The organism is Streptomyces sp. NBC_01622 (assembly GCF_045209635.1).
Classification (GTDB): Bacteria; Actinomycetota; Actinomycetes; order Streptomycetales; family Streptomycetaceae; genus Streptomyces.
On the sequence record NZ_CP109293.1, the window covers coordinates 5,428,754 to 5,482,696 of the forward strand.

The 53,943-nt window shown below is 69.0% G+C and carries 64 protein-coding genes and 5 pseudogenes (2 of these 69 only partly in view); 50 read left to right on the top strand and 19 right to left on the bottom strand.

The window, feature by feature from the left end:
* Positions 1 to 532, bottom strand: the 5' portion of a protein-coding gene (locus OH768_RS24700; protein ID WP_406457010.1) for a metal ABC transporter solute-binding protein, Zn/Mn family. Its footprint begins 443 nt before the window's first position; 532 of the gene's 975 nt are visible here — the first part of the coding sequence; its start codon is at positions 530 to 532; the stop codon falls past the left edge of the window.
* A gap of 287 nt (positions 533 to 819) precedes the next feature.
* Between OH768_RS24700 and OH768_RS24705 the strand changes: the two genes are divergently transcribed.
* A complete protein-coding gene (locus OH768_RS24705; protein ID WP_398854581.1) occupies positions 820 to 1,011 on the top strand; it encodes a hypothetical protein in 192 nt (63 codons plus the stop codon).
* A 33-nt stretch (positions 1,012 to 1,044) separates the two neighbouring features.
* Here the strand turns inward: OH768_RS24705 and OH768_RS24710 are convergent, their stop codons facing one another.
* Together OH768_RS24710 and OH768_RS24715 are read right to left on the bottom strand one after the other, a co-directional pair.
* A complete protein-coding gene (locus OH768_RS24710; protein WP_406457012.1) occupies positions 1,045 to 1,428 on the bottom strand; it encodes a limonene-1,2-epoxide hydrolase family protein in 384 nt (127 codons plus the stop codon).
* A 46-nt stretch (positions 1,429 to 1,474) separates the two neighbouring features.
* On the bottom strand, positions 1,475 to 2,383 hold the full coding sequence (locus tag OH768_RS24715) for an alcohol dehydrogenase catalytic domain-containing protein (RefSeq protein ID WP_406457014.1): 909 nt from the start codon (positions 2,381 to 2,383) through the stop codon (positions 1,475 to 1,477).
* A gap of 87 nt (positions 2,384 to 2,470) precedes the next feature.
* Between OH768_RS24715 and OH768_RS24720 the strand changes: the two genes are divergently transcribed.
* Positions 2,471 to 3,004: a MarR family winged helix-turn-helix transcriptional regulator gene (locus OH768_RS24720; RefSeq protein WP_406457016.1), complete on the top strand. Its 534-nt coding sequence runs from the start codon at positions 2,471 to 2,473 to the stop codon at positions 3,002 to 3,004.
* 300 nt (positions 3,005 to 3,304) lie between these two features.
* On the opposite strand, the gene OH768_RS24725 is transcribed toward OH768_RS24720, so the two are convergent.
* From OH768_RS24725 to OH768_RS24740, 4 genes are all read right to left on the bottom strand, one after another.
* Positions 3,305 to 3,997 carry a response regulator gene (locus OH768_RS24725; RefSeq protein ID WP_406457018.1) on the bottom strand — a complete coding sequence of 231 codons (693 nt, stop codon included), beginning with the start codon at positions 3,995 to 3,997 and terminating at the stop codon, positions 3,305 to 3,307.
* A gap of 4 nt (positions 3,998 to 4,001) precedes the next feature.
* Positions 4,002 to 5,273, bottom strand: a complete 1,272-nt coding sequence (locus OH768_RS24730) for a sensor histidine kinase (RefSeq protein WP_406465427.1) — start codon at positions 5,271 to 5,273, stop codon at positions 4,002 to 4,004.
* A 48-nt stretch (positions 5,274 to 5,321) separates the two neighbouring features.
* Complete coding sequence (locus tag OH768_RS24735; protein WP_406457020.1) at positions 5,322 to 6,200, bottom strand: CPBP family intramembrane glutamic endopeptidase; 879 nt, start codon at positions 6,198 to 6,200, stop codon at positions 5,322 to 5,324.
* Between the two features lie 217 nt (positions 6,201 to 6,417).
* The gene (locus OH768_RS24740) at positions 6,418 to 7,026 is read right to left on the bottom strand and encodes a TetR/AcrR family transcriptional regulator (RefSeq protein WP_406457022.1); all 609 of its coding nucleotides are present in this window, start codon (positions 7,024 to 7,026) and stop codon (positions 6,418 to 6,420) included.
* An 80-nt stretch (positions 7,027 to 7,106) separates the two neighbouring features.
* On the opposite strand from OH768_RS24740, the gene OH768_RS24745 reads away from it, so the two are divergent.
* Entirely contained in the window at positions 7,107 to 8,006 is a 900-nt protein-coding gene (locus OH768_RS24745; protein ID WP_406457024.1) for an alpha/beta fold hydrolase, read from the top strand.
* A gap of 129 nt (positions 8,007 to 8,135) precedes the next feature.
* Here the strand turns inward: OH768_RS24745 and OH768_RS24750 are convergent.
* Together OH768_RS24750 and OH768_RS24755 are read right to left on the bottom strand one after the other, a co-directional pair.
* Positions 8,136 to 8,366: pseudogene (locus OH768_RS24750) on the bottom strand (hypothetical protein); the annotation flags it as partial.
* 325 nt (positions 8,367 to 8,691) lie between these two features.
* Positions 8,692 to 9,282 carry a TetR family transcriptional regulator gene (locus OH768_RS24755; RefSeq protein ID WP_406457026.1) on the bottom strand — a complete coding sequence of 197 codons (591 nt, stop codon included), beginning with the start codon at positions 9,280 to 9,282 and terminating at the stop codon, positions 8,692 to 8,694.
* 106 nt (positions 9,283 to 9,388) lie between these two features.
* Between OH768_RS24755 and OH768_RS24760 the strand changes: the two genes are divergently transcribed.
* Positions 9,389 to 10,876 (top strand): aldehyde dehydrogenase, encoded by a 1,488-nt coding sequence (locus OH768_RS24760; RefSeq protein WP_406457028.1) that lies wholly within the window; start codon positions 9,389 to 9,391, stop codon positions 10,874 to 10,876.
* A 496-nt stretch (positions 10,877 to 11,372) separates the two neighbouring features.
* On the opposite strand, the gene OH768_RS24765 is transcribed toward OH768_RS24760, so the two are convergent.
* Positions 11,373 to 11,576, bottom strand: coding sequence for a cold-shock protein (locus tag OH768_RS24765; RefSeq protein WP_019072426.1), 204 nt, complete (start codon positions 11,574 to 11,576; stop codon positions 11,373 to 11,375).
* A gap of 244 nt (positions 11,577 to 11,820) precedes the next feature.
* A complete protein-coding gene (locus OH768_RS24770) occupies positions 11,821 to 12,159 on the bottom strand; it encodes a MerR family transcriptional regulator (RefSeq protein WP_406457030.1) in 339 nt (112 codons plus the stop codon).
* 721 nt (positions 12,160 to 12,880) lie between these two features.
* Between OH768_RS24770 and OH768_RS24775 the strand changes: the two are divergent.
* Together OH768_RS24775 and OH768_RS24780 are read left to right on the top strand one after the other, a co-directional pair.
* Positions 12,881 to 13,143, top strand: a pseudogene (locus tag OH768_RS24775) (ATP-binding protein); the annotation flags it as partial.
* Positions 13,144 to 13,194: 51 nt separating this feature from the next.
* The gene (locus tag OH768_RS24780) at positions 13,195 to 13,554 is read left to right on the top strand and encodes a hypothetical protein (protein ID WP_406457032.1); all 360 of its coding nucleotides are present in this window, start codon (positions 13,195 to 13,197) and stop codon (positions 13,552 to 13,554) included.
* A gap of 115 nt (positions 13,555 to 13,669) precedes the next feature.
* On the opposite strand, the pseudogene OH768_RS24785 reads toward OH768_RS24780, so the two are convergent.
* From OH768_RS24785 to OH768_RS24805, 5 genes and pseudogenes are all read right to left on the bottom strand, one after another.
* Positions 13,670 to 13,894: pseudogene (locus OH768_RS24785) on the bottom strand (SCO5918 family protein); the annotation flags it as partial.
* A 23-nt stretch (positions 13,895 to 13,917) separates the two neighbouring features.
* The gene (locus tag OH768_RS24790) at positions 13,918 to 14,322 is read right to left on the bottom strand and encodes a CBS domain-containing protein (RefSeq protein WP_406457034.1); all 405 of its coding nucleotides are present in this window, start codon (positions 14,320 to 14,322) and stop codon (positions 13,918 to 13,920) included.
* Positions 14,323 to 14,368: 46 nt separating this feature from the next.
* Entirely contained in the window at positions 14,369 to 15,865 is a 1,497-nt protein-coding gene (locus OH768_RS24795) for a DEAD/DEAH box helicase (RefSeq protein ID WP_406457036.1), read from the bottom strand.
* A 344-nt stretch (positions 15,866 to 16,209) separates the two neighbouring features.
* Positions 16,210 to 16,413: a cold-shock protein gene (locus tag OH768_RS24800; RefSeq protein ID WP_055611897.1), complete on the bottom strand. Its 204-nt coding sequence runs from the start codon at positions 16,411 to 16,413 to the stop codon at positions 16,210 to 16,212.
* Positions 16,414 to 16,799: 386 nt separating this feature from the next.
* Complete coding sequence (locus tag OH768_RS24805) at positions 16,800 to 17,471, bottom strand: type III effector protein (RefSeq protein WP_406457038.1); 672 nt, start codon at positions 17,469 to 17,471, stop codon at positions 16,800 to 16,802.
* 104 nt (positions 17,472 to 17,575) lie between these two features.
* Here OH768_RS24805 and OH768_RS24810 point away from each other — a divergent pair, with 104 nt between their 5' ends.
* Entirely contained in the window at positions 17,576 to 18,010 is a 435-nt protein-coding gene (locus OH768_RS24810) for an Hsp20/alpha crystallin family protein (protein ID WP_406457040.1), read from the top strand.
* A gap of 115 nt (positions 18,011 to 18,125) precedes the next feature.
* Positions 18,126 to 18,515 (top strand): DUF2267 domain-containing protein, encoded by a 390-nt coding sequence (locus OH768_RS24815; RefSeq protein WP_406457042.1) that lies wholly within the window; start codon positions 18,126 to 18,128, stop codon positions 18,513 to 18,515.
* A gap of 405 nt (positions 18,516 to 18,920) precedes the next feature.
* Here OH768_RS24815 and OH768_RS24820 read toward each other — a convergent pair.
* Positions 18,921 to 19,117, bottom strand: a pseudogene (locus OH768_RS24820) (MerR family transcriptional regulator); the annotation flags it as partial.
* Here OH768_RS24820 and OH768_RS24825 point away from each other — a divergent pair.
* Both OH768_RS24825 and OH768_RS24830 read left to right on the top strand, forming a co-directional pair.
* Positions 19,111 to 19,332: pseudogene (locus OH768_RS24825) on the top strand (transcriptional regulator); the annotation flags it as partial. The pseudogenes OH768_RS24820 and OH768_RS24825 sit on opposite strands and share 7 nt — an antisense overlap.
* A complete protein-coding gene (locus tag OH768_RS24830) occupies positions 19,329 to 19,874 on the top strand; it encodes a flavoprotein (RefSeq protein WP_406457044.1) in 546 nt (181 codons plus the stop codon). The pseudogene OH768_RS24825 and the gene OH768_RS24830, both read left to right, overlap by 4 nt.
* Positions 19,875 to 20,240: 366 nt before the next feature.
* On the opposite strand, the gene OH768_RS24835 is transcribed toward OH768_RS24830, so the two are convergent.
* Together OH768_RS24835 and OH768_RS24840 are read right to left on the bottom strand one after the other, a co-directional pair.
* Complete coding sequence (locus tag OH768_RS24835) at positions 20,241 to 21,818, bottom strand: tyrosine-type recombinase/integrase (RefSeq protein ID WP_406457046.1); 1,578 nt, start codon at positions 21,816 to 21,818, stop codon at positions 20,241 to 20,243.
* Positions 21,819 to 21,836: 18 nt separating this feature from the next.
* Positions 21,837 to 22,526: a helix-turn-helix domain-containing protein gene (locus OH768_RS24840; RefSeq protein WP_406457048.1), complete on the bottom strand. Its 690-nt coding sequence runs from the start codon at positions 22,524 to 22,526 to the stop codon at positions 21,837 to 21,839.
* Positions 22,527 to 22,630: 104 nt separating this feature from the next.
* On the opposite strand from OH768_RS24840, the gene OH768_RS24845 reads away from it, so the two are divergent.
* The 40 genes from OH768_RS24845 to OH768_RS25040 all read left to right on the top strand — a co-directional run.
* Complete coding sequence (locus OH768_RS24845; RefSeq protein WP_406457050.1) at positions 22,631 to 22,927, top strand: hypothetical protein; 297 nt, start codon at positions 22,631 to 22,633, stop codon at positions 22,925 to 22,927.
* A 22-nt stretch (positions 22,928 to 22,949) separates the two neighbouring features.
* Positions 22,950 to 23,642: a DUF6907 domain-containing protein gene (locus OH768_RS24850; RefSeq protein WP_406457052.1), complete on the top strand. Its 693-nt coding sequence runs from the start codon at positions 22,950 to 22,952 to the stop codon at positions 23,640 to 23,642.
* Complete coding sequence (locus tag OH768_RS24855) at positions 23,639 to 23,830, top strand: hypothetical protein (protein WP_406457054.1); 192 nt, start codon at positions 23,639 to 23,641, stop codon at positions 23,828 to 23,830. Before OH768_RS24850 ends, OH768_RS24855 begins: the two co-directional genes overlap by 4 nt.
* Positions 23,827 to 24,162 (top strand): DUF6907 domain-containing protein, encoded by a 336-nt coding sequence (locus OH768_RS24860; RefSeq protein WP_406457056.1) that lies wholly within the window; start codon positions 23,827 to 23,829, stop codon positions 24,160 to 24,162. Before OH768_RS24855 ends, OH768_RS24860 begins: the two co-directional genes overlap by 4 nt.
* A complete protein-coding gene (locus OH768_RS24865; RefSeq protein ID WP_406457058.1) occupies positions 24,159 to 24,815 on the top strand; it encodes a hypothetical protein in 657 nt (218 codons plus the stop codon). Before OH768_RS24860 ends, OH768_RS24865 begins: the two co-directional genes overlap by 4 nt.
* An 83-nt stretch (positions 24,816 to 24,898) precedes the next feature.
* Positions 24,899 to 27,583 carry a bifunctional DNA primase/polymerase gene (locus tag OH768_RS24870; protein ID WP_406457060.1) on the top strand — a complete coding sequence of 895 codons (2,685 nt, stop codon included), beginning with the start codon at positions 24,899 to 24,901 and terminating at the stop codon, positions 27,581 to 27,583.
* 369 nt (positions 27,584 to 27,952) lie between these two features.
* Positions 27,953 to 29,584 (top strand): DEAD/DEAH box helicase, encoded by a 1,632-nt coding sequence (locus tag OH768_RS24875; protein ID WP_406457062.1) that lies wholly within the window; start codon positions 27,953 to 27,955, stop codon positions 29,582 to 29,584.
* An 11-nt stretch (positions 29,585 to 29,595) separates the two neighbouring features.
* A complete protein-coding gene (locus tag OH768_RS24880; RefSeq protein ID WP_406457064.1) occupies positions 29,596 to 30,135 on the top strand; it encodes a hypothetical protein in 540 nt (179 codons plus the stop codon).
* A complete protein-coding gene (locus OH768_RS24885) occupies positions 30,132 to 30,299 on the top strand; it encodes a hypothetical protein (protein WP_406457066.1) in 168 nt (55 codons plus the stop codon). The genes OH768_RS24880 and OH768_RS24885 overlap by 4 nt, the downstream gene beginning before the upstream one ends.
* Positions 30,296 to 30,919 carry a hypothetical protein gene (locus OH768_RS24890; protein WP_406457068.1) on the top strand — a complete coding sequence of 208 codons (624 nt, stop codon included), beginning with the start codon at positions 30,296 to 30,298 and terminating at the stop codon, positions 30,917 to 30,919. The genes OH768_RS24885 and OH768_RS24890 overlap by 4 nt, the downstream gene beginning before the upstream one ends.
* A 41-nt stretch (positions 30,920 to 30,960) precedes the next feature.
* Complete coding sequence (locus OH768_RS24895; protein ID WP_406457070.1) at positions 30,961 to 31,209, top strand: hypothetical protein; 249 nt, start codon at positions 30,961 to 30,963, stop codon at positions 31,207 to 31,209.
* 95 nt (positions 31,210 to 31,304) lie between these two features.
* The gene (locus OH768_RS24900) at positions 31,305 to 31,646 is read left to right on the top strand and encodes a hypothetical protein (protein ID WP_406457072.1); all 342 of its coding nucleotides are present in this window, start codon (positions 31,305 to 31,307) and stop codon (positions 31,644 to 31,646) included.
* A complete protein-coding gene (locus tag OH768_RS24905) occupies positions 31,643 to 32,008 on the top strand; it encodes a DUF6907 domain-containing protein (protein ID WP_406457074.1) in 366 nt (121 codons plus the stop codon). The genes OH768_RS24900 and OH768_RS24905 overlap by 4 nt, the downstream gene beginning before the upstream one ends.
* A gap of 5 nt (positions 32,009 to 32,013) precedes the next feature.
* The gene (locus tag OH768_RS24910; protein WP_406457076.1) at positions 32,014 to 32,364 is read left to right on the top strand and encodes a hypothetical protein; all 351 of its coding nucleotides are present in this window, start codon (positions 32,014 to 32,016) and stop codon (positions 32,362 to 32,364) included.
* A complete protein-coding gene (locus OH768_RS24915) occupies positions 32,361 to 32,537 on the top strand; it encodes a hypothetical protein (protein WP_406457078.1) in 177 nt (58 codons plus the stop codon). Before OH768_RS24910 ends, OH768_RS24915 begins: the two co-directional genes overlap by 4 nt.
* Complete coding sequence (locus OH768_RS24920; protein ID WP_406457080.1) at positions 32,534 to 32,857, top strand: hypothetical protein; 324 nt, start codon at positions 32,534 to 32,536, stop codon at positions 32,855 to 32,857. The genes OH768_RS24915 and OH768_RS24920 overlap by 4 nt, the downstream gene beginning before the upstream one ends.
* A gap of 106 nt (positions 32,858 to 32,963) precedes the next feature.
* The gene (locus tag OH768_RS24925) at positions 32,964 to 33,098 is read left to right on the top strand and encodes a hypothetical protein (protein ID WP_406457082.1); all 135 of its coding nucleotides are present in this window, start codon (positions 32,964 to 32,966) and stop codon (positions 33,096 to 33,098) included.
* The gene (locus tag OH768_RS24930; RefSeq protein WP_406457084.1) at positions 33,095 to 33,337 is read left to right on the top strand and encodes a hypothetical protein; all 243 of its coding nucleotides are present in this window, start codon (positions 33,095 to 33,097) and stop codon (positions 33,335 to 33,337) included. Before OH768_RS24925 ends, OH768_RS24930 begins: the two co-directional genes overlap by 4 nt.
* Before the next feature lie 2 nt (positions 33,338 to 33,339).
* On the top strand, positions 33,340 to 33,522 hold the full coding sequence (locus OH768_RS24935) for a DUF6257 family protein (RefSeq protein ID WP_406457086.1): 183 nt from the start codon (positions 33,340 to 33,342) through the stop codon (positions 33,520 to 33,522).
* An 86-nt stretch (positions 33,523 to 33,608) separates the two neighbouring features.
* Complete coding sequence (locus OH768_RS24940) at positions 33,609 to 35,714, top strand: cell division protein FtsK (protein ID WP_406457088.1); 2,106 nt, start codon at positions 33,609 to 33,611, stop codon at positions 35,712 to 35,714.
* Between the two features lie 164 nt (positions 35,715 to 35,878).
* Complete coding sequence (locus tag OH768_RS24945; RefSeq protein ID WP_406457090.1) at positions 35,879 to 36,079, top strand: hypothetical protein; 201 nt, start codon at positions 35,879 to 35,881, stop codon at positions 36,077 to 36,079.
* Positions 36,080 to 36,345: 266 nt separating this feature from the next.
* Positions 36,346 to 36,597 carry a hypothetical protein gene (locus OH768_RS24950; protein WP_406457092.1) on the top strand — a complete coding sequence of 84 codons (252 nt, stop codon included), beginning with the start codon at positions 36,346 to 36,348 and terminating at the stop codon, positions 36,595 to 36,597.
* A 15-nt stretch (positions 36,598 to 36,612) separates the two neighbouring features.
* Positions 36,613 to 36,897 carry an HNH endonuclease signature motif containing protein gene (locus OH768_RS24955; RefSeq protein ID WP_406457094.1) on the top strand — a complete coding sequence of 95 codons (285 nt, stop codon included), beginning with the start codon at positions 36,613 to 36,615 and terminating at the stop codon, positions 36,895 to 36,897.
* A gap of 214 nt (positions 36,898 to 37,111) precedes the next feature.
* Positions 37,112 to 37,549, top strand: coding sequence for an AAA family ATPase (locus OH768_RS24960; protein WP_406457096.1), 438 nt, complete (start codon positions 37,112 to 37,114; stop codon positions 37,547 to 37,549).
* Between the two features lie 180 nt (positions 37,550 to 37,729).
* Positions 37,730 to 38,005 carry a hypothetical protein gene (locus OH768_RS24965; RefSeq protein ID WP_406457098.1) on the top strand — a complete coding sequence of 92 codons (276 nt, stop codon included), beginning with the start codon at positions 37,730 to 37,732 and terminating at the stop codon, positions 38,003 to 38,005.
* Positions 37,998 to 39,467: a terminase gene (locus tag OH768_RS24970; RefSeq protein WP_406457100.1), complete on the top strand. Its 1,470-nt coding sequence runs from the start codon at positions 37,998 to 38,000 to the stop codon at positions 39,465 to 39,467. Before OH768_RS24965 ends, OH768_RS24970 begins: the two co-directional genes overlap by 8 nt.
* Before the next feature lie 10 nt (positions 39,468 to 39,477).
* Positions 39,478 to 39,693, top strand: coding sequence for a hypothetical protein (locus OH768_RS24975; RefSeq protein ID WP_406457102.1), 216 nt, complete (start codon positions 39,478 to 39,480; stop codon positions 39,691 to 39,693).
* Positions 39,690 to 40,859 carry a phage portal protein gene (locus tag OH768_RS24980; RefSeq protein ID WP_406457104.1) on the top strand — a complete coding sequence of 390 codons (1,170 nt, stop codon included), beginning with the start codon at positions 39,690 to 39,692 and terminating at the stop codon, positions 40,857 to 40,859. Before OH768_RS24975 ends, OH768_RS24980 begins: the two co-directional genes overlap by 4 nt.
* The gene (locus OH768_RS24985; RefSeq protein WP_406457106.1) at positions 40,859 to 41,536 is read left to right on the top strand and encodes an HK97 family phage prohead protease; all 678 of its coding nucleotides are present in this window, start codon (positions 40,859 to 40,861) and stop codon (positions 41,534 to 41,536) included. Before OH768_RS24980 ends, OH768_RS24985 begins: the two co-directional genes overlap by 1 nt.
* A gap of 132 nt (positions 41,537 to 41,668) precedes the next feature.
* Positions 41,669 to 43,147, top strand: a complete 1,479-nt coding sequence (locus OH768_RS24990; protein WP_406457108.1) for a phage major capsid protein — start codon at positions 41,669 to 41,671, stop codon at positions 43,145 to 43,147.
* Between the two features lie 70 nt (positions 43,148 to 43,217).
* Entirely contained in the window at positions 43,218 to 43,526 is a 309-nt protein-coding gene (locus OH768_RS24995) for a hypothetical protein (RefSeq protein WP_406457110.1), read from the top strand.
* 96 nt (positions 43,527 to 43,622) lie between these two features.
* Positions 43,623 to 44,447 (top strand): hypothetical protein, encoded by an 825-nt coding sequence (locus OH768_RS25000; protein ID WP_406457112.1) that lies wholly within the window; start codon positions 43,623 to 43,625, stop codon positions 44,445 to 44,447.
* Positions 44,444 to 44,908 carry a hypothetical protein gene (locus tag OH768_RS25005; RefSeq protein ID WP_406457114.1) on the top strand — a complete coding sequence of 155 codons (465 nt, stop codon included), beginning with the start codon at positions 44,444 to 44,446 and terminating at the stop codon, positions 44,906 to 44,908. The genes OH768_RS25000 and OH768_RS25005 overlap by 4 nt, the downstream gene beginning before the upstream one ends.
* Before the next feature lie 28 nt (positions 44,909 to 44,936).
* Complete coding sequence (locus OH768_RS25010) at positions 44,937 to 45,143, top strand: hypothetical protein (RefSeq protein ID WP_406457116.1); 207 nt, start codon at positions 44,937 to 44,939, stop codon at positions 45,141 to 45,143.
* A 3-nt stretch (positions 45,144 to 45,146) separates the two neighbouring features.
* Positions 45,147 to 46,133, top strand: a complete 987-nt coding sequence (locus OH768_RS25015; protein WP_406457118.1) for a phage tail tube protein — start codon at positions 45,147 to 45,149, stop codon at positions 46,131 to 46,133.
* 7 nt (positions 46,134 to 46,140) lie between these two features.
* A complete protein-coding gene (locus OH768_RS25020; protein ID WP_406457120.1) occupies positions 46,141 to 46,653 on the top strand; it encodes a hypothetical protein in 513 nt (170 codons plus the stop codon).
* A 9-nt stretch (positions 46,654 to 46,662) separates the two neighbouring features.
* Positions 46,663 to 47,220 carry a hypothetical protein gene (locus OH768_RS25025; protein ID WP_406457122.1) on the top strand — a complete coding sequence of 186 codons (558 nt, stop codon included), beginning with the start codon at positions 46,663 to 46,665 and terminating at the stop codon, positions 47,218 to 47,220.
* A gap of 74 nt (positions 47,221 to 47,294) precedes the next feature.
* Entirely contained in the window at positions 47,295 to 51,104 is a 3,810-nt protein-coding gene (locus OH768_RS25030) for a hypothetical protein (protein WP_406457124.1), read from the top strand.
* A 4-nt stretch (positions 51,105 to 51,108) separates the two neighbouring features.
* Positions 51,109 to 53,562, top strand: a complete 2,454-nt coding sequence (locus tag OH768_RS25035) for a LamG-like jellyroll fold domain-containing protein (RefSeq protein ID WP_406457126.1) — start codon at positions 51,109 to 51,111, stop codon at positions 53,560 to 53,562.
* Positions 53,563 to 53,570: 8 nt separating this feature from the next.
* Positions 53,571 to 53,943: the 5' portion of a hypothetical protein gene (locus OH768_RS25040; RefSeq protein WP_406457128.1), read on the top strand. Its footprint extends 134 nt past the window's final position; only the first 373 of its 507 coding nucleotides appear in the window; it begins with the start codon at positions 53,571 to 53,573; its stop codon lies off the right edge, out of view.

Consider the following 53,943-nt stretch of genomic DNA (forward strand, 5'->3'; position numbering starts at 1 on the left):
AGGCGGCGTCGGCCGGGTCGAGTTTCTTGTAGTCGGCGGTGATCTTCTCGATGACCTGGTGGACGTTGTCCGGCGAATACCAGCGGTGCGGGTTGCCGCCCGGCTTGATGCCGACCAGGTCACCGACCTTCAGATCGGTACGGCCGCTCTCGGGGTTGGCGGACAGCAGCTTGTCCGCCCAGGCGTCGTAGCCGATGCCGTTGACGATCGTGTACTGGGCGCCTGCCACGAGCCGGCCGTCCGCCGCGGTCGGCTCGTAGTCGTGCGGGTCGGCGTTCGGGTTGTCGATGATGCTCTTGACCTGTACGTGGGTGCCGCCGAGTTGGGTGGCGATGCTGCCCCAGAAGTTCTCTGCCGCCACGACCTTGATGGTCTTGCCGGCCGTCGTCGAACCGGCGTCGGCGGTGTCGGAGGACGAGGAGGTGGAGCAGCCGCTGGTGGCGGCCAGCGCCGCGACGGTGGCCAGACCGCCGGCGATCAGGCGGGGGAAGCGGGGTGCGGGGCGGGATATCGGGGTGCCGGCAGTACGCACGACGCGGTCTCCTTGACGGGCTGGGGGCCTCACACGCGGGCAGGGCCCTGTGGAGCGGGGTCACCTCCGACCGTAGATGGAAATGATTGTCACTACTAGAGAGTCGGCTATCTCTAATGAAAATCATTATGGAAGCTTGACCTGGGCGGTGAACGCCATGGGGCTGGGAGGGCGGGAAGGGCGGCGGCGATGCCAAAGTGCAGTGGCAACCGGCCCTGGTGACCACACCCGCTGCGGCTCACTACACTCCACCGATGAACAACATACGGTGCGCCCAATGCGGTGCGGTGGGGCTGGAGCCGGGCTTCGTCGAGGACTCCGGACAAGGCGCTCGCGGGTTCGCGCGGTGGATCGCGGGCCCCCTTCAGCGCGGCCCGCTCGGCAATGCCAAGAGGATGGGCCGACCGCACTGGCAGATCGACGCCTATCGCTGCCCCACCTGCGCGCACCTGGAACTGTTCGCCGCCCAGCCGGACTGACGAGGTGAGCCGGAGCGCCGAGGAGGTCCGGCCTCATCCCATCCGGCTCGTGAACTGGTTCATGTCGAAATAGTCGCGCCAGGCGTTGATCTTGCCGTCAGTGACCTCGAAGGTCCCCATGACCGGCAGTTCGAACGACTTGTCGGAGAGCTTGAAGACGTCCACCCGCTCGGTCATCACGACCGGCCCGTCGGCCGCGATGTTGATGACGCGGAACTCGATGTGCTCAATGCCCGGCGGGCCAGGTCGGATGAACGAGCTGATGGTGTCGGCGATGGCCGTCCGGCCGGTGATCGGCGCCAGCGGGATGTTGTGGTAGACGGCGTCATCGGTGAAGAACGCCGCCAGTTCGGCGGCCCCGGCGTTGTCCGACCACGCCGCGCAGAACCTGCGCACCACCTCGATCGGGCTCTCCATCGGGCTCTCCCTGTGGTTGATCCTGACAGTGCGCTGCGACAGGCCGCTAGACGGTGAGGATGAGCTTTTCGTGTGCGGTGCCCGCTTCGAGCAGGGCGTGTGCCCGCGCGGCGTCCCGCATCGGCAGCAACCGCTGGGCGCGCAGGCGGAGTTGCCCGGAAGCGAGTAGTGGCATGGTCTGTTCGACCGCGTCGGGGGCGCGGTCCGGGGTGGGGGCGGAGAGGGCGACGCCGAAGTCGGCCGCGTGCTCGTCGGCGAGGGTGATCACGCGCTCGGGGCCGCCCGCGAGTTCGACGGCGTCGCGGAGGCCGCCCTTGCCGCCGGCGTCGAGGACGGCGTCCACCTTGCCGACGTGCGCGCGCATCTGCGCAAGGAGCGCCGATCCGTAGCGGACCGGGATCGCGCCGAGGTCCTTGGCGAACTGCTCGTCGCCCGGGCCGGTGGCGCTGAAGACCGTGAGGCCCTGGGCTACGGCCAGTTGGGTGGCGATCACGCCGACCGAGCCTCCGCCGCCGAGGACGAGCAGGGTCTCGCCGGAGGTGACGCCGAGCTGACGCAGGACGCCGACGGCGGCTTCGGCCGAGGCGGGCAGCGCCGCCGCGTCGGCCCAGCTGACGGTGGCCGGTTTGACGGTCCAGGCCGAGGCGATGGCGTATTCGCCGTATCCGCCGAGCGTGGGCAGCTGGGCGGCGACCTCGTCACCCGGCGACACGCCGGTCACGCCCGGGCCGAGGGCGTCGACGGTGCCGGCGGCCTCGAAGCCGAGCACGGCGGGGTCGGGCAGCGGGAAGACCTCGCGAAGGTCGCCGCGCCGGATCTTCAGGTCGGTCGGGCCGACTCCCGCCGCGTGGACGCGCATCCTGATCTGACCGGGCCCGGGTGCGGGCAGAGCGACTTCCGACCATACGAGCGTCTCGGGCGATCCGTATCCCGTGAGCACTGTTGCGTACGGCATCGGTACCTCCTGCTCCTGGCGGTCCGCGCGAGATGATGGGGGAGCGGCACGCCTCGACGGTGGTGCTGGACAGAAAGCATAGGTGACATGTCACGCAATGCCAACGGCAGCGCGCCGGTGCCCGAGGGCGGGTGGCTCGACGGCGAACAGCAACGCGCCTGGCTGGCGTACATCCGGCTTCAGCTGCGGCTGACGTACGAGATGAATCGCCAGCTGCAGTCCGACAGCGATCTGTCCCTGCCGGACTACGACGTCCTGACGGCCCTCAGCGTCGCCGACGGGGACCCGATGCCGATCACGGTGCTGGCCGCACAGATCGGCTGGGAGCGCAGCCGGGTCTCACACCATGTGCGGCGGATGACCCAGCGGGAACTGGTGAGTTGCGGCCCGTCCGCGAACGACCGGCGCGTGACCGAGGTGAGCCTGACCCGACACGGCCGGCAGGTGCTCGAGGCCGCGGCTCTCGGACACGTGGAACTCGTGCGCCGCCTGTTCTTCGACGGCTTGCCGCGGGAGCTCGTCGGGCCGCTCAGCCAGGCGCTGGAGAGCGTCTACGCGAACACGATCGCGCGGGGGACGCTGCCACCGCCGGTGGACTGGCGCCCGCCCGGGGGCGAGTGACCGGCGGCCTCCGTCCCGACGGCGGCTACCGACTGCTGACCGAACTGCCGGCACCGGCCCGGGCGACATCGCCGGGAGCGACCCGGTGAGCCAGGTACGCGTACTGCTCGCCGACGACCGTGAGCAGCGCGGTTGCCCGTCACACAGACCGGTGGCGCAAAGGGCTCGGTTACGAGTGCGGTCCCTCACGCATCGCTCGCGCAGAAGGGGCTGATGGCCAGTAGCTTCTTCTACATGCGGCCAACCGACCGGCAGCCGGGCTTCGCGGGTGCGGGCGGGGTGCCGGTCCGGCCCGTCGGTTCACGGTGTGCCGGACGCCAGCCCGACCCGGTAGGCGAGGACGACTGCCTGGACCCGGTCGCGCAGGGCGAGCTTGGCCAGGATTCGCGAGACATAGGTCTTGACCGTCTCGGGGGTGATGTACAGCTGCGCCGCTATCTCCGCGTTCGACAGCCCCTCGGCCAGCTGCCGGAGCACCTCCAGTTCGCGGGGCGTCAGAGCGCGTACGACGTCCTCTCTGGCCGGCCGGGAGGACTCGGCCGGGCGCAGGTGCTCGGCGTAGTGGCCGATGAGGTGGCGGGTGACCACGGGCGCCAGCAGGGCCTCGCCCCGGGCGACGGTCCGGATGCCGTTCACCAGCTCCGCGGGCGGCGCGTCCTTGAGGAGGAACCCGCTGGCTCCGGCGCGCAGCGCGTCGTAGACATGGGCGTCGACGTTGAACGTGGTGACGACAAGCACCTTCGGCGGTTCTCCGGCGCCGGGACCGGCCAGTTGCCGGGTCGCCTGGATGCCGTCGAGGAGGGGCATCCGGATGTCCATCACGACCACGTCGGGCCGTAGCCGCCGCGCGGCTTCCACCGCCGCGTGCCCGTTCTCCGCCTCGCCGACGACCTCCATGTCGGGCTGGGCCGAGAAGATGGTGACGTAGCCGGTCCGCACCAGTTCCTGGTCGTCGCAGACGAGCACACGGATCGGTGGCGGCGCGTCACTCACGGGGTCACTCCTGAACGGGCTCGGGCTGCGGCTGCGGCTGGGACGGAATCGTGGCACGGACCTCGAACCCGCCCCCGGGCCGGGGTCCGGCCTCCAGTTCACCATCGAGCATCCGCACTCGGACACGCAGCCCGGCCAGCCCTCGTCCGCCCTCGGGGCCCGGCTCGCGGGTGGCCGGCACGGCCGCCGGGGTGGTGACGGGGACGCGTCCTGCTGTGGTCACCCCGATCTCGACGCGCTCCTCGCCGTGCCCGACCAGGACCCGTGTCGGCTGCCCGGTCGCGTACTTCATCGCGTTGGTGAGCGCTTCCTGTACGACCCGGTACGCGGCCAGCTCCACGTCCACGCTCCGGGGTCGCCGCTCGCCCCGCTCGCTGAACTCCACCGGCTGACCCGACCTGCGGGCCTGCTCGACGAGGTCTCCCAGCCGGCCGAGGGCGGGTCCCCGGTTGCCGTGCGAGGAGCCCTCATCGGCGCCGGTTCCGTCGGTCGCGGACTCGCCGGTCGCCTCCAACACCCCGAGCAGATACCGCAGTTCGGTCAGGGCCCGGCGGCCGGTGTCGCTGACGGAGGCCATTCCCGTAGTGGCCCGTTCCGGCGCGGACGTGATCAGGAACTGTGCCGCGTCCGCCTGCACCACCATCGCCGTCACATGGTGGGTGACCACGTCGTGCAGCTCCCGGGCGATCCGCGCCCGCTCGGCGGCCGTGGCCAACTCGGCGGCCAGCCGCCGCCGTTCCGCCTCTTCGCCGCGCCGCTTGCGCACACCACTCCCCACCAGCCGGACCGCGGCCAGCACCAGATAGAAGGCGAGATAGTCCGTCGGATCCTGCGGGGAACCGAGCCGGTGCAGGACGACGGCCAGCACCACGTACCCCGCACTCGCCACGCCCGCCAGACCCAGGCGGAAACGGACCTGGTGGGCTCCGGCCGAATACAGCGCCAGATACAGCCCCATGCTGCCGAACGTCGTCGCGAAGCCCAGCGCCTGGTGCACGGCGAACGCGGCGGCGACGACAACCAGACAGCCCGCGGGCCAGCGGCGGCGGGCCGCCAGCGGCAGGGTCTGGGCCAGGATCAGTCCGAGGCCCAGTGCGTTCGCCGGCCGCTCGGGAAGATCGCCGATCTGCGCCCCGATGGCCGACAGGGTCGGCACGAAGGCCAGCAGGGTGAGTACCAGGGCGAGGAGACCGTCTTTGAGGAAGGCGTCCTGCTCCTTCCACCGCTCCAGCGGTACCCGCAACCACGGTGTCCGCAAAAGGCCCTGACGGAACATCACTTGCCTCTTCCTCCGATCAGCCGGTGTCCCGTACGGCGGCCCGCCTCAGCGCCGGACGGGACGCCGGGACCGCAGACCGCCGCTCCGGCCGGCGAGGACGAACATCCGGACGGTGAGCAGCACACCGATGAGGACGGGCACGATCGACGCCTCCAGACCGAAGGTACCGCCGCTGAGCAGGGCGGAGCCGTGGGTGTCGACCGTGAACAGGCCCTTGGGAGTGTGTCCGGAGACGGGGATGCCGAGCAGTTGCTCGGCGGTGTTCCAGGCGAAGTGCAAGCCCGCGACGAACCAGATGTTACGCCGCCACAGGAACGCGACGCCGAGCATCACACCGGCCTCCAGGGCGATGGCGAGCGCGCTCCACACGCCGGCTCCCGGAGCACCCAGGTGGGCGACGCCGAAGAACAGCCCGGTGATCACGATGGCCGCCCGGCTGCCCCACCGCTGTTCCAGAGCCTGGAGGGCGAGACCGCGGAACATCAGCTCCTCGGTGACCGCGGCGCCGGCCTGCACCGTCGCCGCGGACCAGACGACGGGGAAGAAGCCGTTGCCCGCCCAGGAGAAGTCGTAGCCCCCGAACACCGTGATCAGGAGGGCGGAGACCAGGACGAAGCCCAGGCCGACCGCACCGCCGCGCAGCGCCTCCCGCCCGGCCCCCTGCCGGGCGATCTCCGGGGTGGAGCGTCCCGCGACCCGGCGCATCACCACCCGGTACACGGCGACCGCCGCGACCGCGCCCAGCACCGGCACCGGACCGGGGCCGGTCGCGGTCAGCCCCGAGACCAGGCCGACACCCACCAGGCCCGTCAGCATCCAGCCGAGCGGAGCGCGGACGATCCGGCCGAGCCGACCACCCCGGCCGCCACCGTCATCGTCCGTGCGGGACCCTGCGTCGTCGTGTGCGGCGGACGGCGTGCTCATCGTGACCTCCCTGCGGCGACGGCCACTCCGACGGCAGCCGACCTGACGACCACGCTAGAAATCCGCCGGAATCCGCGAATCACCCGCGCAGGGACGGTCCGGGTAGCTCTCACGGGGGATGCGCCGCGCCTGCCGGCCGGTTCGGTCGGCTTCGCCCTTCGCGGAACACGGAGTCGTGAGTCGTCACACGGCACTGACGGTGTGACGTCGTTCCCGCCTATCGCGGCCCCGACGGTCCGGCCGGTCGATTCGGCACAGCCTGGGCATTCCTGGCGGCGGCTGCGGCGACGGTCGCCAGGTCTTCGCCCGAGAAGCCGGCGCGGCTCAGCACCGCCAGGGATTTGTTCGTCGCCAGCGTGCACAACGCCAGCTCTGCCGCCTCCTGTTCACCGGCCCCCGCCGCCCGCAACGCCTGCTCCAGCATCGTCCGCAAACCGTCGATCATGGCGCGGACCATCGCCCGGCCCTCCGCGTCGAGCGCCGGGATCTGCGTTGCCGACACCGTGAGCAGGCAGCCGTCCGGGACCGTCGGGTCGGCGATGCGGTTCAGGGCGACCTGCAGGTAGGCGGCCACAACGGCGCCCGGGCTCGGGTGGGGGCCGGACAGTGCCTGCTCGTACAGCGGGTGGTAGGTCTGCGCGTACCGCTGGAGGCTTTTGCGGAAGAGGGCGCTCTTGTCGCCGAAGGTGCCGTAGAGCGAGCCCCGGCCCAGGCCCGTGCCCTCGGTCAGGCGATCGATCGAGGCCTCCGAATAACCCCAGCGCCAGAAGACGTGCATCGCACGTCGTAGCGCCTCGTCCACGTCGAACTGCTTGCGGCCTGCCATGGTCCGTCACTCTACACATCTTGTAACGATCGTTCAAAGAATCTTGTAACGATCGTTTAAAGATGGGTAGGGTCCCCGGCATGACCAACCTGCGTTCACTGCGACTGCCCGACGGATTCCTCGACGTCTTCACCAGCCGCCTCGTGGAGGTGAACGGACTGCGGCTGCACGCGGTCACCGGTGGGGACGGCCCGGCGCTGCTGCTGATCGGCGGGTGGCCCCAGACCTGGTACGCCTGGCGGGAGGTGATGCCCGCGCTCGCCCGCCGGCACACCGTCGTCGCCGTGGACTCGCGCGGGGCCGGGCTCTCCGACAAGCCCGACGACGGGTACGACGCCGGCACGCTCGCCGCCGATCTGGTCGCGTTGATGGCCGCGCTCGGGCACGACCGGTTCGACGTGGTCGGCCACGACATCGGCACGTGGACCGGCTACGCCCTCGCCGCCGATCACCCCGAGCGGGTGGGCCGGCTCGCCATCCTCGAAGCGGTGATCCCCGGTCTCACGCCGTCCCCGCCGTTCTTCGGCCCGGCCGCGGCCAACCTGAGGCTCTGGCAGTTCGGCTTCAACCGGCTCACCGACCTCAACGAGGAACTGGTCCGGGGGCGGGAGCGGCTCTTCTTCGGCTGGCAGTTCGCCACCAAGGCCGCCACGCCGACCGCGATCCCCGCGTACGCCGTCGACGTCTACGTCGACGCGATCACCGCGGATCCTCGCGCGCTGCGGGCGAGCTTCGCCTACTACCGGGCGCTGGACGAGACGATCGCGCAGAACGAGCAGCGCAGCAAGACCCGGCTGACGCTGCCGGTGCTCGCCGTCGGCGGCGCGCTGTGGAGCGGCGCGAATGCCGCCCAGACGATGCGGCTGGCGGCCGACGACGTCACGGGGGTCGTCCTCGACGACTGCGGCCACTACCCGGCCGAGGAGCAGCCGGCGCGGTTCGTCGAGATCCTGGAGGACTTCCTCGCGGCCGACCGGTAGCAGACACACCACACGGCTGAACTCCGCGAACGACAGGCGGAGCTGCACAAACTCCGCTACGCCTTCGTCCCCCTGGCGAACGACTCGTCGCGTGCGGTGAGGAAGGCGTCATGGATACGGCGGGCGGTAATGCCCGTCCGCGTACGCGAGCACGGCCACGAACCCCGGCTCGGCGCCGTGCCGGTCCAGGCGTTCGCCGAACGCGGTGACCGCGTAGTTCGGCAGGTGCAGCAGCGGGGCGCGCGCCTCGGCGTACACGCCGAGGAGGTCGCCGCGGACGGTGTCGAGGGTGGTGAAGGTGCGCGGTTCGATGGCGGGCGCCGGCGAATTCTTGGAGCATGCGCGTGACTCGGGCGTAATACGAGCACGGTCACCGACGAGCCACTTGAGCACCCTGAGGCAGAAATCGTCTGTGGAGACCGGCTGTGGAGGTCGACGCATTGGCGACCCCGGGCATGCCGCCGAGAGCCATCGGCCGAGTTCCTCCATGGCAACGGCCGCGCTGCACCAGCAGGGTGGCCGCACCCCCGGCCGCCGGATGAGGCAGTCCTCCATCGGCTGCCTGCTTGGATCGGCGGCCTGTACGCACTGAAGAACACGACGGCTCTGATGTCGGCGACCGCCCAGGCTCCCGTCCGAACACGGCACAGACGATCTCGGGCCGGCGACGGCGGTGGCCGTGTCGCTATGCCGGGTCGACCGGGACTGTCGGGGTGGGTGCGCAGAGGCGGCGGGCGGCTTCGACGACGACGGCCCGGTGTTCGGCGAGCCGTTCCGGTCGGTAGGGGTCGGAGCCGTCGGCGGCGGTGAGGAGATCCCGTGGCGCGAGCACCCAGCTCTGGGTGAGCCCGGTGATGAGGACGAGCAGGTCGGTCGACGGCAGTTGCCCGGCGGTCGAGTCCGCGGTCATGCGGGCCATCTTCTCGCTGTACACGTCCGCCGCGTCGGGACCCAGCTCGGGCCGTTCCAGCTGGCGCCACAGATGCATGCGCAGCGCGGCGGGGTGGTGGGTCAGGTAGTCGAACATGCGGCCCGCGTAGCCCGGCAGGTCGTCCTCGGTGAGCGGCACCGCGTCGTTCAGTTCGCTGATGACCTTGTGCAGGGCGGCGGCGAACAGGAGCTCCTTGTTCGTGTAGTACACGTAGATGGACCGCTTGTTGGCGCCCGAGACCTCGGCGATGCGGTCGATGCGGGCACCGGCGAAGCCGGAGGCGCTGAACTCCTCGATCGCCGCCCGGAGGATCTTTGCGCGGGTTGCCGCGGAGTCGTAAGCCATGGCCCAAGCCTAAGGTAACCAACCAGTTATTGACAAACCTCGGACCGGGTGCCTAGATAGTAACTATCCAGTTATTTTCATTACTGGCCGTAGCGGAAGGCATGTCATGAGTACTCCCTCGCCCTCCTCGCCCGTGTTCGAGCGAGACCTGTTCATCAACAACACCTGGCGTCCCGGCTCCTCGGGCGAGCGCATTGCGGTCGTCGACCCGGCAACCGAGAAGGAGATCGGATCGGCTGCCGCGGCGGCCTTCGAGGACGTCGACGCGGCCGTCGCCGCGGCCCGTACCGCGTTCGACTCCGGCCCCTGGCCGCGACTGACCCTCCGCGAACGCGCCGAGATCCTCACCAAGTTCGCCGAGGAACTGGAGAAGGACGCCGACCCGGTCACCGAAGTACTCGTCGCCGAGACGGGCCTGACGATCGGCCAGAGCCGCGGCGGGGCGCTGACCATGCCCGGCCTGCTGCGCTACTACGCCTCCCTGGCGGACACGACGGAACTCACCGAACTGCGCACCGGCCTGTCCGGGGTCAGCGCCCGCATCGAGAAGCGGCCGGTGGGCGTCGTAGCGGCCATCGTCCCGTGGAACGCCCCGCTCGCGCTGGCGGCGTTCAAGCTGCCGCAAGCCCTGCTGGCCGGCTGCACCGTCATCATGAAGCCGTCCGAGGACACCCCCCTCAGCGCGGGCTACTTCGCCGACGCCGCGCTGCGGGCAGGACTGCCCGCCGGTGTGCTGAACATCGTCAACGCCCTGCCCGCGGGCGGCGATCACCTGGTGCGCCACCCGGGCGTCGACAAGATCACCTTCACCGGCAGCACCGTGGTCGGGCGTCGCATCGCCGCCGCAGCCGCCGACACCCTCAAGCAGCTCACCCTCGAACTCGGCGGCAAGTCACCGGCACTCGTACTCGACGACGCCGACCTCGACCGCATCGTCGAGACCCTCGTGCCGGGCGTCACCGGGAACAACGGCGAGAGCTGCACCAACCCCAGCAGGCTCATCGTGCCCGAGCACCGTCACGACGAGATCGTCTCCGCCCTCGCCGAGGCATTCGCCGAACTGACCGTCGGCGATCCCCGCGACCCGGCCACCGACGTGGGCGCGATGGTCACCCGCAAGCACTACGAGCGGGTCCTGGACTACATCGCCTCCGCGGAGAAGGAGGGCGGCACCTTCGCCGTCGGCGGCGGCCGGGCCCCCGGCCACGACGTCGGCTACTACGTCGCCCCCACGATCATCACCGGCGTCTCCCCGGACGCCAAGGTCGCCCAGGAGGAGATCTTCGGACCCGTCCTGACCGTCCTGACCTACCGGGACGAGGAGGAGGCCGTCCGCATCGCCAACGACACCGAGTTCGGCCTGTCCGGCGCCGTCTACAGCACCGACACCGAGCACGCCCTGCGCGTGGCCCAGCAGATCAACTCCGGCACCGTGAACCTGAACAACGGCATCACCGTCGACATCGGCGTGCCGTTCGGCGGCGTCAAGCAGTCCGGCTACGGCCGCGAACTCGGCCCCGAGGGACTGGACGCCTTCTTCAACACCCACGTCATCTTCCTCAACGGTGAACCCCTTCGCGTGATCAACGGATAACAGGAGCGCGGTCCGGTCCGAGCCCGATGGTTCGAACCAGACGTCTTCGTCCCGGACCGTCTTCGCCAGCAGGCGATCATGAGACCCCGCCAAAACGGACACGCCCCCAGCTCGAACTACCTCTGAGCTGGGGGCGATTGCGTGGGCCCTGTGGGACTCGAACCCACAACCAATGGATCAAAGGTCCTGGCCGGGTCGTACTACGTTGTTGCGGACCCTGACTCGGTGTCCGGAACCACCAGGTCGGGGCAGGTTCGTCATGAGGCCCGGTCCACGTCAGGACGGCTCCTGCCACACCGTCCGCTCACGCATCGCTCACGCAGAAGAGGTTGCTGACCAGGGAGTGCGCTCCTGGCCGTCTTACGCGAAGGCCCCAGACCCACCGCGGGAGAAAGGCCGAGGGCCGCACAGCGTGCGCCGCGCGGCCCTGGACGTGTGGTGCGTATCCGCCTTCCGCCACTGCTCCGTCGCATCGACGCGGGCAGGGCGGATCAGGTCAGGCCGGGTTGATGTTCTCGGCCTGGGGGCCCTTCTGTCCCTGGGTGACGTCGAATGTCACGGCCTGGCCTTCCTGGAGTTCGCGGAAGCCCGAGGAGTTGATCGCGGAGTAGTGCGCGAAGACGTCCGGGCCGCCGCCGTCCTGGGCGATGAAACCGAAGCCCTTCTCCGCGTTGAACCACTTCACAGTTCCCGTAGCCATGTCTCGTGCCTTCCAGTCGATGAACGCCTCCCACTCTCTGTGGAAGGCGGAGGTGATCGCCCTGGTCCCTGCGGCACAGCACAGCAAAAAGCCCACGCCAGGAGCGTGGGCCATGGGGGACTCCGAACCACGACAGCTGACGCAGACGCTACACGCCCACACTCCGCGTCACCAGAGAAAGCGATCACGCGGAGCACCGGGACCACGTGCAACAGGCCGGCCCGGGCCTGCGGGCACGCTTGGTTCAGGCCGTGGCCGGTGGAGGGGACGATCCGGCGCCGCGTTCGTGTTCGGCGTTGATGCGCTGGGCTTCTTCGAGCTGGTCTTCGAGGACGATGATGCGGCAGGCGGCCTCGATGGGGGTCCCGCGGTCGACGAGTTCCCTGGCGCGGGCGGCGATGCGCAGCTGGTAGCGGGAGTAGCGGCGGTGTCCGCCCTCGGAGCGGAGCGGGGTGATCAGTCGGGCTTCGCCGATGGCGCGGAGGAAGCCCTGGGTGGTGCCGAGGAGTTCGGCGGCCCGGCCCATCGTGTAGGCGGGGTAGTCCTCGTCGTCGATACGGCCGAACGAGTCGTCTGCTGTCATCTGCACCTCTCTGTGGAACGCGTCGAGGGGCCTTGGTGCCAATGGCACCAAGGCCCCGAAGGAACTGCTACACCATCCGCCGGCCCTGTTACTGCGCCGGCCTTCTGTTTCCGCGGCCCTGACCTGAATGCCGTCGGGGCTGCTGGGATCGCGGTTGCTTGACCGGAGACCACCTCACTATCGATGTCCTGCGGTACCCGGGTTCAAGATGTCGGCCCGGGCGATCCTGATGGCGCTCTGCTCCTCCGTTCTTCCCTCTGGGATCAACTGCTTACAAGTGGGTTACTGCGTACTACTGGTGATGCGAACTGCTCAGCGGCCTGTGACGGCACGTCCGCAGCCGACGCCTTCACCGAGGTGCTGCTCACTTATTTCACTGCTGGGTCCTGCTCACGGCGGCCCCTGACCACTGCGGGCCACCCGGTCCGGTCGTCAGTCCCGTCGCCGTCCTTCAACAACCCTGGCTTCGCAACTCCACCACCGCACCGCCTGCGAACTGCACCTGCGGATACTGCTCTGACCGGCAGTTCGTGTCTGCCAGGCCCTGCTGTCTCTCTGGGCTGCGAGAGAACCATAACCACGCCATCGACATGATGTCTACTCTGACAAACACAGATTTCCGCGCGTTCGACAGGGAGGTAGCCTCTCGACCGCTCTGCAGACGTCGGGGACAGTCCGCGGCACCCCGGCCCTCAAATGACGGCCCACCGTGGTGAACACGATGACCGCCGGCGTCACAGCCGTCCGTTCACACCAGAGGTTGCCGACGCGTGCGAGGCGGCGCGGGCCTTCCTCGGAGGTTTGCGGCAGCCGACCGCGGGCCCGGAAGCCGCGGTCACCGTGCCCCTGGTCGTGTCCGAGCTTGTCACCAACGCCCCGCGTCACGGCGGCGGCACCTGCACCCTGGAGCTGGCCGCATACCCCGACAGCATCGAGGTGACCGTCCACGACAACAGCTCACAGGCGCCGCGCACGCGCACCCCGACCTGAGCGGCCGCTGAAGCAGCAGGATGGCCGGCAAATACAATCTGCCCCATGTCGAAGCCTGACGAGCTGCTCGTTGACATCGCCACCGTGGTGGAGTCCGGGCAGAGCAACCAGATGTCCCTGACCGTGGTCACCGGTGGCGCTGTCATCACCGGTCGGCTGGCTCCCGAGGCCGTTTGGAGGCGGAGGGTGTCGGAGGTGCTGACGGATTCCGCCCGCCTGGGAGAGTTCTCCGCCGTCTTCGACACCCCCGCGAAGGAGGGCGGGGTTCCCACTCACCTGCACTTCCATGTCGCCCGGATCCTCCAGGGCCCGGTGGGAATCCCGGAGACAGGCGGAATGTACCGGGTCGCGATCGACGACGTCAGCGCCTGGACCGTGGGCGACTTCAGCTATTCCGACCACTGAGCAACCACGGCGACGGGGCCATTGGACGCAGTGTGGGCCCGGCCGGCTTCCGCCAGTCGGGCCCACTGCTGTTCAGGTGTCGACTCGTGCCTGTTGCGTCGGCCGGACAGGCATGTCAGACAGGCATGAGAGTGCCGAGCATCGCGGAAGCTCGCTGGAGCGGGCCGAGGATGCCTACGGGTCCGGCCTTGGGGGTGGTGCGGCAGGTGAAGCCGAGCTTGGTCATCGCCCGGCGGACTTCGTCGGCGCTGAAGTCACGGCGGTCCTGGCGGGTGATGACCTGGCCGACCTGCTTGACGGGGTAGTGGCGGCGTCCGATGATCACGGACTCGCCCATGACCTGTCCGACCAGGGTGAGGCGGATCAGCGGGAGAGTGTGAGGGCGCCCAGGGCGCCGTCCTGCCCGTCGACCACGGGCAGGGCACCGGACCGGCGGGAGCGCATCGCGTGCTCGGCTTCGGCCAACGTCATCACGGGTGGCGTGAACGGCCCGTGGTCGCCGAGGAGGTCGCGCAGGCGGACCCGGTCCGTGTAGGCGGAGCCGTCTCGTACGGCGGTGAGTTCGGTCCGGGTGACCAGGCCGGTGCACTGGCCGTCCTGGTCGCAGACGACCAGCCGGTCCGTGCGGGCGGCGGCCATGACGGACAGCGCCACCTCGACGCTCATGTCGTCCCAGACCTGCGGTCCGGCCGCGTCCACGGCCTCGGTCGGCGTCCTGTGTACAGGGCCGGCGTTCGCCGGGCGTGGCTGCGTCTGAACCAGCGTCAAAAGGTACCTCCTGCAGAGATGGGTCAGCTGCCTGATCACGAAGGTTCTAGGCCGCGGCGCCAAGGACGGACTGGCGTACGGGCGAGCGCCGGGCCCCCGAAGTCGGGCGGCGCCGGCCCCGGGAGGAGGAGGCACCGCGCTTGAGGCGTTCGACGACCGGTGCGGTGATGACGACCGGGATGCCGGAGGGGGCCTGGGCGCCGGTGATCCGGCTCAGGGCCTCGTCGCCCGAGCGGACCTGCGTGGTCTGCGGCCGGATCCCGGCATCCGCCATGAGGCGGACCATGCCGCGGCGCTGGCCGGGGGTGACGAGGGTGACGACGCTGCCGGACTCGCCGGCGCGGGCGGTGCGTCCGCCGCGGTGGAGGTAGTCCTTGTGGTCGGTCGGCGGGTCGACGTTGACGACCAGGTCGAGGTTGTCGACGTGGATGCCGCGCGCGGCCACATTGGTCGCCACCAGCACGCTGACGTGCCCCGTCTTGAACTGCGCCAGCGTGCGAGTGCGCTGCGGCTGCGACTTGCCGCCGTGCAGTGCGGCGGCCCGGACGCCGCTGTTGAGGAGGTCCTGGGTCAGCCGGTCGACGGCGTGCTTGGTGTCCAGGAACATGATCACCCGGCCCTCGCGGGCGGCGATCTCGATCGTGGCGGCGTGCTTGTCGGCGCCGTGGACGTGCAGGACGTGGTGCTCCATCGTCGTGACCGCACCCGCCGACGGATCGACCGAATGCACGACGGGGTCGGTCAGATAGCGGCGCACCAGCAGGTCGACGTTACGGTCCAAGGTGGCGGAGAACAGCATGCGCTGCCCTTCCGGACGCACCTGGTCGAGCAACGCGGTGACCTGCGGCATGAAGCCCATGTCGGCCATCTGGTCGGCCTCGTCCAGCACCGTGATGCCCACCTGGTTCAGACGGCAGTCGCCACGGTCGATGAGGTCCTTGAGCCGGCCAGGGGTCGCGACGACGACCTCGGCCCCGCCTCGCAGCGCGCCGGCCTGCTTGCCGATCGACATCCCGCCCACCACCGTGGCGAGCCGCAGCCTGACGGAACGGGCGTACGGCGTGAGCGCGTCGGTCACCTGCTGCGCCAGCTCACGCGTCGGTACGAGGATCAGCCCCAGAGGCTGGCGGGGCTCGGCACGCCGTCCGGCCGTGCGGGCGAGCAGGGCGAGGCCGAAGGCGAGGGTCTTGCCGGAACCGGTGCGCCCGCGGCCCAGGACGTCACGGCCCGCCAGAGTGTTCGGCAGCGTCGCACCCTGGATCGGGAACGGTGCGCTCACACCCTGCCTGCCGAGTTCGGCCAGCAGTTGCTCGGGCATGTCGAGATCGGCGAAGCCCTCGGCGGCAGGCAGCGCGGGGGTGATCGTCTCGGGAAGCGCGAACTCCCCCTGCACCGCGGCGGGTCGGCGGCCGTAGCCGCCGGAACGGGCAGGCCCGCCGGAACGGCGCGGTGCCGACGAGCCGAAGCGGCTTCCGCTCTTTCCGGCGTCGGGACTGCCGTTACGGGTCCGGGCGAAGCGGTCGTTCGTACGTGTGCGGTTCATGCGGAACCTTCCTCGATGCGGCACATATCGAGGAATTCCCACAGCGATGAGCAGCACGGAGAACTACAAGTATGAACCGATAGCAAAATAAAGCAGAGCTGGCCGACGGAAATCCACGCGGGCACAGGTGCCGAAATAGGTGATGTCATGGTGAAGCGTAATCCGGGCGTCGACTTCGGTGCAGCTTTTCAGGATGCGTCAGAACCCCTGAAGACGGGGCCGCACATGGTGAGACTGCGGATTCCCTCGCGCCGTCCCGTGGGTGAAACCGCTGCGGGAAACGCGTGTAGCTGGGGCCCGCACCCCGAAGGATGCGGGCCCCAGCTACAAAGTGCGCGTCAGCGTCAGGCCGGAACGATGTTCTCGGCCGTCGGGCCCTTCTGGCCCTGCGCGATGTCGAAGGTCACCTTCTGGCCTTCCTGCAGCTCGCGGAAGCCTTGGGCGGCGATGTTCGAGTAGTGGGCGAACACGTCGGCGCCGCCACCGTCCTGCTCGATGAAGCCGAAGCCCTTTTCCGCGTTGAACCACTTCACGGTACCAGCAGCCATGTCATATCTCCTTCGGGGCAGTACATCGGAATCCGCACTGCGCGGACACCGTGTCGCCGCAATGATTACCCCGCCCGGAAAACGACCGGAAATACAAAAGCGCTCTCCCCGGCAGGAGCCGAGTGGGAGCACTTGAAGTTTCGGCAACCAAAACTGCAACTGAGATCAACAGTAGCACGACGCCACGGCCTGTGAGCGTTGAATAACTCAGCTTACTCATTGCGGCAATAATTTTGCTCGCATGGCCGGCTGAACTCTTACCTCGCGGGAATAGATTTCGATGAACCGGAGTGCAACATTTCCGGAAGCCGTTGGTCATGGCCTGCCGCCGCACCGGCTCTCCGGTCGTTCACGCGTCACGTACGCACGGAGCCCAGGGCCGTGGTTCAGCGAGGGGTGTCGCCGCCTCGGCGGAGTTGGTCGGCGTGGCGGGTGATGCTGTCGATGCGGGCTGCGAGGTCGGAGTGGCCGGCCTTGAGGTGGGTGTGGGTGGCGGTGAGCGGGTCGATGAGGTTGGCGGTGTCGTTGTCGGCGAGGGCTTCGGTGAGACGGGCCAGGGGGGTGCGGGCCTGGGCGGGGAGATCAGTGAGGGCGGTGATCTGGCCGGCGAGCTGGCGCAGGTCGGCGGCGTTGGTGCGGGCCCAGGTGGTGAGGGTGCGGTCGGCGGCGCGGCGGTTGCGGGTGGCTTGTACGCGTTGTTCGCCGGTGGTGTCGGGGGCTCCTGGGCGTACGCGCAGGTAGCGCCGTTCTGCGGCCTGGCGGCTGGCGACGCCCAGGGGGTGGGCGAGGTCGGCCCAGCTGGAGCCTGCCGCGCGTGCTGCCTCGATGAGTCCGGGTTCCCACCCCGCGAGCTGTTCGCGTAGTTCGCGCAGCATGAGCAGGGCCGCCAGGGCTTCTTCGGAACTGGCCTGTCCGCCTTCGGCGGGTGGCGGAGTCTGGGTGTCCTGGGCGGTGCGGACAGCTTCGTTGATGGTGTTCAGCGCTGCCGCGGCGGCGAAGAACGAGGTGGGGTCACGGGGCTCGGGGGAGGTGTTCACGAAGATCCTCTCAGACGTCATCGTTTGGATGACTCTCTGCTTGTCATCGTTTGGATGACATGTTACAACGGTGTCAGACGAAGCGCATTGGCAGTTCCTGCCAGACCTGTGGAGGTGTTTTCGCGATGTTGATGCGCACGGACCCGTTCCGCGAACTCGACCGGATCGCCCAGCAGTTGACGGGCGTGACCGGCACCTGGTCCAGGCCCTCGGCGATGCCGATGGACGCCTACCGCGAGGGCGAGGAGTACGTGATCGCCCTCGACCTGCCGGGTGTGGCGAAGGACGCGATCGACATCGACGTCGAGCGGAACATGCTCACCGTCAAGGCCGAGCGCCGCCCGGTCGCGAAGGCCGACGACGTGCAGATGGAACTCTCCGAGCGGCCCCTGGGTGTCTTCTCCCGTCAGCTGGTGCTGGCCGACACCCTGGACACCGAACGGATCACGGCCGATTACGAAGCAGGGGTGCTGACCCTGCGGATCCCGATCGCCGAGCGCGCCAAGCCCCGCAAGATCACCATCGGCGGCCAGGCCGAGCGCCGGCAGATCAGCGGCTGAGGAGCCAGTCCCCTCGACCGCGCCGACGGCGGAGGACGGGCATCGATCTCCCCCTCAGGTCCCGTCCTCCGCGCTACCTCCCTCGCACAATGACGCAGAAGGGACAGGGGCGGGCATGCGCTGGGAATCATTCCTCGACCACGTGCGGGAACGCGGCGAGTACCCCACACCCCAGGAAGCAGAGCGGGCCGCACGTACCGTTCTCGCCCTGCTGGGCGCGCATCTGGTGGGCGAGGTCCGGGCCGAGCTGGCCGCCCGGCTCCCGGAAACCTTCGCCCTGGTTCTCCTCAATCCGCTGCGGGCCACTGAGCCGCTCCCGCCGGAGCGGTTCCTGAGGGCGGCCGCGGCGTGGATCGAGGGAGCCACCGAACAGACCGCCGCCTGGGACGTAGGCGCCGTACTGAGCGTGACCGCCGATGCGGCGGGCGAGGACCTCACCCGCCGCATCCTGCTCCAACTCCCCCCGGGCTACGGCCTCCTCTTCGGCCGCCCCGAGCACACCTGAGTCCCGAAAGGCGCGACCCGCCTACATCGCCGACAGGGCAGGCCGACCCTCATCCGGCCGGCCTGCCCTGTCGGCGACAAGCCCCTTGCACGAGAAAGGCGACCACTTCCCCATGCTTCCGCTGCGTGAACCGACCTCTGCCCGGCCCGGCATGACGTTTCACCAGATGCTGGAAAGAATCCGCTACGACCGTTCCGGGCCGCAGCTGGCGAGAACGGCCGCAGTGGCCAAGGAAACGAACGGAACGGGAAAGGGTTCCGGCGATGACCTCGCCGGAGCCCGGCCTTTCGTGTTGCCGGGCAGGGCAGGCCGCGGTTCTGCCGAAGGCCGTGTGAAGCCGGCCCGGGAATCCGGCCGCCGGCTTCCCCGGCCGACGGGTCGGGCGTCCGTCGCGCGGTGCGGCCTGGCGGCGTTGCGGTGCTCTTCGTCGATGCGCCGGGCTTCTTCGAGTTGGTCTTCGAGGATGACGATGCGGCAGACGGCCTCGACCGGCATCCGCTGGTCGACGAGTTCACGGGCCGGACGGCGATCTTCAGCCGGTAGCGGGAGCAGCGGCGGTGTCCGCCCTCCGAGCGCAGGAGCGTGATCGGGCGGGCAGCGCCGGGCCGCGCTCTGGGCGGAGACCGCCCGCGCCTACAGTCAGCAGGCCAGACTCGCCGACGGCTACCAGGCCCTGCGCATCGCCGAGAGCTGTGCGGCCCAGGACATCCGCCGCCCGGCCGTACGCGAACTGGTCGCCGACATGGCAGCCCGCGACCGCCGCCGGGCACTGCCCGAGCTGCACCACTTCAGCCGCCAACTGGGAGTGCCCGCGTGAGTGACCAGCCCGACAAGCCGTTCCTCCAGATCGTGGTCTGCGCTGCCGGGGTGGCCGCCGACGTCGGCAAGCTGATCACCGCAGCACACGAGCGGAACTGGGACATCGGCGTCGTCGCCACCCCGCAAGGACTCGGATTCCTCGACGTGGAGGTGGTTGAGGCGCAGACCGGTCTCCCTATCCGCTCAGCCTGGCGAACACCGGACCAACCGCGCCCGACTCGCCCCGCTGATGCGATCGCGGTAGCCCCCGCCACCTTCAACACCGTCAACAAATGGGCAGCCGGGATCTCCGACAACCTCGCCCTGGGCATCCTGTGCGAAGCACCCGCGATGGGTGTACCAGTGGCCGTGCTGCCGTACCTGAACTCCGCCCAGGCCGCCCATCCCGCGTACCGCCAGAGCCTGGAGCGGCTGCGCGAGATGGGCGTCCTGATCGGGTCGTACGAGCCCCATCGGCCGAAGGCCGGAGGCGGGTCGGATCGCTATCGCTGGGAAGAAGTGCTGGAGCTGCTCGCCCCGAGGCTCTCCGAGCGGTCGTGATCAGGACGACCCCAAAAAAACCAACAGCGCCCGAGCCAGCCGAAGCCGACCCGGACGCTGCACCGCAGGTCAGAAGGGATCTCCCCCTCCCCCGCGCCAGTAGGCCCTGTGGGACTCGAACCCACAACCAATGGATTAAAAGTCTGCGGATCCAATGGACCGGGCTTTCCCGCCCTCTGTCGCCCCGTGTCGGGTAGCGCCGGTATGTGCTGGTCACAGACCCTTATGAGGTCGCTCCGCTCCCATCCAAATGCCGCCCTGTGCCGGTAGGTGTCGCCTACTTCCGGGGCATTCGGTTGAGCACTGGCTGAGCAGAAAGGCCCCGCCACCTGCGGTGACGAGGCCTCATGCTGTCCACCAACAACGCTACTCCGCGGGCGCCTTCACGTCACCCCTGCGCGCCCTGGGCACCGTCGCCGCTGCCTTCTCCGTCAGCTCGTCCTCGTACTCCTCGAAGAGTTCCATGTAGGTGTCGCTGGTCAGCTGGATCGTGCCGTGCCGCAGCTTCACCTTGGCGTCGTGGATGTCGCCGCCGCCCGCCTTCACCAGAGCCGCCGCACCATGGCGGAGGTCCCGGAGGTTGATGGGCGGCAGGGCGGCCCCGTCCGCGATCCTGCGGAACGCCTTGGACACCACGTCGGGATGCAGCCATGCCCCGGCCTCGGTGGTGAACATCTTCCCGGTGTCCGCCCAGTCCGCCGTGTCCTTGCCCTGCTCCCGCTCGGCCGCGGCCTGCGCGTTCCACGCGTCCCGCTCGGCGCGCTGCCGCTCGCGGTGCTCCAGCAGGACCCGCACCGTCTCCGCGTCGACCTTCACGATGCCCACGGAGCCGTCGGTCTTCGGCGCCGTCTCGATCGGCGTCCACCCGTCGACCACGATCTCGGCAGACACGCGGATCTCCTTCCGGGCCGCACTGAAGTCGTCCCACCCCTGCCCGACTCCCTCACCGCGCCGCAGCCCGTGGTGCGCGATCAGGTGGAAGAACGCGTACAGGCGGTCGCCCTCGGCCTCGTCGAGGAACGCCCCGAGCTGGGCCGGCGTCCACACCATCACCGGGCCGGGCTTCACCCCGGTCTCCCGCCAGCGCTCCACCCGCTCGTCGGTCCACAGCAGCCCCTTCGGCCGGGCGGCAGCCGCGAGTTCGACATGCTGCGCGGCGTTGAAGGTGATGAGCTGCCCGGCGATGGCCTTGTTCAGCGCCATGCGGAGCGTGCGCCGGATGGCCTGCTTGGTGGCTGGGCCGGTGATGCGGCGGAAGGGCGGCATCTCGGCGAGCGTGGCCCGCTCGGCGGCCAGCTGGGCGCGCTCGGCGGCCTTGGGTGCCCCGGGCTTGCCGCGCGTACAGCGGGCGACCTGCTCGTGCCGTGCCTGGTTCTCGGCGCGGATGACGTCGTTGCGGTCGTCGATCGCGGCGAACATGTCCTCGACGTGGCCGACCCCGAGGCGGTCCAGGCGCAGGTGCCCGATGGCGGGCTTGAGGTGGACGCGGATGTGGCTTCCGTAGCCGCGGTTCGTGGTGGTCCTGGTGGCCTTGTTGGTCATGACGTGGTCGAGCCAGTCGCCGACGGTCGTCTTCCCGTCGAGCGGGACACCGACGCCGAGCTTGCGGGACACCTCGGTCGGCTCCGGGATGGGGCCGCGGGTCGTCTGGAGTTCGGCGAGGAGGTCGCCGACCCGGCGCAGCCCGTCCTCGTCGTCGCCGGGCAGGTCGAGGATGGCGCGGATGCGGTCGAGGTCCCTCGTCGCGTCCTTGGCGTCGGTATAGCCGGTGCGCTGGAAGCGGCGGCGGTGTCCCTCGGCGTTCTCGGGTAGTTCCTGGCTGACGCGGTGCTTGCCGTGCGACCGCTTCGACAACTGCGGGCAGGCCGCCCCGAGCCGCTTCCCGTCCGTACCGCGGCACTCACATCGCTTACTGATGCCGCCAGCGCGGCGAGATCCTGACATCCGCTATTCTCCGATTCATCAAAACGGGGGCAACTCTCCCGTATACAAAGGGAATTCCGCCTCGTAAGCCCAGTGCTTATCAAAATTCTTGTCTGGGGCATCTGAGGGGGGAAGATCATCGACCTTCAAATACGTCTTGGGTGGTGTCAGTCCTCGCCTCACCATCTCTTCCCTCATCGCCTTTAGCCTGTACTCCTGGTTACGGGCCAAATTGAGCAGCTGCTCAATATAATCGGTATCTCGTGAACCATTGATCCTTTCCTCGTTGGCACTCCGGTAGTAGTCACTGATTCGACTCTCTACGTTGCGGTGTTGCCTGGAGATCGTGAGCGCCCAATCCGGATCCGGCAAGGTGTTCAAGCCTGATCGCTCGTCAATGCGCATCTCGCCCGAGAACCACTTCACGGCTCGCATGGGGTCGACCCTTTTGCCTGGCACGTACTCCAACTCCTCCTCATAACCCGCAGGATAGATGAGGGCGATGGGTGGCACCCGAAGCGCGCGAGCCAACACAATTGTCTCAGCCACCGAAATATTCGTACGGCGTCCGTTCTCGATATTCGAGATCACGGTGCGGGGAATGGGGGCGCCTAGCTTCTCGCAAGCATCTGACAGTTGTTGCGCGCTCATTCCGCGCGCAAGCCTGTACCGGCGGACCTCCCGAGCGATGGTCGTGCCGACGTGTGTCATCCAGTCCGGTTGCTCCATGTCGACCCAAGCTACGGCAGAGGTTGCGCCGTGTCGACCCGTGCCGTACAGTCCCATCAACCCCGAGCCGAACAGGCTCAACACTGGCAAGGAGTTGCGCCAAAATGACCCAACAGACCACCGCCCGGCGGAAGGGGCTGCCGGTCACCGAGGCACTGGAGCTTCCGGTGATGTTCGACGTCTGGCCGACCCTCGGCGCCGCGCTCGACATTGGCCGCACCGCTACCTACCAGCTCGCCCGCGACGACGCCCTGCCCATCCCGATCTTCCGAGTCGGCAGGCAACTCCGCGCCCGGCGCAGCGACCTCCTGAACTTCCTCGGCCTGACCGAGGAAAACGGCGACGGGGCCGGCGCTGGAACGCCGACCCCGCTTGCCGAGCGCACCACTGCAACCACCTGATCCAGTAGAAGAGAGCACGCTCATGACCAGCGTAATCCCCGAGGCGCCGACGGCGTCGCCTGCCTTCAGAGGGCAGAGCATCAGCACCGTCTTCCACGTCGAGGTGATGAACGACCTCGACACCGGCCAGCCCACGCTGGTCGCCAGCACCCAGGGAAACCACGGTGACCTTCAGGTGGTCACCGCGGAGCAGGTGCGGCGCAAGGCGAACGAGGTGCGCAACACCATCGCCCAGGGAGAGGCACTCGCAGCGGCGTTCGAGGCAGCCACCGCACCGGCCCCCGGGCCGCCCCGCTCGTTCACCTACACGCACTACTTCACCGGCGAGCAGGCCACGTACACCTGCACGCCCTGGTGCTACGGCGGCCACACGAGTGACATGGCGTCGCCGACCAACCCGGTCGACATCGTCTGCTGGAGCCCGGACGACATCGGCGGCAACCTCCCCGTCGACGCCAACACGGGCACCTCTCAGACCTACGACATCCTCAAGTCGCGGATCGCCGTCGAGCCCTTCTCCGACAGCATCTGCGAGCGGCTGCCGCACGCCGTCGTCGAGATCCTCGACGAGCACTACATCGCGCCCCTCGACCCCGACGCCCTCGCTGGCGTCATCGACCTCTTGGCCGAGCGCGTCGAGGCCCTGCGCAAGACCCACGCCCAACTGGTCCGCACCCGCGCCGAGTACATCGCCCGCGGGGAGGCGACGGCATGACGACCACCCACAACCCGAAGGTCGAGCGCGCCCTCGCCGACATCGAGGCCAACAAGACCGGCAAGCCCGAGGTCGACGACTTCCTCGACTTCATCGGCGAACTCATCATCAAGCACGGCGACGCCGGCCCCGTCCTCGCACGAGTCATCGCTCTCATCGAGCAGGAGAAGGCGGAGGCAACGGAATGAGCGCCCAGACCTGCCGCTACGAGTGGTGCCGCGACCACCAGGACGTCGGCGACAACGACGAACCCACCCACAGCAGTCGTACCGCCCGAGTCACCGTGCCCGAGGGATCGGGCGACTGCGTGCTCCCCGAGCAGGCGGCGCTGCTCCGTGCGGACCTGTTCTACGACGAGGCCTTCGTCGAGACCAGCACCGCCGTGTGGATCGCATCCGAGCGCGCGGACGAACTCCGCCTCGACCGCGCTCAGGCCGAGAAGCTGGCCGACGACCTCGAAGTCTTCGTCCGCGACCTGCGCGCCCTCGCCGCGCACCTGCCCGCCGGGGAGGCGAAGTGAACACCGACCCGAAGTCCTTCCGCGCGCAGATCCGCCGCGACCGTAACGCCGGCCGTATCGCCCGCTACAAGGCCCGCACCATCTTCTCCGTCTGCGACCTCGCCGAACGGCAGAGTCGCAATATCCCCGACGTCCACAAGACGGTGGGCTTCATGGGACTCGGCAGCCTGCGCCCCGCGCTCGCCGACCCCGACGACGGTGACGGCGACTGGTTCTTCGTCCACGAAGTCCTGGACATCACCGGGGCCACCCCCGAGCAGTGGCACCAGCTCCGCGACGAGGAAATCGCCGAGTCCGCCGAGGAGCCCGCCACAGTCCCGAGAGTTGACGAGTTCACCAACCACCGCGCCGACGGCGGCACTCATCAAGTCCCCGTCTGCAACTGGCAGGTCGCCTTGCTGCTCGCCCTCGACGGACCGTGGGGTGAGGAACTGATGGCCAACGCCATGCCCGCGTTCCGGCGGGCCGCCGTCGAGTCTGGGATCGCCGACCGGATCGACGTCGTACGGATCGCCGAGGACGGCACCGCTCACGAGACCGGCGAGTCCATGGCCGAGGCCATCCTCCGCGACGGGCCGCTGCCCTCCGCCGAAGTCGTCCGCGAACAGATCCGGCGCGGTCCGTTCGGCGCCCTGGCCGACGGCTCCGGCTGACAGACCGCCGGGGGCGGGTCAATCCCCCCGACCCGCCCCCGGCTTCACGGACAACCACCAGATCCAGTTCAAGGGACACGTTCGTGAACGAGGAACACCCCCCCGACCTCCGGGCTTCCGCCCGAGAGATGGACGACGTCGGCCTCTGCGTCCTCAAGGTCAAGGCCGACGGCAGCAAGAAACCTGCCTTCGCGTGGCTGCAGTACAAGGTGAACCGGTCCACCCCCGCCGAACACGACCAGTGGTTCAGCGGAGACCGCCCGGCCGGTATCGCCGTCGTCTACGGAGCCGTCTCCGGCAACGTCGAGCTGCTCGAAGTCGAAGGCCACGCCGTCCGCGACGGCATCCTCGACGAACTCACCGAGATCATGGACGCCTCCGGGCTCGGCGAACCCTGGCGCGCCCTCCTCGACGGCTGGGCCAGCGAGTCACCCTCTGGCGGCCGGCACTACCGCGCCCGGATAGAGAGCGGCAACGTCCCCGGCAACACCAAGCTCGCGTCCCGCCTGGCTCGCGAGGACGAGTACACGGATGAGGAACGGCAGCGGCTCCGCGAGAAGCCCAACGCCAAGATCATCCGCGTGCAGGTCGAAACCCGGGGCGAGGGCGGGTACGGAATCGTCGAACCGTCCGGCGGCACCGTGCACCCCAGCGGAAAGCCGTACCTCCGCCTCGCCGGTGGCCCCGCCACCATCCCCACCATCGACGCCGACACGATGGACGCGATCCGCGACGTCTGCCGCATGCTCGACACCCTGCCCTCCGAGGAGAGGGCGAAGACCGCACCGCGGCCGAAGCGGGAACTGCCTGCCGGTGTCGTACGCCCCGGCGACGACTTCGAGAACAAGGCCGACTGGCCCGAGATCATCGGCGACGACTTCGATCCGGTCTTCACCCGCGGCAGCACCACGTACTGGCGGCGCAAGGGCAAGAACCGCGGGATCTCCGCGACCACCGGTCACGCCAAAGACCGCGACCGGCTGTTCGTCTTCAGCACCTCCACGGTGTTCGTGGCCGAGACGCCGTACGACAAGTTCGCCGCGTACACCCTGCTCACCCAGGGCAGCACCAACGCAGACGCGTTCAAGAGGGCCGCCGCCGAACTCCGCAACCGAGGGTTCGGATGCTGGCCACGGCAAACTCACGGCAGCCTCGTACCCCAGTCCACCGGCCCGTTCACCGACGGCTCCTCGGCACTCGACCCCGATCAAGTTCCGGACGACCAAGAGGCGTTCGAGGGTGGGCCACGCCTGCGCGTCGTCAGCACAAAGCCCGAGCTGGACATCACCATCGAGGCCGACGCCCTGGAGGGCGCGCTGGAACTCATGGGTGACGGCCGCCTGTCTGATCTGTACAAGCGCTCCAGTGGCCCGACCTGGGTCCGCCAGGACGACAACGGCAACCCACTCATGCAGCAACTCGGCGCCGACAACATGCGCGCGTACTTCGCCGAGCACATCGCGACGTTCCAGGTGGTCCCGGACCCGCTCACCCAGGGCATGAAGAAAGTCCGCGAGCTGTTCATGCCGAAAACCTGCGGCACGATCCTCGGCCGTAAGGACTGGCCGCTTCCACCCCTGCGCGGAATCGTCACCTCACCCGTCATCCGGCAGGACGGGACCCTTCTCCAGGCGCCCGGCTACGACAAGGCCACCGGGCTCTACCTTCAACCGCGCGTACCGCTCCGCCGTCTGCAGCCGCAGGTGACGGACGAAAGCCTCAAGCGCGCCAAGGAAATCGTTCTGGACCAGATGCTGGCCGACTTCCCGTGGGCGGAACCGTCCGACCGAGCCCACTTCCTCGGCGCGTTGCTCACACCGATCCTGCGCCCGTACTTCTACGGCCCGACCCCGATGTTCATCATCACCGCGACCGCCCCCAGCAGCGGCAAGAGTCTCCTGAAGGACATCCTCAAGTACGCCTACGGCATCGCCGAGACGGCCTGGCCCGAGAACGACACCGAGCTGCGGAAGAGCATCACCACCCAGCTCTACACCACCGGACAGCCCGTCGTCGTCCTCGACAACCTGCCCAACGGCTTCATCGTGAAGTCCCCCGTGCTGTCCTCCCTGCTCACTGCCGAGCACTGGGGTGACCGCGTCCTCGGCTCCACCAACTCCATCACCATGCCCAACGATCGCCTTTGGATCGTCACCGGGAACGGCCTGCGTACGGGTGGGGACAACGGGCGCCGCGCAATGTGGGTACGTCTCGACCCGAACTGCCCCGACCCGGACCAGCGCGACGGATTCCGTGTCGGTGACCTGCGTCCGTGGCTGCGGGCCAACGCGTCCACCGTCGTGGCCGCCGCCGTCACCATGGTCCGGGCCTGGCTCGCCGACGGTGCCAAGCCCGTACGCGTCCGCAAGGGCGACTACTCGGAGTGGGCCAGCATGATGGCCGGCCTCCTCAAGTACCTCGGTGTCGAGGGGTGGATGGCCGACCGCGGCCAGAACACGGGCCAGGACGAGGAAGAGCAGGAGTGGGCCGCGTTCCTCGCAGCCTGGCACCGCAAGCTCGGAGACTCCGCCGTACCGGCCGGTGCAGTCATCGCGGCCGTCCCAGAGCAAGTGCCCCGGCTGAAGAACGGCGAGCTGCCTTCCTCCCAGGTCCTGGGCGGCTGGCTGAAAAGCCGGGAAGGCCGCTACTTCAGCGCCCCGGAGCTCGACAACTACAAGCCCGTCAAGGTCTGGGACTCCCACAAGTGCCAGAACCTGTGGCGCGTCGAGGTCCACCAGGGCAGCAGCGCGACCGGGAGTGCGCGGTGACCCGCGCCGTTGCAGGGAGTGCAGGGACTTTGCAGGGAGCCGTGCAGGGAGTTGCCGCACTCCCTGCACCGGCCGTGACCAGCGGAGATGCAGGGACGCAGGGACTTGCAGGGACCTGCCGTTCCTCCCTCACTGCGCATGCGCATCACATGCACATCGTGCATCACATGTCCGTGTCTCTCCGCATCAACATCAAAGCCCAGTTCCTTCACTGCGTTGGCATAGAGAGAACTCCCTGCAAGTCCCTGCCTCCCTGCAAAACCGCATGTCAGAGGCGATTGGGCACGGGCTCCAGCTCCCTGCACCACTCCCTGCAGCTCCCTGCACTCCCTGCAAAACCCCAGGACTCCACGAACCGAGGTGACCGCCATGTCCGAACTGCCTGAGACGTTCACCCCGAGGCCCTACCAAGCCGACGCCATCAAGGCACTCACCGAAGGCTGGCAAGGCCCTCACAACCGGCTCGCCGTCGTCCTCCCGACCGGCGCCGGCAAGACCGTCGTCTTCTCCAACCTCGTCAGCGAGATGCTCACCCAGCTCGACGGCCACCGCGCCCTGGTCATCGCCCACCGCGAAGAACTCCTCGCCCAGGCCGCCGACAAGATCCGCGCCGTACGACCCGACCTGCGCGTCGGCATCGTCAAGGCCGAGCGCGATGAGCACCAGGACGTCGACGTCGTCGTGGCCAGCATTCAGACCCTGGCGGTCGAGCGGCGCCGCGAGGCCATCCGCGATATCGGCCTGATCATCGTCGACGAATGCCACCACGCCGCGGCCCGCACCTACCTCGATGTTCTGGAGCACTTCGGTGCCTGGCGCCGTATCCCCGTCGCCGGGTTCACGGCGACGATGACCCGCGCCGACGGAGGCCTGGCCGACGTCTGGGACGAGGTCGTGTTCACCCTCGACATCCTGGAGATGATCGAGGACGGCTACCTGTGCGACGTCCGCGGCAAACGCATCACCGTCCCGGGCCTCGACCTGGACTCTGTGAAGACCCGCAACGGTGACCTACAGGAAGGCCAGCTCGGCCAGGCTCTGGACGACTCGGGCGCCGCACAGGTCGTAGCGGAGGCGTACCGGCTGCACGCCGGCGACAGGCCCGGCGTCGTCTTCACGCCGACGGTGGACACCGCGCAGTCCATGGCCGAGGCCTTCACCGCCACGGGCATCCCGGCCGCCGCGGTGTGGGGCGACATGCCCAAGGACGACCGTGCGGCCACCCTCGACCGGTACAAGACCGGGGCCGTCCAAGTCCTCACCAACTGCATGGTTTTGACGGAAGGCTTCGATGCTCCGTGGACGTCGTGCGTGGTGATCGCCCGGCCCACGAAGTCGGCCGGCCTGTACTGCCAGATGGCAGGCCGGGCGCTGCGCCTGTCCCCGGAGACCGGGAAGAAGGACGCTCTCGTCCTCGACGTGATGGGTGCCTCCACCCGCCACAAGCTGGCGTCCATCGTCGACCTCACCGGCCGCGAGGTCGTCATGTCCGACGAGGACCAGACGCTGCGCGAGGCCGTCCGGGAGACCGAGGAGAAAGCCAAGCGGGTCATCGACATCTCGCGCGTCCAGGTCGAGGAGATCGACCTGTTCCACAACTCGTCGGTGCGCTGGCTGAAGACCGAGTCGGGGGTGTGGTTCATACCTGTCGCCGATGCCACCTACGTCTTCCTGATCCGCAACCCGGTCGACCGGACGTACTGGCTCCGCAGGTTCGACACCGCCAACGGCGTCGTCGGCCCGAAGCACGATGTGCCGTTGCCGCTGGCGGACGCCAAGGCGTGGCTGGAGCAGCAGGCCCGTGCCATGGGCAGCCGGTGGCTGGCCGTCCGTACGGCGCCGTGGCGCAACAGGCCGGCGAGCGTCAAGCAGCTCAACTTCTGCCGTATGGCCCGCATCGCGGTACCGCCGGGCTGCACCGCCGGTGAGGTCTCCGACCTCCAGGCCGTCCACCAGTTCACGACGGTCCTCAACCGCCTCAACGTCATGGCCGCAGCATGAAAGGGGACTCAGTGCAGAACACGGTTCCGAAGGTGATCGGCCTCGACGTCAGCCTCACCTGCACTGGCGTGGCGGGCGAGGGCTGGACGGACACCGTCCGCCCGCGCACCGGGCTGCGCGGGCACCCACGGCTCTCCTTCATCGTCGACCAGGTCGTCGACCACATCCGCAACGCCGACCTGGTGGTCATCGAAGGCCCGTCGTTCGGCGGCGGAGTCGCCCACCGCCACGAGGACTTGGCCGGCCTCCGCGTGATGGTCCGCCACGCCTGCTGGCGCCGCAGCATCCCCTACGCCATAGCCCCGCCGTCCTGCCGCGCCCTCTACGCCACAGGCAAGGGCTCCGGTTCCAAGGGCGCCGTACGCGATGCGGTTCGTGAGCGGTACGGCGTCGAGTGCGATGGGCCCGGCCGGTACGACCAGGCCGATGCCTACACGCTCCTCGCCATGGGCCTGCACCACCTCGGCTGGCCGCTCGCCGTCGTACCCGATACCCACCGCCGGGGCCTCGACGGATGCCAGTGGCCCGACACGGAAGGACTCGCCGCATGAGTGACCACGACGTCCAGCTGCTCGCCGAAGGTGCCGCGATCGGCATGTACATCATGCTGATCCTCCAGCTCCTCTACTGGAACCTCGACGACCGCCGCGACCGGAAGGTGGAGCGCGCGGCCAGGGCCCTGCTCGACGAGGCGCGCGCCAAGGCCGACGCATGAGCGCGTCCTGCGGCCTGTGCGACGAGGACACCGACGGCCGGTACCTGTGCGAGCGGGACACCGTCACCCTCGCCGGACGCCTCCACCAGTTGCCCGTCCTCGACTCCGAACTGTCGATGCACCTGGTGCCCGCACGCTCCGGGTTCGGGGAGCTGGTCACCGCGCACACGGCCGGCCCGCGGTCGCCGATCAACGAGGCCGTGTTCGACGAGATGCAGAACAGTCGCGCGGTCGAGGTCATGCACTCGTGGCGGGTGGACGTACAGCGGGTGCGCTGGCCGCAGCACTCGCCGCCGCCTCCGTCTGGGCTGGCCGCGGACTGCCGCTGGCTCGGCATGGAACTGGAGTGGATCGCCTTCCGGTATCCGGCGGCCGGTGATCTGGCGTCCGAAGTCCGCTCGCTGGAGGCCGAGTTGCGGTCGCTCGTCGGGGACCCGGTGCCGCGCCGTCAGCGGCTCGGCCTGTGTATCGCGGTGACGGACGACCGGGGCACGGTGTGCGGTGCGGTGCTGTCCCGGCTGCCCGGCGAGTCGGTGCGCTGCCGGTGGTGCCGGACGGAGTACCGGAGCGAGCAGGACTTGCTGCTGCTGCGGCACTACCAGCCGCGGGAGTTGGCGTGATCTCCTTGCGTCCAACACCCATGTTGGATACGCTCGTTCCGATGAACCCGAAGTCCTGGCGGGACCGGGTCCACGACGAAGAGAAGCTGTTGGAGCAGCTGAACGGACTCGTATCCGACGCCGCCACACGACGAGCCGAAGCCCTACGCGAAGGCGTAGCGCAACTCGGCACGGTCGCCGACGTCGCCCGAGACCTCGGGCGCAGCTGGCAGGCCGTCGACCAGGCGCTCAAGAGAGACGAGCGCAAACGAAAGAAGGCGTCCGAACCGAACGCCCCCACAACCGAATAGACCACGAGGGCCGGACGGCAGCACGGGTGTTGGAGCACCCGGCGCGCGCACCGCCCGACCCTCTACCGAACTACCTGATGAAGCCAGGAGTCGGCATGACCGATCTTTCCATGTCCGCATGCGCGGACAACACCACCGTCGGCGAGGCCCGCGAACTGCGCCGGCTGCTGGCCGTCGTCCTCGACGCCATCACCCTCGACTACGCCGCCCCCGACTACGAGCGGCGCCTTGCCGACCGCGCCGGATGGGCCCACACCGTCCTCACCGCGGTCACCGACGGCACCAGCAACGACATCGGCTGGGAGGCCGATTTCCTCCGCTCCAAGCTCACCGCCGAGGAGACCGAGGCCGCCGACAAGGCCGTCCGCGCCTCCGTCGACCGCGCCTTCCCCACCGTCGCCGCTTTCCTCGCAGACGAGCGAGGTGAAGGCAAGTGAGCACCGACCCCCGCACCGCCACGGTGAACGTCTTCGTCACCAAGCCCCTGGAGATCAACGAGCCCGCGTGGTGCAAGGGTCACGCCGACGACCGCGCCGGCTACAAGGTCGACATCTCACACGACGGACCCGAGCACGTCGTCGCCCCCGGGGACCGGGAGATGTTCCGGGCGTTCATCTCGCAGGCCCCGTTCTCCAACGTCGACCCGACCGTCAGCCTGTACATCGAGCCCGACATGGAGCCCCGCTCCTGCACGCCCGACGAGGTCCACCAGTTCGCCGACGACCTCGTCGAGGCCGCCGCACAACTGCGCGCCCTCGGTCGCCAGCTGGCCGAGATTCTCGCCGGGGGTGCGGCGTGAGTGCGATGTCCCGTGCAACCCGCAGGATCGTCGTCGCGCACCTCACCGAGCACGGCATGAATCCGGCGGAGATCGCGTCTGAGCTGGAGGTTTCCGCCGACACCGTGCGAAGGGACCTCCGCGAGGCGCCCCCGGCAGTTGTGACCGAGACGGTCACGGCTGCGCCGCCGCCTGCGCCCGGTCTGCTGCTCCCCGAGAGCACGCAACTCCGGCAGGACTTGAACCTCCTCGCCGCCTCATACCGGGCGCAATCCGAGGACGTCGCACGGTTCGCGATCCACGTTGCTGCGGAGGCAATCCGCCGGCGGATGCAGGCCCGGTTCGCCGCCGACGACCGGCAGGGGGTGCGGTCGTGAGGTGGTTGGTCGTAGGCGCGCTCCTCGGTCTGCTGGCCGTGTTCCCGTCGCTCCTCGCGGTCGTCGCCGCCATCGCCGCGGCGATCCTCGGCAAGCCCGTCCTGGTCGCGTTCGGTGTCGGTCTCGCCGTGCGGCCGACCGTCACCCGGCGGGTCAGAGGGTGGGCGCCGTGACCGAACCCTCTCCACTGGACAAGGCGGAGGCCGCGGTGACGGAAGCGGCCGTGAACACTGCGGCCGTACAAGTCGCCCTGGCCGCAGTCGAGCTGGCGAAGCTCGCCAGCACCCAGCAGCAGCCCGCACCGCCGACGTGCAGTCACCAGGCCAAGCCCGGCCGCAGTGCCGGCGAGTGGCTGGCCATCGCCTGCGCTGTGTGCGTCGGCGGGATCGGCATCGCGTTCGCGTCGATCGCCATCGCGATCGGTGGCCTGTCCGTCGCGATCCTCGCCCTCGTCCTCCGCTCCATCTGGCGCGACGTCATGAAGGGCCGCTGACCTGCCCTTCCGTGCTCTCTGGTGATCACTTTATGGGCTTCCGTAAAGCGATCACCGGGGGTGCGGTGGGGCCGGACAGTCCGGCCCACGACCAGAAGGACCCACCGTGACCTTCCAAGACCGCATGTTTCTCGCCTCGCAGGCCGTGTACGAGGAGATCACCCGAGGCGAATGCCCCGACGTAGAAGCCGCCCTGCTGGACGCGCAGATGAACGCCTCCGTAGAGGACGACGACCGATGAGCAAGACCACCCAAGAGCAGTACGTCCAGCTTGCGTGGAACGCCACCGCCAGGGCCGAGAAGCTCGCCCGGGACGCCGAGCGGTACGCCCGCGACGAGGACTTCCGGCACAAGGTCGAACCCCTCGCCACCGCCGGCCGGTTGTGGGCCGAGGTCGCGCAGTCCTACACCGCCATCATCGCCGCCGTGCTGCCCGAGCCGCTGCCCGAACTCCCCACCACCGAACCGACGGAGCACTGACCATGGCCAAGCCCGACGACTTCCGCTTCAAGGACTTCACCGGCACAGAGAAGGCCCGCATCGTCCTGCTCGCCGCCCGGATGGGGTGGCGCGGGATGGCCGGCCCCGAGGTCGACATCTCCGACCTGAAGCGCAAGGCCGAGCGCATCGAGAAGAACGCCGAGCGCCGCAAGAACAAGCAGTAGCAACGCCCCGGGGACGGCGTCTCGCCTGCAAGCTGCCGCCGTCCCCGGGCCCCGGACCGCCCCATCAGAACGACCGGAGACCCAGCATGACAGCCGACCTGATCAAGACGTCACCGGACGCCACCCAGGACGCTCAGGACGCCCCGGCTCCCGAGGCGTCCTCGAACCGTCCCGAGGCGTCCCGGCCTCAACGCCGCATCCGCGCCGAGTCGCTGCGCCGCGTCCTGGTCGAGACCCGCCAGAACCCCGCCTACCGCGCCGCCGTCCGCCACGGCGCCTACACGTGGGGAGGCTTCCGCATTCTGACCCGCCGTACCTGGGAGGCCCGCACCACGGCCATGCACCACCGCATGATGCGCATCGCCGAAGCCTCCGGCAACGAGGAGATGGTGCAGAAGTGGGAACAGCGGGCGTATGCGTACAGGTTCGCCCGCCACAAGAGGCGCATGGACCTCCTGCAGATGGCCATCAACCTGCCGAAGGCCGTGTTCACGACGGTCGTGGCCGGTGCGGGCGTACTGCTGCTGCTCGGCATCCTGATCGCCTGGCACAACCACGACGTCGCCGACGTCCTCGGGCCGCTCGACGCCGTCATCCAACTCGTGGCGTGGCTGGGGTTCCTGGCCTCCGTGATCTGGGACCCGCTCCTCTACTCCCTGCCGCTCCTCGCCATGGCCGGCGCTTGGGCGGTCGGCCGCAACCAGCGGACCGCGCCCACCTGGGCCCTGCCCGCCGATGGCGACGAGCGGGACGTCGTGCCTGATGAGAACGCCATCACGAGGGCGCTCGGCAAGCTCGGCATCCCGCCGCTGAACGCGGCCATCAAAGAGGGCTGGCGGCCCCGCTGGGTGCAGCCCTCGACCCGCTCCGGGAACGGCTGGCACGCACAGCTGCAGCTGCCGGAGGGCGTGCCCGTCGAGATGATCGCCGACAAGAAGCAGACCCTCGCGCACAATTTGATGCGCAAGCCGATCGAGGTGTGGCCGACCGAGCCGCGCGACCAGGCCGGCGTACTGGACCTGTGGGTCGCCGACCCCGGTGTCCTCACCAAGCCGGTACCGCCCTGGCCGCTCCTGACCGAGGGCACCACCGACTTCTTCAAGGGCGTCCCTGCCGCACTCAACGCCCGCGGTGAGCAGGTCATCGGCCGGCTGATGGCTGCGAACTACCTGATCGCCGGAATCATGGGTTCGGGCAAGTCGTCGCTGGTCGTCGCCCTGCTGCTCGGCGCGATGCTCGACCCGCTGGTCGAGATCGACGTGCACGTCCTGGCGTACAACAACGACTACGACGCGATGCGGCCCCGCCTGCGGACCCTGGTCAAGGGCGATGACGACGAGCACGTGGTCGCGGCCATGGACACGCTGCGCGCCCTGGCCGGCGAGGTGTCCCGCCGGGGGCAGGAACTGGAGCGCCTCGGTACGGACACCAAGGTCACCCGCGAGATGGCGGAACGCGACCCGTCCATGCGCCCTCGGATCGTCGTGTTCGACGAGGTCCACGAGCTGTTCACGCACCGGGAGTACGGCAAGGAGGCCAAGGAACTGGCGCTGAAGGTCACCAAGAAGGCCAGGAAGACGGCCATCATGCTGATGTGGATCACCCCGGATGCGGATGCGGCGAGCCTGCCGCGCGGGATCGCCAAGACCGTGTCCCACAAAGTCGCGTTCGCGATCAACGACCACCAGGGCAACGACGCGATCCTCGGCACCGGCATGCACAAGAACGGGTACTCGGCGACAACCCTCGTCGCAGGTGAAGACGTCGGCACCGCCATGGCCGCAGGCTTCGGAAAGACCCCCGGGCTGATCCGCTCCTACTACGTGCGCAAGGAAGCGGGCATCGACGAGGTGACGCCGGTCGTCGAGCGCGCCATGAAGGCGTACAAGAGCGACGCGGGCGTGTGGGAGGTGCCCACCTTCGAGGTGGCCGACCCGCTCGCGGACATCGCGGCCGTCCTCGGGCACGAGCCCCGGATGCGGACACAGGACGTGCTGCACGGCCTCCAGGACCGCAGCCCAGTCGCCTACGGCTCGTGGTCGTTCCGGGACCTCAAGGCCGTCCTCGACGATGCCGGACACGGCGTGTACAAGACCGACGGCGGCAAGATGCACGTCAGCCTCGACCGCATCCTCGACGCCATCGCAGCCCGCGACGACGACACCGACGACGAGGGAGGCACCGAAGACTAAGGGAGTTCTCCCCAACCGCCTCCCTAGCCGCCTCCCTGTACATGACCTGCCGTTATGGCCAATCAGGGAGGCAAGGGAGGCACCTTGCAAGGTCACTGGATGACCCCGCAAACGGGGCTTGAGCCTCCCCTTCGCCGCCTCCCTCCCTGCCGCATCATGGAGCCATGGAGTCGCACAACATCCGGCCCGGCCACCTCACCGCGCACCAGGTCGCCACGCAGCTCGGCATCACCCTCGGAGGCGTCCGCCTGCTCGTCCACCGCGGCCAGCTGAAGCGGTCCGGCGGCACACCCCGACAGCCCTGGTACGCCGTCGACGACGTCGCCGCGCTCCTCGCCAAGAGGCAGGAACGCGCAGTTGCTTGACCGCAGGTCAGACAGCGTGTAACGATCTCGGTGAACAACTGTGCCCCGAAGCGGCACCACAGACGCACGACGAAGCCCCGGCCGGATGCTCACCGGCTGGGGCTTTGCCGTGTCCGTCCGCCGCCCGGCGTCGGGGCAGAGGTGACCCCGCGGGATGTGCAGCGTCGGGCGGCGGACCCCAACGTCACAAGACGGCCACACGACCCAACACCGCCCCACGCGGGGCGCCATGATGCACCCTCAGCATCAGCATCCCTGGGGGAACCGTGAGCGACTACAAGGCAGTCCAGAGCGCCGTGCGCGTCGAGAAGCTCCGCATCTGGTTCGCATGGGGCTGCGGGAACTTCATCCTCCTCGCCATCGCCCTCGCCACCCAGCACGTCCACATCGTCAGCGTCGTCACTCAGGTGCTGCTCGTCGCCGGCTTCCTCGCCCTGACGGTCGCCCTCTTCCGCATGACCGGCGCTCTCAACCGCAAGGCCGCAGCAGCCCGCAACGAGGTGCTCGGCGACCTGTAGCGCGAGGAGGCGCCCGTGGCCGGTAACCCGCGCAACGGGCGCCCATACCGTCGGCTGTGCGCCTGGCTCCGCGCCCAGCGCCTCCCGTGTGCACGGTGCGGCCACAACATCGGATACGAGCTGGACGCCAAGCACCCGCTGTCGTTCACCGTCGACCACGTCGTGCCGCTGTCCAAGGGCGGCGACCTCCTCGACCGCGACAACGCCCGCCCGATGCACAGGCGCTGCAACTCGGCGAAGGGCAACCGGACGCCCGCACCACCCCAGCCCAAGCCTCAGCGCGCCTCACGGAAGTGGTGACCATGGCGACGGACCGGCTCACCATCCCGTTCGAGTGCCCCGCCTGCCACGAGACCGTGGACATGCCCACCGCCTCGCGGTACGAGTACGGGCGCCAGGTCGTTGCCATCGACACCGGACCTGTGCGCGAGCACGCACGTCAGCCCCACGACGAACTCCCCGACCGATGCTGTGGCTGCGTCGGAGATCAGTGTTGTAACTGCGGTGAAGCAGCGTGCTCTACGTCGTGACCGGTCCGCCGGCCTCCGGCAAGTCGACGTGGATCGACGCGCACGCCACGGCGCGTGACATCGTCATCGACCTCGACCGCATCACCCAAGCCCTCACCGGACCAGGCGCACCGCAGTGGAACCAGAACCCGCTGCAACTCCACGTCGCCCACCGCGCCCGCTACGCGGCCATCGACGCAGCCATCGAGGTACGCGACAAGGTCGACGTCTACCTGATCCACACCATGCCCAACCCCAAGGCGCTCGCCAAGTACAAGCGCCTCGACGCCCGCATCGTCGTCGTCGACCCCGGCCGCGAGGTCACCATGCAGCGCATCGCAGCCATGCGCGACACCAACATGCAGCGCGTCGCCAGCCGCTGGTACAACAGCCGGCCCAAGGCGTCACCAGGAGCAATGCCGCAGACATCGCGGGCCTGGTGAACATGATCGTCTCGGGTGGCCGACCCAGTTTTTGGTGGCCTTCCCGGGCGACCCAAACGCCCTTGTCGCCCGATTTTTTGCGCGGCGATTTTGAAAGATCAATTCGCGCGAACTCGGTTCGACCGTTTTAGCGGCGGTCACCCTGTGTGACGTGACGCTGCGTGATGGGCGGTGGTGATCATGAGCGTTCACGAAAGGATCAGCGAAGAGCTTGACGATCTTCGCGCGGACCAGACATCCCCAGGCATGGCGGCCGTCGCCCGCTCCCTCGCCAAGGCGATCGACGACTCGGACGCGCCGACCGCAAAGGCCGTCGTCGCCGACAAGCTCCGTCCCATCATGGCCGACCTCCGCAGGCTCGCCCCGGTCGAGATGAAGGGGGATGCCGTCGATGACATTGCTGAGCAGCGAGCGAAGCGCCGGGCCGCTGCCCGCGAGCAGGCCGCTGGTGGCTGACGGTCGCGTGTACGGCTGGCAGGAACCCCCGATCCAGGTCACGCCCCTGGCATCGTCCAGCGCGGGCCAGGAGGCGATTGACCTTGCGGCCCGCGCGGGCCTGGTCCTCGATCCGTGGCAGCAGCACATCCTGCGGGTCGGCATGGGCGAGAAGCCGGACGGCAGCTGGGCATCGTTCGAGGTCGCGGTGAACGTGCCTCGCCAGAACGGCAAGGGCGGGATCATCGAGGCCCGCGAGCTGTGGGGCCTGTTCATCGGCGGCGAGGAGCTGATCCTCCACTCGGCGCACGAGTTCAAGACGGCGAAGAACGCGTTCCGCCGGATCGAGCGCCTGATCCGCAGTACCCCTGACCTGCACAGACGCGTCAAACGGTACTGGCAGACCACAGGCGAGGAGAGCATCGAGCTGCACTCGGGGCAGCTGCTGCGGTTCATCGCCCGGAGCAAGGGCTCCGGCCGTGGCTTCACCGGCCACTGCAATGTGATGGACGAGGACATGATCCTCGGCGACAACGAGATGGACGCCCTGCTGCCCACCATGGCGGCGGTCCAGGACCCGCAGATCTGGTACCTCGGATCGGCCGGCATCGGCGGCCCGTCCGTACAGCTGGGGCGCCTGCGCCGCCGTGCGCTGGCGGCGATCGAGGCCGGCACGTCGGACCCGTCGCTGACGTACCTCGAATGGTCCGTCGACCCTCATGTCGACGAGTGCCCGAAGGACTGCACCGCGCACGACGACGCGGACTCCGACGAGGCGGTCCTCAAGTCCAACCCTGGTGTCGGCTACCGGCTGACGCTGGAGAAGGTCGCCAACGAGCGGTCCACGCTCAGCAAGGACGGTTACGCCCGCGAGCGGCTCGGCGTGGGCGAGTACCCGTCGGACACGGCGGATACGTGGCAGGTCGTCGGCGAGGACGCGTGGCGGGCGCTGGCGGCTGCGGAGTCGTCGCCGTCGGACCCGGTGGCGTTCGCGATCGACATGACTCCCGAGCGCTCGCATGCGGCGATTGCTGTGGCGGGCGAGTGGCGGGGCGGCACGCACGTCGAGGTGGTGGAGCACCGGCCGGGTACCGGCTGGATCCTCGACCGGGCCGCCGAGCTGCACGAGAAGTGGAAGCCACGCTGTTGGGTCGTCGACGCCGGCGGCCCCGCAGGATCACTCATCGCTGACCTGGAAGAACGTCTCGGCGTCGAGATTGTGTCGCCGAAGACCCGCGAAGTCGCCGCGGCCTGCGGCCAGTTCTACGACGCGGTGACCGAGCAGACCCTCAGCCACCTCGACCAGGCGCCGCTCGCGTCCGCACTGGCAGGCGCACAGAAGCGCCCTCTCGGCGATGCGTGGGCGTGGGCGCGGCGGATCGTCTCCGTGGACATCAGTCCGCTGGTCGCCGCCACGCTCGCCAAATGGGGGCTCGGCGCCGAGGTCGAAGAACAGTCGGACCCGATGAACAACATCTGGTGAAGGGACGCCCATGCCCGGCAAGGAGCCGCTGATGGTCCGCGCCGCCGAACCGCTCGGGGCAGCAGCCGGCGCCCTGTGGCGGGCACTGCCGGTCCTGCTGGGCTGGGCGCTGGTGTCGGTCGGTGCATGGCTGGCGTGGCCGCCTGCCGGGTTCCTGACGGCCGGCGGCCTGCTGCTGGCCGACCAGGTCGCCGACCGCATCACGACCCGGAGGAGGCCCGGATGAGCTTCATCCTCGGGCGTGAACGGCGCGCGGCCATGTTCCCCAGTCCGCCGATCCTGCCGAACTCACAGACCGGCGGCGTCGGCGGGAACTACTCGCAGGTGAACCTGGCGCAGACCGAGGCGAGTCTGCAGAAGGTGGCCGTCTGGTCGTGCGTGAACCTGGTTGCCACGGTCGCCGAGACGATGCCGATCGTCTACCTGCCCCGTCCGCGCGACCCCCAGCCGCTTCCGCCCTGGATGGCCGACCTCGGCGGAGACGGGTACGGGCTGCCCGACTGGACGTATCAGTACGTGTATTCGGCGATGCTGCGCGGCAACACCACGGGGCTGATCGGGGCGAAAGACCGGCTGCGGGGGACGCCGACGCAGATCGTGCTGGCGCACCCCGACCTGGTGCATGTGCGGCCCGATGAGGACGGCAAGCCCCAGTGGACGGTCAACGGCCGGCAGGTCGAAGCCGACCAGGTGTGGCACCGCCGCGTGCACCCCGCGCCGGGCCGGCTTCTGGGACTGTCGCCGATCGCCCTGCAGGCCACGACGATCGCCACCGGTATCGCCGCGCTGCAGTTCGGCTACCAGTGGTTCAAGGAGGGCGGCCACCCGTCCGGGATCCTCACGTCGGAGAAGGAGCTGGACGAGAAGCACGCCCGGACAGCGAAGGAACGGTTCCTGGCCGCCATCCACGGCCGCAGGGAACCCGCCGTGCTGGGCGCCGGCTGGAAGTACCAGCAGATCCAGATCGCGCCGAACGAGTCGCAGTTCCTGGAGACGAACAACTTCACGGCCGCCGAGTGCTGCCGGATCTTCGGCCCCGGCTTTGCCGAGATCTTCGGCTACGAGACGGGCGGCTCGCTGACGTACAGCAACATCGAGCAGCGCTCCCTGGACCTGCTGACCTACGCCGTGGATCCGTGGCTGGTGCGCCTGGAACGCTCACTGTCGCAGCTGCTGCCGGTCGGCGAAGTGAAGTTCAACCGCAACGCGCTGGTCCGCACGGACCTGCTGACCCGCTTCAAGGCACACACGCTGGCCCTGCAGAACCAGTGGCAGACCGTCAACGAGATCCGCGACATCGAAGACCAGGGCCCGGTGGCGTGGGGCGACAAGCCCGTTGCACCGCCGCCGACACCGGCGAAGGTCCAAGACAGCCCGATGGGAGGCAGCTAGTGGCCGACAAGAGTGAGCGCGCCAAGACCACCGGAGTGCTGCACCGCGCCTACCCGGTGAAGCTGGAGGTGCGCGCCAAGGAAGGCGCCTCCGGGGTGTCGACGATCGCCGGATATGCGTCGGTGGTCGAGGAGCCCTACGAGATGTGGGACTGGCTCGGCTCGTACTCCGAGGTCGTGCGGGGCGGGGCGTTCGCCAAGACGCTGTCGGAGAACCCGCAGGTGCAGCTGCTGCTGAACCATGGCGGCCTCGCCATGGCGTACACGAAGGCCGGCAGCCTGCGCCTGTCCGAGGACTCGACGGGGCTGCACATGGAGGCCGATGTCACCGGTGCCCGCTCCGACGTGCAGGACATGCTGCTGGCCTTGCAGGACGGCAGCGTCGACGAGATGAGTTTCGCGTTCCGTGTGACCCGGCAGATGTGGTCTCCGGACTACGACCAGCGGGACATCCTTGAGGTGGACCTGCACCGTGGCGATGTGTCCGTCGTGAACTTCGGCGCGAACCCCGCCACTACTGTCGCCCCCGCGCTGCGGGCGGCCGACTTCGACAAGCTCGGCGACGCCGATGTCCGCGCGCTCCTTGAGCGCCTGCAGCGTCGCCTGGCGGAGCCCGAGCCGCCGGCCGGGAATCCGCTGTCGCTGTACCTGGCCCAGGCCGAAGCCCTCGCCCTGTAGCCATTTCCGCCTGCACCACCTGACGCGCCGGACCTCACGCCGGAGCGCGCTTTCGCGCGCCACCACCTGGGGCACCACCCGGACGGTCAGCGGGCGCGACCCACCCAGTCACCGATCACCAAGGAGTAAGCCATGCTCGCATTCCTGCGCACGCAGATGCAGGAGCTGCTTGAGCAGCGGGGCGCGCTGAAGACCGAACTCGATGAGGTCCTCAAGACGCCGACTGCCGAGAAGCGCAGCCTGACCCCCGACGAGGACAAGGCGTTCGTCGAGAAGCGGGACGCCATCAAGGGCAAGGACGCCGACATCGAGTCGGTGCAGGCCCGCATCAAGGAGCTGGAAGAGGTCGAGGAGCGCGGCGCCAAGGCGGCCGAGCTGCGCGCCCAGTTCGGGCAGGGCAGGGCCGAGGGTCCCTCGGTCACGGTGGTGTCCGAGCCGAAGACCTACGAGCGCGGCGCGAAGCACTCGTACTTCCTCGACATGGTCCGCTCCCAGCTCGGCCGCGGCGACGGCGACGGCGGCGTCACGGCCGCGCAGGAGCGTATTCGCCGCCACGCCCAGGAACTCGAAGTCGAGATGCCCAAGCGGGAGCAGCGGCGCGCCCAGCTCGCCGAGAAGGAGCTGCGCGCCGTCGACCGGGGCAGCGTGTTCGAGAAGCGCGTCAACCCCAACCGCACGGACGGGCAGGGTGGTTACTTCGTGCCGCCGCTGTGGCTGGTCGACCAGTACATCGACCTGCCGCGCTTTGGCCGCACCTTCGCGAACACCGTGCAGAACCTGCCGCTGCCGTCGGGTACCGACTCGGTGAACGTGCCGAAGGTGGCCACCGGCACGGCGACGGGCGTACAGACCGCGGACGCCGGCACGGTGACGTCCACCGACATGACGGACACTTTCGTGACCGCCCCGGTGCGCACGATCGCCGGCCAGCAGGACATCGCGATCCAGCTGCTCGACCAGTCCCCGGTCGCGTTCGACGAGATCGTGTTCGCCGACCTGATCGCCGACTACAACCAGAAGCTGGATTCCCAGTGCTGGTCCGGCTCGGGTACCTCCGGCCAGCTCAAGGGCGTCCTGAACGTGTCCGGCATCAACTCCGTGACCTACACGGACGCCACGCCGACGCTGCCCGAGCTGTACGCGCCGATGATGCAGGCGCTGTCCCTGTCGGCGAAGAACCGCAAGATGATGCCGACGGCGGCCTTCCTGACGCCGTCGCGCTGGTTCTGGATGGCCTCGCAGCTCGACTCGCAGAACCGGCCGTTCATCCTCCCGGAGACCAACGCCCCCTTCAACCCGCTCGCCCTGCAGACCGGCGGCGACGTCGAGGGACCGGTCGGACGGGTGCTGAACTTCCCGCTGCTGGCCGACGGCAACATCCCCGCCAACCTCGGTGCCGGTACGAACGAGGACCGCATCGCCACGATGCGCACCTCCGACCTGTATCTGTGGGAGGGCTCGATGCGCACCCGCGTGCTGCAGGAAGTCCTGTCCAACACGCTGCAGGTGCGGCTGCAGGTCTACAACTACGCGGCGTTCATGCCCGACCGGCGGCCCGAGACCATCTCGGTCATCTCCGGTACCGGCCTGATCGCGCCGTCCGGCTACTGACCCACACCCCCTGTGCGCAGGCCCGCCCTTCCATCGGGGCGGGCCTGCGCTGTCTGGAACGGAGAACGCGATGCACGACCGCATTGCCGAACTGCGTGGGCTCCAGAACGAGCTTGCGACCTGCGAGAACGGGCCGCGCCGCGAGACGCGGGCCCCGGTAGCCGGCGACGTCAAGAAGGAGATCGCCCGCGTGCGGGGCGAACTCGAAGAGCAGGCCTCCGCCTTGGAGGGGCAGGCCAAGGAGCTCATCGAGCAGGGCCAGGACGGTCTAGCCGGGCAGGCCACCGAGGAGGCCCGCAGTATCCGGCTCGCCCTCGACCCCGAGCAGGAGACGGCCGTCGAGTCGAAGCCGCGGCGTACCGCCACCCGCCCGAAGTAGGCGCGCCGTCCATACCGTCCGGCCCGGCGCCCGCCTCCGCTCCAGTGCGGGCGCCGGGCCGGGCTCTGCCGCACAAGTCCGTGGTGAGGGGGCTCGATGAGCTATGACCTGGGCGCAGTCGTCCCGCTGAGCATGAAAGTGCAGGACGCCTCGGGGGCGCCGGCCAACGCCGGGAACATGCGGCTGACCATCACACTGCCCGACGGCACCACGACGGTCGTCGACCCGGTCACGCCTGCGTCCACGGGCGTCTACACCCACGGCTACCAGACCGTGCAGTCCGGGCTGCACCAGGTGCGATGGCTGGCCACGGGCGCCAACGCGTGTGCCTCAACGGATGTGTTCGACATCCGCGCGGCTGCGGCACCGATGCTGTTCTCCCTCGCCGACGCCAAGGACCAGCTGGCCATCCCCGCCACCTCGACCGGTGACGACGACGAGATCCGGGACTACATCGCGGCCACCACCGTGGCGGTCGAGTACTTCGTGGGCCCGGTCATCCGGCGCACCGTGCGGCAGGTACTGCAGGGCGACAGGGGGGCATGGGTGCTGCACACCACGCCCGTGCTCAGCATCACCTCGGTCACGCCTGTACAGGTGTGGCAACTGGGGATCGAGATGGGCGTCCTGGACGTCGACACCGAGACCGGCATCGTGCGCCGCACGGACGGCATCTGGTTCTACTCCGGCGACTACCGGGTCGTCTACGAGGCGGGCCGCGCCACTGTGCAGCCGAACGTGAGCCTCGCCGGGAAGCTGATCCTGCAGCACCTGTGGCGTACCCGGTACGGGGCCGCGCGGGGCGTGTCGAGCGCTGACGACTTCCTCGCGACCGAGCAGGTGCCCGGCTTCGGCTACGCGATCCCGAACCGTGCTCTGCAGCTGCTCCAGAACGACCGGCAGTTGGACGGTTTCGCATGATGACCTCCCGCGTTCCGGCGGCCGTCGATGCCCTGCTGGCGATCCTGACCGCGGCGCCCGCCTTCGCCGAGGTGGACGTCGTCGACGGGCCGGCGGCCGTCAACTACACCCGGCTGAAGCGCCTGTATGTGGGCTGGCAGCCCACGTCGGCGGCGGCTGTGTCCCTCACTCAGGACTTCAACGCGGCCGGCGCCCGCACCCGGGACGAGGCGTTCACGATCGCCTGCTACGCCGAGGCCCGCGCCGGCGACACCGTCATGAAGGACCGGCGCGACGAGGTGTTCGCGCTCGTCGGCGAGGTCGAGACCGCGCTGCGTGCCACGAACTCAGCGCCGACTGCGCCCACTTTGAACGGCGCGGTGCTGTGGGCGCACCTGACCGCAGGCGACCTGACCCAAGTGCAGGCGGAAGGCAGCCTCGCCGGGCTCGCTTTCACGGTGACCTGCCAGGCCCGTATCTGATCCACCCCATCCGAGAAGGAGTACAGCCATGGCGCGTGTGCGCTACCTGGGCCCGGAGCCGGTGACCGTGCCCGAACTCGGCAGCCGCGAGGTCCAGCCGGACGAAGTGGTCGAGGTGCCCGACGAGCGGTTCGAGGGCTACGTCTGCCAGCCCGCGAACTGGGAGTCCGTCGAGGAGCCCGGCGCGAAGAAGAAGACCAGCGCGGCCAAGGCGTCGCAGAACCAGGAGGGCTGATCCATGGCGATCGGATCCGGGCTCGGCGCCCAGCTCGGCATCAGTGCCGAGTCGACCTACGGCACGTTCGTGGCATCGACCAAGTTCATCGAGTTCACCAAGGAATCGCTGGTCCTCAAGAAGACGACTGCCCAGTCCGCGGGTATCGCTGCCGGGCGTCTGCTGCCGCTGTCGTCGCGCCGTGTGGTGACCCAGACCGAGGGGTCCGGCACCGTCGACATGGAGGTCACCAACAAGGCCATGGGCCTGCTGCTGCAGGGCCTGATGGGGACCTCCGTCACCCCGGTACAGCAGGTGGCTACGACCGCCTACCTGCAGACGCACACCCTCGCAGACACGATCGGCAAGAGCCTGACGATCCAGAAGGGCGTGCCGCTCACGACGGGCACGGTGACCGACAAGACCTTTCTGGGCTGCAAGATCATCAGCGCGGAGTTCTCGTGCGAGGTCGGGCAGATGCTCACCGCGACCTACGAGTTCGACGCGAAGGCGTGCGACGAGACACAGACACTGGCGACGGCCTCGTACCCGTCGATGTCCCCGTTCCACTTCGGTCAGCTCGCGGTCAAGACGGGCACCTTCGGGACAGAGGCCGCGCGGGACGGCATCCGCAAGATCTCGGTGAAGATCGAGCGCCCGCAGGCTGTCGACCGGTTCTACGCCGGGCAGGCCGGTACGAAGAAGGAGCCCATCTCCAACGACCAGGTGAAGATCACCGGGTCCATCGAGATGGACTACGTCGACACCATCCTCGACGACCTGCACACCTCCGACGCCGCGACGTCGCTGGTGGTCGAGTTCATCGGCCCGATCATCGCGTCGACCTACGCCGAGACGTTCCGGATCAAGCTGCCCGCGATCAAGTTCGACGACGCTCCGCCGACCGTCGAAGGGTTCGCTGTCGTCAAGCCGACGCTGAACTTCACGGGCCTGTACGACGGCACGAACCAGCCGGTCATCGAGTACATGTCGACCGACGTCACCCTGTGAACCCCTCGTGGTCCAGGACATTCGTATAGTCGGCACCGGCCAGCTGCTCGAACTCCAGCGGCGGCTGCGCCGGGCCGGCCACGAGAACATCCGCTCCAGCATGCAGCGCCGCATCCGGCGTGCGGCCGAGCCGCTGCGCGACGACCTCCAGGACGCCATCGAGCACCTGGACATCCGATCCCAGGGCCGCGGCTCCGGGAAGCGCGGCGGCCCCTCGCTCACCACACGCCCGCTGCGGGCGTCGATCGCCGCGGCGATCCGCATCTCGGTGCGCACCACCGGCGACGTCGGCGCCCGCGTGTGGCTGGACCGTTCGCTGCTGCCGCCGGACATCCCGATGGGCGTGGTCAACCGGCTCAACGAGGGCCGGCTGCGCCACCCGGTGTTCGGCAACAAGCGCCGTTGGGCGCAGCAGACCGCCACCCCTCTGTGGTGGGACAAGACCGAGCGCAATCACCTCGACCGCATCAACAGCGAGGTCGCCCGCGTCGCGGACGACGTGCGCCGTCACCTCGAATAGGAGCACCCCGTGATCATCGTCTACAGCCCGGCGGACGGCGAGAAGGAAGAGTTCGACGCCAGCACCCTGCGCGTCTCCGAGGTGTCGATCGTCCAGCGGACCATCGACATGAAGTGGGACGACATCAAGGCCGGGCTCGCCAACGACGACCCCGAAGCCATGCGCGGCGTGGCCTGGGTGATCAAGAAGCGCAGCAACCCGCCCCTGCGATACGCCGAGTTCGACCCCGGTATCGAGGAGATCGACACCCGCCTCGACAAGAAAGAGGTCAGGGCATGGATCGGCGAAGCCCTCTCCCTCGCGGCGGCCAACCCGGAGGTCACCGGCGATGACATCGCCAAGGCTCTGAGCGGCTTGCCCGACGCCGCGCAGGATCCGGAGCACGCACGCCAGCTCATCGCCGAGATGACGCAGGACCCAAAAGAGGAGCCGGCCGCGCCACAGGAGGCGGCGGAGGCGAGCGACTCGGACCCGAGCCGGACCCCGACGTCGACCACGCCCGCACCGACTACCTCGGACTCTTCGCCCACATCCTCCACATCCCGCCGCAAGCAGTCGACGACCTGAGGGTCGACGACTTCTACAGCCTCATCGCCTGGATCGACACCAACCAGGCACGCGCTGCCGAAGGGGGATGACCCGTGCGTCTCGACTTCATCCTCGTCGGCCGCGACCACCTGTCCCGAGTCCTGGACCGGGCAGGCGACGCCAGCAACCGGCTCGGCCGCCGCCTGCTGACCACGTCCATCAACTCGGATGCGGCGGTCCGCCGGTTCACGAACAACGCCAGCCGCAACCTGGCCGGAATGCAGCGGGACTCGGAGGCCGGCGGCAAGGCCCTTGAGGAGCTGAAGAAGGCCACGATGCTGCTGGCCCCGGCAGCGATCCCCGCCGCCGCCTCACTCCTGCCGATCGCGGCAGGCGCGGGCGCGGTAGCAGTGGCCTCCGGCGCCATGATCGCGGCGATGGTGCCGCAGATCGCCGCACTCGGCGAGGCGGCCGACGCCGAGAAGAAATACGAGGACGCGGTCGCCCAGCACGGTGCCGTCTCCGCTCAGGCCATCCAGGCGCAAACCGCCTACCAGCAGTCCGTAGCCAAGATGCCCCCGGCGACGAAGCAGGCCGCCGCCGCCCTGGTGACGCTGAAGAAGGACTATCAGGGCTGGTCGGACAGCCTTGCCGGCGACACGATGCCCGTCTTCACCAAGGGCCTGGCGCTCGCCAACTCGCTGCTGCCCAAGACGAGCGGCCTGGTCAAGGCTGCGAGCACGGAGGCCAGCCGGTTCGAGACGATCGTCGGCGGCGAGATGGCCTCGCCCGGCCTGGACCGCCTGAACGGCAAGTTCACCAGCTTCGCCCAGAAGACGCTGCGCAACGTCAACGACGAGATCGTCCACCTGCTGCGGGCAGGGCAGGGAACCAACGTCGGCGGCCCTGCCCGCGAGTTCATGGACTGGGCGCGCGCGCAGGGCCCGACCGTGGCGGGCGTCCTGAAGAGCGTGGCCACAGCCCTGGTCCACCTGTTGCAGGCCGGAAGCGATGTCGGGGTCGGTCTGCTGCAGGCCGTCGAGGTGGTGTCGCGCCTGGTGTCGGCTGTGCCGCCCCAGGCCATCGCCATCTTCCTGCAGCTGGCGCTGGCGCTGAAGGTCACCAAGGCTGCCGCCCTGGGCCTCGTCGCCGCCCGCACGGCTGTGGCCGCGTTCGCCACTCAGGTCGTCGCGATGCAGACCGCTGCCGCCGGCGCACCGGGCCGCCTGCGTGCGGTGGGCGCAGCGATCGGCGCGATGTCCCGCAGTGCGAAGGTCGCCCTGGTCGGGACCGGCATCGGGCTGCTCATCCTTGCACTGACGCAGCTGTCGTCGATGGGGAAGAAGGCGCCTCCGGACGTCGACAAGCTGACCACCTCCCTGGGCAAGCTCGCCCAGACCGGCAAGGTCACGGGCGAGGCGGCGCGTGCGTTCGGCGCCAACCTCGGCGGACTCGCCGACTCGCTGCGCACCCTGAGCCGTCCCTCGAACCTGGACAAGACCCAGCAGTTCCTGACCTCCCTGGTCGGCATGGACTCGACGCCGGTCGCGGACGCCAAGAAGGATCTCGACGGCGTCGACCAGGCCCTTGCCGGACTGGTGCAGGGCGGCAAGGCGGACCTGGCCAAGGCCGCGTTCGACCGGGTCGCGGCCTCCATGCGCAAGCAGGGCATGTCCACCTCCGAGCTGCGCTCACATCTCGGCAGCTACACGTCGGCCCTGGCCGACCAGTCGTTCGAGAGTGAACTCGCCGCGCAGGCGCAGGGCCTGTTCGGACACCAGGCGCAGAAGACGCAGGCCGCCCTCGCCGCGCAGAAGCAGAGCGCGGACGGGCTGCGGCAGTCAATCCAGGCACTCAACGACACCAACCGCAGCGCGCTCGGCGGGATGATCGGCTTCGAGGGTGCCATCGACGCCGCGTCGAAGGCCGCGAAAGACAACGCCGGCGCCTTGTCGATGCACAACGGTGTCCTCGACCTGAACTCGGCGAAGGCGCAGGCAGCCGCGTCCGCGCTACAGGATCTCGCCGACAAGACAGACGCGGCCGGTACCAGCCAGCGTGAGGCGGGCGCGAGCTGGGAGACGGTCAACGGGATCTACACGCGGGGCCGTTCGGCGCTGATCAAGAACGCCGAGGCGATGGGTCTGTCGAAGGATCAGGCCAAGGCTCTCGCTGGCCAACTTCTTGAGATCCCGACTGATGTCACGCCCAAGATCCAGATGAACACGGAGGACGCGAAGGCGGACCTCGCGGCGTTCAACGCGGCCGTGAAGCAGAGCCCCGGGGAAAAGTCGGTGACGCTGAAGGCGTTGTCGGCGTCCGGCGAGCAGGTGCTGGAGTCGTTCGGGCTGAAGGTAAAGAGGCTGCCCAACGGCTCGGTCACGGTCTCCACTAAGGGAGGCGCGCTCTCAGCCATCGCCAACATTGCGGCGGCACTGCGGAACCTGAACGGCAAGACCGCCACGACGTGGACCTACCACAACGTGCGGACGACCTACTCGACCGCGGGCAGCGTCTCGGGCGGCAAGTCGGTCCACGGCATGGTCGGCGCGACAGGCGGCCTGTTCACGGGCGCCGGGTTCCGGCACCGCGGGTACAGCGACGGCGGCCTGGTTGGCGGCCCCGGCACGGAGACGTCCGACTCGATCTTCGCGCCGTGGCTGTCGAAGAACGAGTTCGTCGTCAACGCCCGCCGCACCCGCCAGTACCTGCCACTACTGAAAGCCCTCAACTCCGGCAAGCTCTCGCTCGGTTCGCTGACCGGGACCGGCGGCACGGCGGCAGCCGGGATGGAAGCCGGCCGCGGTCTGGCCTCAGGCATGACCGGGGCGGCCGGGCTCGTCGGCAGGGCGGCCCGGACGATGGCCTCCGCGGTCGAGACCGGGATCCGGGACGAGCTGGAGATCCGGTCGCCGTCGAAGAAGACGAAAGCCTTGGCGGCGGATGTCGGCAAGGGCTTCATCGTCGGCCTGACCAGCACCCAAGCCAAGATCAAGTCCACGTCGAAGGACCTGGTCAAGGACATCAAGACGGCGTTCTCCGGCAAGAAGGAGAGCGGCCTGGTCGCGATGGTGGACCGGGACACGAAGAAGCTCCTCACCGCTGCGGCCAAGCGGGACAAGATCGCGGCCACGATCGCCGCAGCGAAGGCCTACGCGTCCGACGTCACCAAGAACGCGCGGGAGGGCGCGGGCCTGTCCAACCTCGGACTGGAGCCCGAGCAGGTGTCGGCGGGGAGCATCAAGGCGGGGCTCGCGTCGAAGCTGGCGCAGGTCAAGCAGTTCACGCGGTACATCGACATCCTCGCGAAGAAGGGCCTCAACAAGGGGCTGCTGCGGCAGATCCTCAACATGGGCCCCGACGCGGGCTACGCCTACGCGAGCGCCTTGGTCGGCGCCGACAAGGGCACGTTCAAGTCGATCAACTCCCTGCAGAGTCAGCTCGACAAGAGCACGACGACGCTCGGACAGGTGGGCGCTGACCGGCTGTACGACAGCGGCAAGAACGCCTCAAAGGGCTTCCTCACTGGCCTTCTCTCACAAGAGAAGGATCTTGAGAAGGTCATGGAGAAGCTGGCCAAGTCGATGCAGAAGAGTCTGAAGAAGGCTCTCGGCATCAAGTCGCCCGCGACCAAGATGATCCCGCACGGGATCAACACCGCCCGCGGCGTGGCCGTCGGTGTCCTCGCAGGCCTGCCCCACGTCGACCGCGCCATGGAGACGATGGCCGGCCGGATGGCGGGACGTCCCGCAGTCGCCGGCCGACCCGCTGTCGCAGGCGCGGGAGGCGGCACCGTCTACAACGTCCAGGTCGACGTGCACGAGGCCATGGACCCCGTCGCCGTGGGCCGCGAGTTCCAGCGCGTCCTGGTGCAGTTCGGCCGCGTTCAAGGCGCGACCGTCTCGCTGAAGGTAGGGGGGTGATCGCGTGGCCCTGCTAGTCGAGACGGGCTGGGGTGGTCTGATCCAATACCCCGCCACGATCACGTGGACGGACATCAGCACCTACGTGGACACCGTCACGGGGGTGACCATCACCAGGGGTGCCTCCGACGAACTGTCGGAGACCCAGCCGGGTACAGCCTCTCTGAGGCTGGACAACCAGGACGGCCGCTTCACCCCGGGCAACGCGTCCAGCCCGTACTTCCCCTACGTGCGGCGCAACGCTCCGATCCGGATCAGCGTGGCCGTCATGCCCACGCTGTCCGGGTCCGCGCCCTACCCGCTCGCCATGCTGGGTGACGCCTTCGACGACGGCCGGGTCAACTCCACCCTCTGGGTGACGAACACCGGCGGGGCCGGACTCGAAACCGGCAAGGCGACGCTGGCCATCACGATGGCCCCGGGCGTGGACACGAACTTCACCAGCAGCCGGCAGTGGAAGCTGCAGGGCAGCAAGCTCACCGCGAAGCTCGCGGCCGTGCCCGCGCTCAACGGCAGCTCCAACTGCGCCGCGTCGATGTGGGTGCTGGCCGTGACCTCCGGGACACGGATCGGCTGGCGGTACGACGCGGGCACCGGCGTGCTCGCCGCCATGTCGCAAGTCGGGTCCTCGGACGCCACCCCGACGAACCTCACGTACAGCGCGATCGACCACGCGTGGGTGCGGGTGCGGGAGTCGAGCGGCACCGTGTACTGGGAGACATCCGGCGACGGCTACGCGTGGACGACCCGCCGCACCCTGGCCACTCCCGCCTGGGTCACGACCGACACCGTAGCGGCGGACTTCCCCACCACCCGCACCGGCGGCACCTCCGGGTTCGTCGAGTGGGCGCTGGTCGGCGCCGAGATCAGGCCCCGCTTCTACGGCGTGGTCAACGAGTTCCCCGTCGACTGGGAAGGGCTGTCGTCCCACGTCTCGATCTCGTGCACCGACCTGTTCAAGCGGCTCAACAGGCTGCCGACTCTGCGGTCGATGCTGACGGAGGAGATCGCCAACTTCCTCCCCGACGCGTACTACCCGCTCACCGAGCCGGACGATTCCACCAGTGCCGGCGACGTGTCCGGCAACGGACTGCCGTCGATGGCCATCACCCAGGTCTCGACCGGCGGCACGCTCACCATGGGCACCGACACCGGACCGGACGCCACCGGCGACAGCACCCCCACGTTCACCCCGTCCACTGCCACAGCCGGGCTGTATCTGACGGTCGACCTCGGCGCGGCCACCCAGCAGGCGCTCTCGGCCAACCAGTTCTCCGTCGAAGGCTGGTTCAAGACCACGACCACCGGCCGGGCCATCCTCGGCCTGTACTCGGCCGACCTGCAGTGCGTGCAGGTCGTGTCGCTGTCGGCGAGCGGCGCGCTGCAGATCGAGTGGACCGACTCCGGATCCAGCACCCTCACCGTGACGACGGTCGATGGCACGAGCGGCCTGGCCGACGGGAAGTGGCACCACTTCGAGTGGAGCCAGACTCTCAGCGGGAGCGTCGCCGTCGACGGCATCATCGTCGACGCGTCCGTCCCCGTCACGGACGGATTCGACCAGCGGTTCCTGCACATCGGCGGATACCGCGGCACGCGGCTGTGGTCCGGGTCCCTCGCCCACGTCGCGCTGTACGCACGCCCCTCGATCGGCAGCGTCCTCGCCACCCACTACGCCTCGGGGATGACCGGGAACGCGGGCGAAAGCGCGGACACCCGGATCGCCCGGTTCTGCTCATACGTGGGCCTGGTCGACGTCATCGTCCAGGGAAGCATTTTCGACCCGATCGCATCCCAGGGGCCGGGCGGTACCGGCGCGGTGGCGCGGATGCGGGAAGTGGAGAGCACCGAGTCCGCGAAACTCTTCGCGGCCCGCGACCAGTACCTGATGACCTTCCAGTCCCGCGACGTGCGCTACAACCCGTCGCCTGCCGGCGAATCCTTCACCGTCGCCTACGCCGACTTGGAGACCAAGAGTGTCGGGCTGGCCGACGACGACCAGAAGCTGATCAACAGCCTGGAGGCGTCCCGGCCGGGCGGCGCCACGCAGAAGGTGACCGCGCCCGCGAGCATCCTGGCGTTCGGCGTCTACGACCCGGGCGCTCTCTCCATCCTGAAGACCAGCGACAACTCCGTGCTGGACGCCGCCTACTGGCGGGTGTCCCGCTACGCCAACCCGGGGCCGGAACTGCGCGAGGTGCCGGTCGAGGCCTACACGATGTCCAACTACCTGGGCATCCTCGCCGCCGACATCAGCTCCTACTTCTCGGTCACGTCGATGCCCGCGCAGGCGCCGTTCTCCTCGGTGCGCGTCACGGTCGAGGGCTACACCGAGACGATCAAAGAGCGCAGCCACTTGATCCAGTTCCACACCAGCACCACCAACGGGGACTCCGTGTGGGTGCTGGACGACAGCACCTATTCCGTCCTCGACTCCACCACCCGCCTCGCCTACTAGGAGCCCGTATGCCGATCGCCGTCGTCCGGGCGGAAACCTTCTACCTGCCCCCGTCCCAACAGCAAGGCACCTGGGACCTGGTGGCCCCCGCCGAGCGCGTGTTCCGCTGGGTCGAGCTGCGCCAGCAGCGCCGCCTCGTCCCACCGGACGGGTACGTGATCGGGCAGAGCATCTACGCCCGCATCAACCACAACCGGTGGGTGGCCGACTGCCCCTGCGGCTCCGCGCAGGTCGTCACCCCCACCGACCAGCGCATGGCCTGCACCGAGTGCGGCTACGGCTGGGTCCGGCTCATCTACCCCGACGACCCGGCCGCCGCCGAAGCCAGCGTCGCGGACGAGCTGCCGCACGAGCGGAACTGGTGGCACCCCGACGACCCGT

Excerpts from the sequence above, each read along its gene's own strand:
- OH768_RS24710 (WP_406457012.1), bottom strand. The coding sequence starts at position 1,428 with ATGGAGAGCCCGATCGAGGTGGTGCGCAGGTTCTGCGCGGCGTGGTCG.
- OH768_RS24715 (WP_406457014.1), bottom strand. The coding sequence starts at position 2,383 with ATGCCGTACGCAACAGTGCTCACGGGATACGGATCGCCCGAGACGCTC.
- OH768_RS24720 (WP_406457016.1), top strand. The coding sequence starts at position 2,471 with ATGTCACGCAATGCCAACGGCAGCGCGCCGGTGCCCGAGGGCGGGTGG.
- OH768_RS24730 (WP_406465427.1), bottom strand. The coding sequence starts at position 5,273 with ATGTTCCGTCAGGGCCTTTTGCGGACACCGTGGTTGCGGGTACCGCTG.
- OH768_RS24735 (WP_406457020.1), bottom strand. The coding sequence starts at position 6,200 with ATGAGCACGCCGTCCGCCGCACACGACGACGCAGGGTCCCGCACGGAC.
- OH768_RS24740 (WP_406457022.1), bottom strand. The coding sequence starts at position 7,026 with ATGGCAGGCCGCAAGCAGTTCGACGTGGACGAGGCGCTACGACGTGCG.
- OH768_RS24745 (WP_406457024.1), top strand. The coding sequence starts at position 7,107 with ATGACCAACCTGCGTTCACTGCGACTGCCCGACGGATTCCTCGACGTC.
- OH768_RS24755 (WP_406457026.1), bottom strand. The coding sequence starts at position 9,282 with ATGGCTTACGACTCCGCGGCAACCCGCGCAAAGATCCTCCGGGCGGCG.
- OH768_RS24760 (WP_406457028.1), top strand. The coding sequence starts at position 9,389 with ATGAGTACTCCCTCGCCCTCCTCGCCCGTGTTCGAGCGAGACCTGTTC.
- OH768_RS24765 (WP_019072426.1), bottom strand. The coding sequence starts at position 11,576 with ATGGCTACGGGAACTGTGAAGTGGTTCAACGCGGAGAAGGGCTTCGGT.
- OH768_RS24770 (WP_406457030.1), bottom strand. The coding sequence starts at position 12,159 with ATGACAGCAGACGACTCGTTCGGCCGTATCGACGACGAGGACTACCCC.
- OH768_RS24780 (WP_406457032.1), top strand. The coding sequence starts at position 13,195 with ATGTCGAAGCCTGACGAGCTGCTCGTTGACATCGCCACCGTGGTGGAG.
- OH768_RS24795 (WP_406457036.1), bottom strand. The coding sequence starts at position 15,865 with ATGAACCGCACACGTACGAACGACCGCTTCGCCCGGACCCGTAACGGC.
- OH768_RS24800 (WP_055611897.1), bottom strand. The coding sequence starts at position 16,413 with ATGGCTGCTGGTACCGTGAAGTGGTTCAACGCGGAAAAGGGCTTCGGC.
- OH768_RS24805 (WP_406457038.1), bottom strand. The coding sequence starts at position 17,471 with ATGACGTCTGAGAGGATCTTCGTGAACACCTCCCCCGAGCCCCGTGAC.
- OH768_RS24810 (WP_406457040.1), top strand. The coding sequence starts at position 17,576 with ATGTTGATGCGCACGGACCCGTTCCGCGAACTCGACCGGATCGCCCAG.
- OH768_RS24815 (WP_406457042.1), top strand. The coding sequence starts at position 18,126 with ATGCGCTGGGAATCATTCCTCGACCACGTGCGGGAACGCGGCGAGTAC.
- OH768_RS24835 (WP_406457046.1), bottom strand. The coding sequence starts at position 21,818 with ATGTCAGGATCTCGCCGCGCTGGCGGCATCAGTAAGCGATGTGAGTGC.
- OH768_RS24840 (WP_406457048.1), bottom strand. The coding sequence starts at position 22,526 with ATGGAGCAACCGGACTGGATGACACACGTCGGCACGACCATCGCTCGG.
- OH768_RS24845 (WP_406457050.1), top strand. The coding sequence starts at position 22,631 with ATGACCCAACAGACCACCGCCCGGCGGAAGGGGCTGCCGGTCACCGAG.
- OH768_RS24850 (WP_406457052.1), top strand. The coding sequence starts at position 22,950 with ATGACCAGCGTAATCCCCGAGGCGCCGACGGCGTCGCCTGCCTTCAGA.
- OH768_RS24855 (WP_406457054.1), top strand. The coding sequence starts at position 23,639 with ATGACGACCACCCACAACCCGAAGGTCGAGCGCGCCCTCGCCGACATC.
- OH768_RS24860 (WP_406457056.1), top strand. The coding sequence starts at position 23,827 with ATGAGCGCCCAGACCTGCCGCTACGAGTGGTGCCGCGACCACCAGGAC.
- OH768_RS24875 (WP_406457062.1), top strand. The coding sequence starts at position 27,953 with ATGTCCGAACTGCCTGAGACGTTCACCCCGAGGCCCTACCAAGCCGAC.
- OH768_RS24885 (WP_406457066.1), top strand. The coding sequence starts at position 30,132 with ATGAGTGACCACGACGTCCAGCTGCTCGCCGAAGGTGCCGCGATCGGC.
- OH768_RS24890 (WP_406457068.1), top strand. The coding sequence starts at position 30,296 with ATGAGCGCGTCCTGCGGCCTGTGCGACGAGGACACCGACGGCCGGTAC.
- OH768_RS24895 (WP_406457070.1), top strand. The coding sequence starts at position 30,961 with ATGAACCCGAAGTCCTGGCGGGACCGGGTCCACGACGAAGAGAAGCTG.
- OH768_RS24900 (WP_406457072.1), top strand. The coding sequence starts at position 31,305 with ATGACCGATCTTTCCATGTCCGCATGCGCGGACAACACCACCGTCGGC.
- OH768_RS24910 (WP_406457076.1), top strand. The coding sequence starts at position 32,014 with ATGTCCCGTGCAACCCGCAGGATCGTCGTCGCGCACCTCACCGAGCAC.
- OH768_RS24930 (WP_406457084.1), top strand. The coding sequence starts at position 33,095 with ATGAGCAAGACCACCCAAGAGCAGTACGTCCAGCTTGCGTGGAACGCC.
- OH768_RS24935 (WP_406457086.1), top strand. The coding sequence starts at position 33,340 with ATGGCCAAGCCCGACGACTTCCGCTTCAAGGACTTCACCGGCACAGAG.
- OH768_RS24940 (WP_406457088.1), top strand. The coding sequence starts at position 33,609 with ATGACAGCCGACCTGATCAAGACGTCACCGGACGCCACCCAGGACGCT.
- OH768_RS24945 (WP_406457090.1), top strand. The coding sequence starts at position 35,879 with ATGGAGTCGCACAACATCCGGCCCGGCCACCTCACCGCGCACCAGGTC.
- OH768_RS24965 (WP_406457098.1), top strand. The coding sequence starts at position 37,730 with ATGAGCGTTCACGAAAGGATCAGCGAAGAGCTTGACGATCTTCGCGCG.
- OH768_RS24975 (WP_406457102.1), top strand. The coding sequence starts at position 39,478 with ATGCCCGGCAAGGAGCCGCTGATGGTCCGCGCCGCCGAACCGCTCGGG.
- OH768_RS24980 (WP_406457104.1), top strand. The coding sequence starts at position 39,690 with ATGAGCTTCATCCTCGGGCGTGAACGGCGCGCGGCCATGTTCCCCAGT.
- OH768_RS24990 (WP_406457108.1), top strand. The coding sequence starts at position 41,669 with ATGCTCGCATTCCTGCGCACGCAGATGCAGGAGCTGCTTGAGCAGCGG.
- OH768_RS24995 (WP_406457110.1), top strand. The coding sequence starts at position 43,218 with ATGCACGACCGCATTGCCGAACTGCGTGGGCTCCAGAACGAGCTTGCG.
- OH768_RS25000 (WP_406457112.1), top strand. The coding sequence starts at position 43,623 with ATGAGCTATGACCTGGGCGCAGTCGTCCCGCTGAGCATGAAAGTGCAG.
- OH768_RS25005 (WP_406457114.1), top strand. The coding sequence starts at position 44,444 with ATGATGACCTCCCGCGTTCCGGCGGCCGTCGATGCCCTGCTGGCGATC.
- OH768_RS25010 (WP_406457116.1), top strand. The coding sequence starts at position 44,937 with ATGGCGCGTGTGCGCTACCTGGGCCCGGAGCCGGTGACCGTGCCCGAA.
- OH768_RS25015 (WP_406457118.1), top strand. The coding sequence starts at position 45,147 with ATGGCGATCGGATCCGGGCTCGGCGCCCAGCTCGGCATCAGTGCCGAG.